General features: G+C 60.7%; 43 protein-coding genes and 1 pseudogene (2 of these 44 only partly in view). 13 read left to right on the top strand and 31 right to left on the bottom strand.

Annotation, left to right across the window (positions count from 1 at the left end; genetic code table 11):
- From BJY26_RS06605 to BJY26_RS06585, 5 genes are all read right to left on the bottom strand, one after another.
- Positions 1-220, bottom strand: the start of a protein-coding gene (locus BJY26_RS06605; RefSeq protein ID WP_179426737.1) for a MurR/RpiR family transcriptional regulator. The gene continues 596 nt to the left of window position 1, outside the view; only the first 220 of its 816 coding nucleotides appear in the window; the start codon lies at positions 218-220; its stop codon lies off the left edge, out of view.
- Positions 221-410: 190 nt separating this feature from the next.
- A complete protein-coding gene (locus tag BJY26_RS06600) occupies positions 411-2048 on the bottom strand; it encodes a hydantoinase B/oxoprolinase family protein (protein WP_179426735.1) in 1638 nt (545 codons plus the stop codon).
- Positions 2045-4093, bottom strand: a complete 2049-nt coding sequence (locus tag BJY26_RS06595; RefSeq protein WP_237248940.1) for a hydantoinase/oxoprolinase family protein — start codon at positions 4091-4093, stop codon at positions 2045-2047. Before BJY26_RS06595 ends, BJY26_RS06600 begins: the two co-directional genes overlap by 4 nt.
- Before the next feature lie 55 nt (positions 4094-4148).
- Positions 4149-5480 carry an MFS transporter gene (locus BJY26_RS06590; RefSeq protein ID WP_218852298.1) on the bottom strand — a complete coding sequence of 444 codons (1332 nt, stop codon included), beginning with the start codon at positions 5478-5480 and terminating at the stop codon, positions 4149-4151.
- A 240-nt stretch (positions 5481-5720) separates the two neighbouring features.
- Positions 5721-6740 (bottom strand): LacI family DNA-binding transcriptional regulator, encoded by a 1020-nt coding sequence (locus BJY26_RS06585; protein WP_179426732.1) that lies wholly within the window; start codon positions 6738-6740, stop codon positions 5721-5723.
- A gap of 72 nt (positions 6741-6812) precedes the next feature.
- On the opposite strand from BJY26_RS06585, the gene BJY26_RS06580 reads away from it, so the two are divergent.
- Positions 6813-7247: a (deoxy)nucleoside triphosphate pyrophosphohydrolase gene (locus tag BJY26_RS06580; RefSeq protein ID WP_179426730.1), complete on the top strand. Its 435-nt coding sequence runs from the start codon at positions 6813-6815 to the stop codon at positions 7245-7247.
- Here the strand turns inward: BJY26_RS06580 and BJY26_RS06575 are convergent.
- Positions 7233-8156 (bottom strand): HNH endonuclease, encoded by a 924-nt coding sequence (locus BJY26_RS06575; protein WP_237248939.1) that lies wholly within the window; start codon positions 8154-8156, stop codon positions 7233-7235. The two genes, BJY26_RS06580 and BJY26_RS06575, sit on opposite strands and share 15 nt — an antisense overlap.
- Positions 8157-8224: 68 nt before the next feature.
- Positions 8225-8626, bottom strand: coding sequence for a hypothetical protein (locus tag BJY26_RS06570; RefSeq protein ID WP_179426728.1), 402 nt, complete (start codon positions 8624-8626; stop codon positions 8225-8227).
- 524 nt (positions 8627-9150) lie between these two features.
- Here BJY26_RS06570 and BJY26_RS06565 point away from each other — a divergent pair.
- Positions 9151-9705 carry a hypothetical protein gene (locus BJY26_RS06565; protein ID WP_179426726.1) on the top strand — a complete coding sequence of 185 codons (555 nt, stop codon included), beginning with the start codon at positions 9151-9153 and terminating at the stop codon, positions 9703-9705.
- A gap of 222 nt (positions 9706-9927) precedes the next feature.
- On the opposite strand, the gene BJY26_RS06560 is transcribed toward BJY26_RS06565, so the two are convergent.
- The 6 genes and pseudogenes from BJY26_RS06560 to BJY26_RS06535 all read right to left on the bottom strand — a co-directional run bounded on the left by BJY26_RS06560 (position 9928) and on the right by BJY26_RS06535 (position 17797).
- Positions 9928-12027, bottom strand: a complete 2100-nt coding sequence (locus BJY26_RS06560) for a DUF262 and DUF1524 domain-containing protein (protein ID WP_179426724.1) — start codon at positions 12025-12027, stop codon at positions 9928-9930.
- Between the two features lie 108 nt (positions 12028-12135).
- Positions 12136-12423 (bottom strand): annotated as a pseudogene (locus BJY26_RS06555) (transposase); the annotation flags it as partial.
- Between the two features lie 1477 nt (positions 12424-13900).
- On the bottom strand, positions 13901-15220 hold the full coding sequence (locus tag BJY26_RS06550; RefSeq protein ID WP_218852294.1) for a nucleotide-binding domain-containing protein: 1320 nt from the start codon (positions 15218-15220) through the stop codon (positions 13901-13903).
- Positions 15217-15813 (bottom strand): SLATT domain-containing protein, encoded by a 597-nt coding sequence (locus BJY26_RS06545; RefSeq protein WP_179426720.1) that lies wholly within the window; start codon positions 15811-15813, stop codon positions 15217-15219. Before BJY26_RS06545 ends, BJY26_RS06550 begins: the two co-directional genes overlap by 4 nt.
- A 178-nt stretch (positions 15814-15991) precedes the next feature.
- A complete protein-coding gene (locus BJY26_RS06540; protein WP_179426718.1) occupies positions 15992-16966 on the bottom strand; it encodes a hypothetical protein in 975 nt (324 codons plus the stop codon).
- A 60-nt stretch (positions 16967-17026) separates the two neighbouring features.
- Complete coding sequence (locus BJY26_RS06535; protein WP_179426716.1) at positions 17027-17797, bottom strand: hypothetical protein; 771 nt, start codon at positions 17795-17797, stop codon at positions 17027-17029.
- A 214-nt stretch (positions 17798-18011) separates the two neighbouring features.
- Between BJY26_RS06535 and BJY26_RS06530 the strand changes: the two genes are divergently transcribed.
- A complete protein-coding gene (locus BJY26_RS06530) occupies positions 18012-18230 on the top strand; it encodes a helix-turn-helix domain-containing protein (RefSeq protein WP_179426714.1) in 219 nt (72 codons plus the stop codon).
- A 244-nt stretch (positions 18231-18474) separates the two neighbouring features.
- Here BJY26_RS06530 and BJY26_RS06525 read toward each other — a convergent pair whose 3' ends face one another.
- Complete coding sequence (locus BJY26_RS06525) at positions 18475-18639, bottom strand: hypothetical protein (protein WP_179426712.1); 165 nt, start codon at positions 18637-18639, stop codon at positions 18475-18477.
- A gap of 107 nt (positions 18640-18746) precedes the next feature.
- On the opposite strand from BJY26_RS06525, the gene BJY26_RS06520 reads away from it, so the two are divergent.
- Positions 18747-18941: a hypothetical protein gene (locus tag BJY26_RS06520; RefSeq protein ID WP_179426710.1), complete on the top strand. Its 195-nt coding sequence runs from the start codon at positions 18747-18749 to the stop codon at positions 18939-18941.
- 11 nt (positions 18942-18952) lie between these two features.
- Complete coding sequence (locus tag BJY26_RS06515; protein ID WP_179426708.1) at positions 18953-19774, top strand: PIN domain-containing protein; 822 nt, start codon at positions 18953-18955, stop codon at positions 19772-19774.
- 34 nt (positions 19775-19808) lie between these two features.
- On the opposite strand, the gene BJY26_RS19030 is transcribed toward BJY26_RS06515, so the two are convergent.
- From BJY26_RS19030 to BJY26_RS06480, 8 genes are all read right to left on the bottom strand, one after another.
- Positions 19809-20207, bottom strand: a complete 399-nt coding sequence (locus tag BJY26_RS19030; protein WP_237248938.1) for a GIY-YIG nuclease family protein — start codon at positions 20205-20207, stop codon at positions 19809-19811.
- Positions 20208-20261: 54 nt separating this feature from the next.
- On the bottom strand, positions 20262-20621 hold the full coding sequence (locus tag BJY26_RS19025) for a hypothetical protein (RefSeq protein WP_237248937.1): 360 nt from the start codon (positions 20619-20621) through the stop codon (positions 20262-20264).
- Entirely contained in the window at positions 20618-23140 is a 2523-nt protein-coding gene (locus tag BJY26_RS06505; RefSeq protein ID WP_179426706.1) for an N-6 DNA methylase, read from the bottom strand. The genes BJY26_RS19025 and BJY26_RS06505 overlap by 4 nt, the downstream gene beginning before the upstream one ends.
- A gap of 4 nt (positions 23141-23144) precedes the next feature.
- The gene (locus BJY26_RS06500; protein ID WP_179426704.1) at positions 23145-26360 is read right to left on the bottom strand and encodes a type I restriction endonuclease subunit R; all 3216 of its coding nucleotides are present in this window, start codon (positions 26358-26360) and stop codon (positions 23145-23147) included.
- A gap of 5 nt (positions 26361-26365) precedes the next feature.
- Complete coding sequence (locus tag BJY26_RS06495; RefSeq protein ID WP_179426702.1) at positions 26366-27682, bottom strand: restriction endonuclease subunit S; 1317 nt, start codon at positions 27680-27682, stop codon at positions 26366-26368.
- Positions 27679-29682 carry a type I restriction-modification system subunit M gene (locus BJY26_RS06490; RefSeq protein WP_179426700.1) on the bottom strand — a complete coding sequence of 668 codons (2004 nt, stop codon included), beginning with the start codon at positions 29680-29682 and terminating at the stop codon, positions 27679-27681. Before BJY26_RS06490 ends, BJY26_RS06495 begins: the two co-directional genes overlap by 4 nt.
- A gap of 1198 nt (positions 29683-30880) precedes the next feature.
- Positions 30881-32203, bottom strand: a complete 1323-nt coding sequence (locus tag BJY26_RS06485) for a family 4 glycosyl hydrolase (protein WP_179426698.1) — start codon at positions 32201-32203, stop codon at positions 30881-30883.
- A complete protein-coding gene (locus BJY26_RS06480; RefSeq protein WP_237248936.1) occupies positions 32200-32952 on the bottom strand; it encodes a DeoR/GlpR family DNA-binding transcription regulator in 753 nt (250 codons plus the stop codon). Before BJY26_RS06480 ends, BJY26_RS06485 begins: the two co-directional genes overlap by 4 nt.
- Positions 32953-33062: 110 nt before the next feature.
- Here BJY26_RS06480 and BJY26_RS06475 point away from each other — a divergent pair, with 110 nt between their 5' ends.
- The 5 genes from BJY26_RS06475 (at position 33063) to BJY26_RS06455 (ending at position 38298) form a co-directional block, all read left to right on the top strand.
- Complete coding sequence (locus BJY26_RS06475) at positions 33063-34172, top strand: carbohydrate kinase family protein (protein WP_179426696.1); 1110 nt, start codon at positions 33063-33065, stop codon at positions 34170-34172.
- 23 nt (positions 34173-34195) lie between these two features.
- Positions 34196-35563 (top strand): extracellular solute-binding protein, encoded by a 1368-nt coding sequence (locus BJY26_RS06470; RefSeq protein ID WP_179426694.1) that lies wholly within the window; start codon positions 34196-34198, stop codon positions 35561-35563.
- Between the two features lie 12 nt (positions 35564-35575).
- The gene (locus BJY26_RS06465) at positions 35576-36538 is read left to right on the top strand and encodes a carbohydrate ABC transporter permease (RefSeq protein WP_179426692.1); all 963 of its coding nucleotides are present in this window, start codon (positions 35576-35578) and stop codon (positions 36536-36538) included.
- Complete coding sequence (locus BJY26_RS06460; RefSeq protein ID WP_237248935.1) at positions 36535-37359, top strand: carbohydrate ABC transporter permease; 825 nt, start codon at positions 36535-36537, stop codon at positions 37357-37359. Before BJY26_RS06465 ends, BJY26_RS06460 begins: the two co-directional genes overlap by 4 nt.
- A 330-nt stretch (positions 37360-37689) precedes the next feature.
- Positions 37690-38298 (top strand): hypothetical protein, encoded by a 609-nt coding sequence (locus BJY26_RS06455; protein ID WP_179426690.1) that lies wholly within the window; start codon positions 37690-37692, stop codon positions 38296-38298.
- 250 nt (positions 38299-38548) lie between these two features.
- Here BJY26_RS06455 and BJY26_RS06450 read toward each other — a convergent pair whose 3' ends face one another.
- The 7 genes from BJY26_RS06450 to BJY26_RS06420 form a co-directional block, all read right to left on the bottom strand.
- Positions 38549-39622: a restriction endonuclease gene (locus tag BJY26_RS06450; RefSeq protein ID WP_179426688.1), complete on the bottom strand. Its 1074-nt coding sequence runs from the start codon at positions 39620-39622 to the stop codon at positions 38549-38551.
- Between the two features lie 132 nt (positions 39623-39754).
- A complete protein-coding gene (locus BJY26_RS06445) occupies positions 39755-45880 on the bottom strand; it encodes a DUF4011 domain-containing protein (RefSeq protein WP_179426686.1) in 6126 nt (2041 codons plus the stop codon).
- A 259-nt stretch (positions 45881-46139) separates the two neighbouring features.
- Positions 46140-46901: a FadR/GntR family transcriptional regulator gene (locus BJY26_RS06440; protein ID WP_237248934.1), complete on the bottom strand. Its 762-nt coding sequence runs from the start codon at positions 46899-46901 to the stop codon at positions 46140-46142.
- Positions 46902-46933: 32 nt separating this feature from the next.
- Entirely contained in the window at positions 46934-47725 is a 792-nt protein-coding gene (locus tag BJY26_RS06435) for a 3-oxoacyl-ACP reductase (RefSeq protein ID WP_179426684.1), read from the bottom strand.
- A 13-nt stretch (positions 47726-47738) separates the two neighbouring features.
- Positions 47739-49097: an aldehyde dehydrogenase family protein gene (locus tag BJY26_RS06430; RefSeq protein ID WP_179426682.1), complete on the bottom strand. Its 1359-nt coding sequence runs from the start codon at positions 49095-49097 to the stop codon at positions 47739-47741.
- On the bottom strand, positions 49094-49900 hold the full coding sequence (locus tag BJY26_RS06425) for a gamma-glutamyl-gamma-aminobutyrate hydrolase family protein (RefSeq protein WP_237248933.1): 807 nt from the start codon (positions 49898-49900) through the stop codon (positions 49094-49096). Before BJY26_RS06425 ends, BJY26_RS06430 begins: the two co-directional genes overlap by 4 nt.
- Positions 49881-51245 carry a glutamine synthetase family protein gene (locus BJY26_RS06420; RefSeq protein WP_179426679.1) on the bottom strand — a complete coding sequence of 455 codons (1365 nt, stop codon included), beginning with the start codon at positions 51243-51245 and terminating at the stop codon, positions 49881-49883. Before BJY26_RS06420 ends, BJY26_RS06425 begins: the two co-directional genes overlap by 20 nt.
- 179 nt (positions 51246-51424) lie before the next feature.
- On the opposite strand from BJY26_RS06420, the gene BJY26_RS06415 reads away from it, so the two are divergent.
- Positions 51425-52969 (top strand): amino acid permease, encoded by a 1545-nt coding sequence (locus BJY26_RS06415; RefSeq protein WP_179426677.1) that lies wholly within the window; start codon positions 51425-51427, stop codon positions 52967-52969.
- 66 nt (positions 52970-53035) lie between these two features.
- Here BJY26_RS06415 and BJY26_RS06410 read toward each other — a convergent pair whose 3' ends face one another.
- The gene (locus tag BJY26_RS06410) at positions 53036-53632 is read right to left on the bottom strand and encodes a TetR/AcrR family transcriptional regulator (protein WP_179426676.1); all 597 of its coding nucleotides are present in this window, start codon (positions 53630-53632) and stop codon (positions 53036-53038) included.
- Positions 53633-53811: 179 nt separating this feature from the next.
- Between BJY26_RS06410 and BJY26_RS06405 the strand changes: the two genes are divergently transcribed.
- Positions 53812-54720, top strand: a complete 909-nt coding sequence (locus BJY26_RS06405) for a carbon-nitrogen hydrolase family protein (protein WP_179426674.1) — start codon at positions 53812-53814, stop codon at positions 54718-54720.
- 95 nt (positions 54721-54815) lie between these two features.
- Positions 54816-56180 carry an APC family permease gene (locus BJY26_RS06400; RefSeq protein WP_179426673.1) on the top strand — a complete coding sequence of 455 codons (1365 nt, stop codon included), beginning with the start codon at positions 54816-54818 and terminating at the stop codon, positions 56178-56180.
- A gap of 555 nt (positions 56181-56735) precedes the next feature.
- On the opposite strand, the gene BJY26_RS06395 is transcribed toward BJY26_RS06400, so the two are convergent.
- Positions 56736-57671: the end of an alpha-mannosidase gene (locus tag BJY26_RS06395; protein ID WP_179426671.1), read on the bottom strand. The gene runs 2214 nt beyond the window's last position; only the last 936 of its 3150 coding nucleotides appear in the window; the start codon falls outside the window, past its right edge — the gene reads right to left on this strand; its stop codon occupies positions 56736-56738.

The raw sequence follows: 57671 nt of genomic DNA, 5'->3' as shown, positions 1-57671 counted from the left end.
CATTGGTACCGAGGTGAGCGAGGAAGCGCTTGCGGACCTCGAGCCGGAACTCCGGCCAGCCGCCGAACCCTAGGCTCTGGGCCGTCCGCGTGATGGTGCTGACGTTGACGTCGGCGAGCTCGGCAACAACTGCGATGCCTTCGTAGCTCGCCTTTTCGGGCTCATTCAGGATGGTGTTGATGACCGCGTTGCCTTGGCGTCCGAGACCGTTCTCGGGCATCAGACTGTGTAACCATTCGGCAAGCGTGCCGTCTCCGGGGTCATGCTTTGAGGCCTGACGAGCTCGTTCACTTCTCACGTGGCAAGCATCCAGGGAACGACAAGGTATCGCAAGTGAAGGGCCGCGGCCGGCGCACAATCCTAACAGCCTCAAGTGCCAAATCAGCGACGGCCGGCCCGAGCCGGCGGGGCTAGCCGGCAGTCACCATCCCAACTGCTACATCACGTTCAATCGCGGCACTGTCGCGTTTTGCGGGGTCGCCGAATCCGCCGCCACCGCCGGACTCGCAGCGGATAATCGTTCCACGCGTGACCCGCCTACTGTTGGCCTTCAACATCGACACCTCGTCTGGCTCACCCGGGTTGATTGTGACGCGCGGCGGGGTGCCGGATTCGCCTCCGGCGGCTCCCCATGCGGGCGTGACGGAGCGTTCCCACCACAGGGAGAGATCGAGGTCGGCGAGCATCTCGTATTTGCGCACGACACCGTTGCCGCCGCGGTATTGGCCGCGGCCGCCGGAGTCCTTGCGGATCCGATACTCGTGCACGCGCAGCGGGTAGAGAGTCTCGACCACTTCAACCGGTAGGTCACGCAGCGAACCGTTCACGTTGTTGATCAGCGCGGTTTCCCCGTCTTCGCCGTCCCAGGCGCCCCACCCGCCGACGGTCGCCTCGAGGGTGACGAAGGGCTTGCCGGACCGTGGATCGTCGCCGGTGAATTGAATGATCATCGAGTCGCCGTAGCTGCCGGCCGCGATACGCTCCGGGACGACGTCCGAAAGCGCCTTGACGACGAGGTCGATCAGCATGCCGAGCGACGAATAGTAGTACTGGCAGGCGGCGGGCTCCCGCGCGCCGAGCAGACTTCCATCGCGTACGTCGACGTCCAACGGGCCGAACGATCCGCCGTTGAGCGACACCTCGGGCGAGATGAGCAGCTTGTAGCCGACCCGCGCGGCGGATACCGCTTGGGCGGCCCCGCAGTTGACGGGACCTTCCGCCTGGTCGGCGGAGTCGGTCAGGTCGATGCGCATTGTCTCGCCGTCGACGATGACGCGGACGCTGACCTTGAGCCGCGTATCCAGGTTCACGCCGTCATTGTCGAGGTACCCTTCGGCGTAGTACTCGCCGTCCGGGATCTCGCGGATGCGTTCTCGCTCGAGCGCGTCGGTCTGCTTGAAGATCTCTTCCCTCGCAGCGGCAAGAGTATCGCTGCCGTAACGGGCGTAGATCTCGCCAAGGCGTTTCGCCCCCATCCGCGCGCACGCCACCTGTGCATGCATGTCGCCGAGCGTTTCGTATGGGAAGCGGACGTTGAGCGAGACAAGTCGCATAATGTCGGGTACTTCCACGCCGCCGGCGATCAGGCGAACTGGCGGGAATCGCAGCCCGTCCTGGTAGATGTTTGTCGAGTCCATCGACCCGCCGGGGTCTTTGGACCCCATGTCGATCCAATGCGCGCGCGAGGCTGCGAATCCGACGAGTTCGTCGTCGACGAAGATGGGCGCGAACACGGTGCAGTCGTTGAGGTGTGTGCCGCCGATGTACGAGTCGTTGAGCACCCACACGTCGCCGGGCTGCCAGCAGTCCGCGCCGAGCAGGTTCTCGGTGTAGCGGGTGCACTCTTCGAGGTTGCCGAGGAAGATCGGCAACCCCGATGATTGGCCGAGCACGTTATGGTTGCGGTCGAGCAACGCGACGGCGCAGTCTTTCCCTTCGTAGATCGTCGGCGTGTAGGCCGAGCGGATCAGGGCGCGGTTCATGTCTTCGGCTGCTTGGATGAGTGCGGACCGGATGATCTCGACGGTCACAGGGCTGATCGTGGTCATGCGCCCACCTTCTTCGTGGATTTTGCGGGAACGGTGATGAGGATGAAGTCGTGTTCGTCGACGACGCAGTCGCAACCGGGCGGCACCACGGTGGTGGCGGTGCCTTCGTACACGATCGCGGGTCCGGCGAAGGTGTCGCCGGGATTGAGATTGTCACGGTTGATGAAGTGCGTGTCGAGCTGTTCGCCGCCGAAGTACACCGGCATGGTGACGTCGCCGACGTCCCCGGCCGCGCGTTCAACGTCGGCTTCGGCGCGGGTGACCTTGCCGAGCCCGGTTGTCCGGATCGCGACGTATTGCACGGGCGCTCCCGGCGTCGAGTGGCCGTATCGCTGTTCGTGCGCCGTCGAGAATCGGTCTTCGACGTTTTGTTGGAAGTCGTCGGACAGGATGTCGAGTCCGTCGAGGGAGATCGTCAGGGTCGAGTCCTGGCTCTCGTAGCGCATGTCGACGAAGTGTTCGATCGTGATGCGGTCGGCGTCCATGCCCTGGATGAGGATGGCCTCCTTCGCCTGGCCCGTGAGTTCGGTGACGACGTCCGACAGGCTTTGTTGGTCGAGCGTTTCACGGGTGGCGAAGAACTGCCGGGTGAAGTCGCGCCGGATGTCCGCCTCGAGCATGCCCCAGGCGGAAAACGCTCCAGGGGATTTCGGGACGACGACGCGTCCGATTCCGATCTCGGCGGCGATGAAGGCCGCGTGCATCGGGCCGGCTCCGCCGAACGCCAGGAGGGCGAAGTCGTTCGGTTCGAGTCCATGGTCGACGGTCAGTGTGCGGATCGCCTGCGCCATGTGGGCGTTGGAGATGTCGCAGATGCCGCCGGCCAGTTCGGCCTCATCCAGTTCGAGGTCGGCCGCGAGCGCGGAGACGACCTTGTGCGAGGCGTCGACGTCGAGCGACATACCGCCGCCGGCGAACGCGGCGGGGTTCACCCGGCCGAGCACGCAGTTGGCGTCGGTGACTGTCGCGTCCGCTCCCCCGTTGCCATAGCAGGCCGGGCCGGGGACGGCGCCCGCGGATTGCGGGCCGACGCGCAGCGCGGAGCTTTCCCGATAGGCGATCGAGCCGCCGCCGGCGCCGACGGTGTGCAGGTTCACCATTGGCATCAGCAGCGGGAAGCCTTCGACATGTCCGTCGGGGCTGACGTCGGGTGCGTGGTCGATGACGAGCGAGACGTCGAACGAGGTGCCGCCCATGTCCGCGCAAATGATGTTCGGCTCGTCGAGGAGTCGGCTGACGGCGACACCGCCCATCGTGCCGCCGACCGGGCCTGACAGCAGGGTCTGCAGCGGGTGCCGACGAGCGAAGTCGGCTTGGACGAGTCCGCCGGAGGACTGCATGACGTGCACCGGCACTTCGAGACCGTTTGCAGTGAATTCGGTTTCAATGCGGTCGAGGTACCGGTGAACGGACGGCCCGGTGTACCCCTCGAGCGCGGCGGACGACGTGCGTTCGTATTCGCGCCATTCCGGGGCGACGTCGTGGGAGAGGACGACTAGCACGTCGTCGCCGAGTGCCGCGCGCAGGCGCTCGCCGATGGCAACCTCGTGCGCCGAGTCGAGATAGGAGAACAGCAGGCTGACGACGACGGAGTCGTAGCCGCCGGCCCGCACGCGATCGATGACGGCGTCGACGTCGTCCGTGCTCAGTGGAACGAGTTCGTCCCCGGCGGCGCTGAACCGGCCGCGCACCTCGGCCGTGTCCTGCCTGGAGACGAGCGGCACGGGCTTCTTGTAGTGCAGGTCGAAGAGCCGGTCGCGGTTGCCGCGCGCGATCTGATAGACGTCGCCCATGCCGGCGGTGGTGACGAGCAGGATCTTCGCGCCGCGCCGCTCGAGGAGCGCGTTGAGGCCTTGGGTCGTGCCGTGCACGAAGTAGTCGATGTCGGCGGCCTTCACGTCGACGGCGTCCAGCGCGGCGAAGACTCCCTCGGAGAGGTCGCCGGGGGTGCTCAGCACCTTGTCCGCGGCGAGCGTCCTGGTCTGAGCGTCGTAGGTCATCACATCGGTGAAGGTTCCGCCGATGTCCATAGCGACTCTGTACATCAAATGTCCTTTCAAAAACAGCGGTTGAAGTTTGGGAACAGGAGTTCATCGGCCATTAGCGGAGTTCGCGGCCTTCCGTTTCGCGCAGACCGAACGTGGCGACGATCGCGATGAGCATGAAGACGACGAGCGAGCCCATCGTGACCATCGAGCTGAAGCCGTGGTCCATCATCATGCCGACGACGGGTACGCAGACCGCTTGGGCGAGGAGAATCGCCGACGTGGAGGCCGAGTAGCCCGCTCCCCGAATGCGGGTCGGCATCACTTCGCCCGACCACGTGTTCCACACGCCCCACGCGCCGAGTGAGAAGAAGGCGAGAACGAAATTGCCGATGTAGAGTTGCACGACTCCGTCGGCCGCTCCAAAGATCAGCGCGCCGACGCCGGAGAAGACGGCGAATATCCAGAAGACCCACCGACGTCCGTAGCGGCGGGTAGCCCAGGCGGCGATCAGGTAGCCGGGAATGGCGACGAGCTGGCTAAGTGCAACGAATCCGAGCGATCCGGAGACGCTCAGCCCCTTGTGCTGCAGCATGATCGGCAGCCACGACTGCAGACCCCAGTAAGCCCAGCTGAACGTGAACGAGGTGATGACGACCAAGACAAGTAGCTTGATGGTCTTCTTTTTCGTCGCTGCGGGCTCGTCGCGTTCGGCGGCAGTAGGGTCGAGGATGAGTTTCGTGCCGTCGGGCACAGTGACGCCGAAGTGGCCGAGGATGGTCCGCGCTTCGCGGTCACGGCCGCGCTTGACGAGCCAATACGGCGACTCGGGCACCCATTTCCAAACTGCGATCGCCCACAATCCTGCGATCGCGGCAACGGCGGCGACGACGCGCCAACTGAAACCGCCGAAGCCCTGGCTGACGACGATGCACAAGAGCGTGCCGACAGGGAACCCGATCGATAGGGCGACGGCGCCTTGGCCGCGGTATTTGGTGGGCAGGAGTTCCATGAAGTACGGGAACGTGACGGCGTAGACGCCACCGAAGGCGACTCCGGAGAGGAACCTCAGGGCAACGACGAGTTGGAACGACGTCGAGAAGGCGGCGGCGAGCGCGAGGACGCAATAGAGCAGGAGGCTCGCAATCGAGACGAATTTTCGTCCGCGTTTTTCCACGACGACCGCCCAGAGCAAGGCGCCGGGCACCATCCCGAGCGCGACAGCGCCGAGAGCAGTGCCGACCTGGGCGAGGCCGACGCCGAAGTCTTTGGAGATGAGGCCGCTGACGTAGACCAGCCCGACCTGTTCCCAGGACTCAACGACAAAGGTCATGAACAATACGAGACCTGCAATGACGTGTGCCTTCTGGAGCTTCATCGCGGAGAACGCCTCGCCGACGGAGATCACGTCGGTGTGCATACCTTCGACGGAAGATTGCTGACTCATTCCGGCTCCTCACTGAGCATGTGGTCGCGGATTGGCTATTCATCAAATCGTTTTGATCAATAATTGGGCATGATGTGGATCACGTCAAGAGGATTCTGAAAAATGAGACGGCGAACTTCGTTCCTTGAGCGAGCCCCACTACACCGCCCCTTGAGCGAGCCCCACTACACCGCCCCTTGAGCGAGCCCCACTACACCGCCCCTTGAGCGAGGAGCTTGCGACGAGTCGAAAGGAGCCCCATCAGAACACAGCCGTGGATTCCCGAACGCTGACGCGCGGCTCGATGACAACTGGCGCAATAGGAGGCCCAACGCCGGCGATCCGATCGATGAGCATGGCAATGGCGGCTTCGGATGCATCTTCGTGGGCGAGGTCCATCGCCGTCATAGACGGTTTGGACATCCGAGAGTGGGCAGTGTCGGTGAGCGCGGCAACGGACACGTCGTCCGGGACCGTCCAGCCGCGTCGGGCGATCATGCTCAGGACCGATTCGGTCGTATCGCTTGCCAGATACACAATTCCCAGGTCGCCGGTCTCGGTGGCGAAAATGGCTTCGAGCTCTGCTTCGAGCGCGGCGCCGCGGATCCGCTCGTCGATCTCGTGTACGACGGGCGGATGCTGCATCTCGTTGCACCATTGTCCGTATGCGGTGGTCGAGGTGATGTTCCAGGCGTTCTTTGCCCGCTGCCGGATGAGCACGACGTGGCGCCGGCCGTGGTATGAGACGGCATCGAGGATGCGCCGGACTCCCCCGGCGTAGTCAATGCTCACGATCCACGGGATGTCGTCGCGCGCCAAGTCGGGGTCGATGAGGACGTAGGGAATGCCGGCGGAGTCGAGGAAGTCGATGGCGGGGTCGTTTTGGTTCGGGTGCGCAATGATGCAGCCGTCCATCGGGACGATGTCGTGTCCATTGCCCACGATGTCGGGTACGTGCACGAGACCGAGGCCGCGGTGCAGGCAGGCGATCGCCATACTGCCCGCCAGGCGATTGAACGTTTCCGCGTCGTCCGGCGTGCGGATGAAGTCGAACGTCGGGCGCAGAGCGAGACCGAGCATGCCAGACTTGCCGAGGCGGAGCTTGCGAGCGTGAGCGTTAGGCACATAGCCAAGCGCCTTACTCGCGTCGAATATTCTCTTACGAGTCGCTTGCGAGATCGGCCGTGCGCCGGAGAACGCGTGCGAGACCGTCGACATGGACACCTCCGCTGCCCAGGCGACATCCTTGATCGTGACGTTCCGCTTCGGCAGTGAGGGCATGTAGCTACTGTAACGACGGCGAGCACTCGTACGATGTCACCCATAGCGAGTCAGTTCAATTGAGGGAGACTCATGCCGTCGTCATCGCCGATCACAGTCGTGGGCGCAATCATGACACGCGACGGCAAAATCTTCGCGGCGCGCCGCAACCCTGATCGCAGCGCAGGCGGACTGTGGGAGTTTCCGGGCGGAAAAATCGAACGTGCCGAACAACCCGAGGCAGCGCTCCGGCGTGAGGTCGATGAAGAACTTGGCATCCGAGTGCGAGTGGGCGCACTCGCCTCCCGCCATACGACAACGGTCGGTACGGCGTTGATTGATCTTGCCTGCTACTGGGCGCAGCTAGGCAGTGACGATCCCAAGTCAAGTACAGACCACGACGAGATGGGGTGGTTCACTCCTGAGCAGCTTTATAGCCTCAAATGGTCACCAGCGGACGTGCCAATCATTCGCGACGCTTTTCCGCGACCAGCCAGCGTACACGGCCAAGATTTACGCCACTGCTGACCTGAACTCCTCGTAACGCGCTTCAAGGCGTTCCGGGTCGGGGCGGGCGGCACGCGTGCCCGGCAAAGTCAGCCGAGCACCATGCATCTGCTGGATTCCGTACTTGAGCATCGGGCCGTCTATCTCGTGCAAAATGTCCGTCCTCACCTCGACAACCGCATCCGGTCGAACCCCAATAATGTTGCGGTCGTAAGCGGCATGGTGAATTTTGCACATCGACAGTCCGTTAGGAACGACTGGCAACCCATTTGGTTTTCCGTCTTCGATAATGTGCGCAGCATCGAGAAGACCGGCATGGTTGAGATGGCAGATCGCACATTCCGAATGGTATACAGACAAAACACGTGCCCGAAATAGCGGCTGGTGAAGCCGTTGCTGCGTCAAACGCTCTGCGTAGCTACGCTCGTCGCTGAGCGTGCCCGCCCTCGCGAGCGCGTATTGGGCGCTGTCGACAGCGATGGAGAATTCAAGCTCACGCGGATTATCGTCCACTATCCACACCGGACGTACCGCCAGATATCGTCCTGGCTCGACCGCCGTGAACCAGATAAGCGGAACGTGCTCGGCCATGGCGTTTCTCAGCGCCCTGTTTTCGGGGTGTGCGGCGTCCTTGCCGCGGTATTTGTAGCGGAGCAACCCGTCGTCGCCGGCTGCATCTTCATACGGCGGCGTCTGACCCGGGGGCGTGAAAGTCGTCATGATCGACAAGGCGGCGCGAAATTCCGCCGGCTTACGAATTCCTCGTTGGCGATCGATCAGCGCTATGCGTTTGCCCTCAAAAGTCCAGGAAGCAAGATCTGCACGCTCGAAAAGCGGATGCTCATCGTCGCTGTGCTCGTCGAGCCATTGGAATGCAGCTTCACGCGCACGATCTTCCCAGTCGCCGTCGCGTCCGCCCACGAACGTCATGTGCATTCCTCAATCGCAGCCCAACCGTGCTCGTTGATTGCCCGGCGTAAACCCCAGCATATCGATTGTCAGGCAACAGTATCCTTTTCGCGGCCGAGCAACTGATAAACGCGACCTCGCGTCACGCCAAGTACGCGCGCAGTGTCGACGACGCTAAGGCCGTACTGGTCGCGCAGAGTTCGTGCTGCTTCACGGCGGCCACGAGCAGCACGTGAGACTACGATTTGAGCCTCCCGATCTAGCTCAGCGACTTCCGCGAGCCGAGCCTCGACGTCTGCCGGCTTAGCAATATTGACGGAGACGTCGAACGTTGATGGATCGACATCAAGAGCTCCAGCAATCAGATCCCGGCCCATTTCCTCAACGTCGGCAAGAGTTCGAGCTTGCGTCCGATAGTCGACTTCTGGCGCATCGATGATCCACCATCTGCCCTCTCGGCTCACATTGAGTTGGTACGTTGGCGAGTTCATAGCGTTCCTCACTTCCACTCGGACGGGACGAACCCGATCACCTTCTCGAGGTCCCTCAGCACTCCTAGCGAGATTCGGGTCTTCACGGATCGCCTATATACCGCCCTATACAGACGTTGTACACCCCCGGCCACAACACCGAAACGTGTCGTTGAAGGGCCGTTCGAACGACAATAGCGGGTCCGATTGGAATATTGATCGCTCGTCGTTCCGCTGGTCGGCTACTCTGCTCCGGAGTGCGCCACTAAATCGGCGAAGACGAATCGAGCGCGGTTCAAACCATTCTGCTCGTCGTGGTCGTGGTAGCCGCGCAGTACCGACGTGAGATCGAGGTCGATCTCTACGGCCAAGCATCTTCGGCGTTATCCTCTGCATCTCGGTGACGGCCACCGCATTACTGGCCATCGACACGCCGCCGCTGAACTCAAACGCCCAGTCGTGCAGAATTGCACCCTCAAATACAAAGGGCCGCTCTTCACGCAGCTGAGACCGAATCGTCGGCGATAAATCGTACTGTTGATTTTATGGATTATTTGGCAAGCGATAACTGGTGGCTGACAACCGGCCTACAGGGTGTCATCGGGTCGATAGTCGGCGTTCTCGGGACGGTTGGAGTCTTACTAGCGACGCTATGGGTCCAGAGCAAACGGATTGAAGAGACCGACGTCCAGAATGAAACTCAGCGGGTACTCGGCGAGAGCAATGAATTCGGCCGAATGCTACTTCCCGCCGCGGCCGGCAGAGGAGCCTCGGAAGTCGAAATCGTGACCAAATGCATGGAGCTGTCCCAAGACGTTGGCTTTCTCAGCATTCGGGCTCGTCGAACCGACCCACACTTCGCTGATTTTCTGGCGCTCATGCAGGACTGGGTGTCGCGCGGCGTTTTCGGCGATCAGAAAATCTCGTCCAGCAAAATCAATAAACAAGAATGCATCAACGCCACGGCCAACTTGAAGCAACATCTCAAGACGAAGCTCTCTGAGCCGAACGTGTATCGGCGATGCAACAAGCGCGAACGCGACAGGGCACTCAGCGGCGTCCACCAATTGATGGACATTACCGCGGAAAAATCTCAATAGCCGAACTAACTAAACCAGCACCACAAGAACAGCGTGAAAAATCGCCTCATCAAGACGCTTCTACCACGAGCCGCGAAGAGCCACGCACGCCCGGGTCCACTACCGCCGTCACGGATTCGGAGGTCGCGTCCGGAATAATTGTTTTACCCCAGTACCTACCGCCGTTCCAGACGTGGCCGTAGATTAGTCAACATTTCGGAAAAACCACCCTCAGAAACGACGTCAGTATTCGCCCATTTGGAACTCGAACGCCTGCCGAACTAACCCCATTACGTACTTAAAGTCCGTCTCCTCGTTCAGACTCACCTCGGTAGGTCCGTTACCCCAGTGTCCTTTGTCGCTCACATCTACTGCCAGACCACGTTCGTCGTTCAGAACCTCAAGAGGAATGTTGACACTCAATAGCATCCTTGCCTTTTGGGGAACAACGTCTACGACGCTATTCTCTGTTTTGAATGCGACGTAGCGTCTAAGGAACCGGCGAGTGATGCCGGGATCGAGGGCTTGTGTTTCAGCACTAAACCTCTCGAATAGGTCCCTACGCTTAGGCGGCAATAGGTTTGGGTGATCTTCGATCGAAAAGACAGAATCGGAGTGTCTCTGCTCAAATTGAGAAATCACACCGTCAGGCAATTCCGGCCGCTGCCAGATAGCGACCGCGTCATCAGCAAGGCGCGCGGCACGCTTCTCGATCGCCGCCACGTTCCACGTCTCTAATTGACCTAGCCCCTTATTAAGTCGCAGTGGGCTATCCTTGAATCCTCCTTCCATATCACGTTTGATCACAAAAGAATTATCCGAATATTCCGAATTGTACCCAGTCAGCGTCAGGTTCCCCAATGTATGAAGATACTTCCGTTGAACCTCTTGCCACTCGTGCCCGAGGGCTTCCTGCCATTCTTGTGACAAGTGCTCATTTTGGGGCAGGATATGTTCGATTGTGTAGTCCTCAATCGTGACTCGCTCCTTGCGACCGTGATTCTCCAAACGTCGTAGAAAATAGGAACGGCGTCGGAAGTTGTAGAGATCGGTCGTGATCAGCGCGCTACGAAATTCTGCGTCTGTGGGGAATGACCTGTAGCTCGTCAGCCCAAGGAAGTGCGCTTTGACGCTTTCGATGTACATGTCCTTCTGGACAGCTGCTCCAAAGCCAGCGAACGTCTTATTCAGCGAGTTGGTTGGTATGCGGCAGACTGCACGACGGAAAACGTACGACGTCACCATCTCAACGATCTCAAGTAACTCGTCCCGTTCCAGGATGGCGAGTTCGTAGTCCGTGTAAGCCTCTAGTAGGAACGGGTAGACGACGTCGGCCTTGATCTGGTCAAGGGCTTTGAACGCCCTTTGGAGCCGAGGGTCCGTCTCCTTATCGAGGGCCATGGCACAATAGCGCTTCGCGAACTGTCGTAGGTCCACCACAAGTGACTCAATCGATTCGCCGCGGCTCATCAATGCGGCGGCGTGATCTTTGAACCCGTCGTAGATGTCATCGAGGCGCGGGATCTCACCGGTCTTGATCGTGAGGTAGTGACGAACGAATCTGTCGAACTCGTGCTCGTCTGCACCAGCAAATTCAAGCTCCATCGGACGCCAGTAAGCCGAATAGAGATCAGCTTGTTCCTTCGGCGGCAAGTCCATAAGCACGTAGTTTCGGATGAGATCAGCTTGCGACAGCCTCTTCCCGGTTGAATTCATCGCCTCAAAGACGAGCTGCGGGTTGTCGATTCCTCTCTCTAGCTTCACATCGACAACGACAAGCTTACTGAGTCCCATACACACTTTGGATAAATCTAGGTTTGGGTTTTCAAATTTGCGTTGAAAATATGCGTAGTTGCTTGCCACACGGGTGTTCACGTCGCTGCTCGGCACTACACCATTGATGAGAGATATCAAAGCATCCTTATCGTTCTGCGACAGGATTAGTTTGAACTGACGCTCTGCCTCCTCATCGTCATTGAGCAGATAGCGATTCCGGATCTTCTTCGGCGAAAAGCCGTCTTGCGGCTCACGTGACTCTTCCGGCATGGTCTTAAGACGCGCAACCAATGCAGCCAAAATCAACACCACAGTTGTTACACGCTGCTGGCCATCGATAATCAAGTCCGGCTCGGCCGAAGTATTGGTACCCTTCCGTTTGGCTACGTAGACGATCGACCCTGTGAAGTGGGCCCCGATCTCGTGGTTTGTTCCCGCACGTAAGATGTCCGCCCACAACTGTTCACACTCGGATTCCTGCCATGAATAGACTCGCTGGTAAATAGGAACGATGAACTGGTTGCTTGCTTTCAGCAGCGTCAGCAGATTCGAGTCGACAGCTTTCACTTCATCTCCTTCGATGAGCATTCGCTAGAGCTAGATAATACGTAACCGCCGTCTGCGGCCCGAAAGCGGTATCGTTGCCATCAGAGTCACTCGCTCGAGCTCCGCCGCGAAGAAAGCCGACGCGGACCTCAAAATCTGGTTCGCCCGCCGCAATTCACGCACTTCGCGTTCGAGCCCGGCGATCCTCATCTCGTCCTCCGACGTGCTGCCCGGGCGCAAACCTTCGTCGGTCTCGGCGCGTTTGACCCACGTGCGCAGCGCCTCAGGATGCACACCAAGCTGCTCGGCAACGCGACGGATCGCCCCGGCCTTCGACTCGGAATCCTTCCTCGCGTCAACAGCCATCCTCGTGGCACGCCGACGAAGCTCTTCGGGATATTTACGGGTAGCAGCCATAACTCTCATCCTTCCGGGTGGAACTATCCTCCATCAAACCCGGAACGCTTCACCTCCGGCGAACTAGCCAAGCTCAATGAGATCTGGGAGCTCGACCGGACGTTCACGAACTATCTGCTACCGCAGCAAAAACTCATCGAGAAACACCGCCACTGAGCCAAAGTGATCAAAAAACACGACAAGCCCACCACACCCCATCAGCGGGCCATCGCCGACCCCACAGTCCGTAAACGACCCATCATCCGAATGAACGCGGCATTCAAACGCATCCGCCCCGCGGCACCATCCAGGCAAGTCGCAGACTTAACAGGGCAACTCGAAACCCTCACAAATGCCAAAACACCGACCCGACTCCGACCAATGAACTCCACCTGGAACTCACCAACCCACACACCCAAACAGGCGGAGATCCATCACTGAGGCAACGACTCCCTCCCGGAGATTACTAATGAGGCAACGAACCGCGTTGACTCATAGAAAACCTCCACCGGGCGTTGGGCTGTGGGCTCAGAAATGAGTTTCCGGCTCGGCATGGTTTTCTGGTGAGGGCTTCGACTGCTGGATACGCCAGTTGTATGGAGCTATCCATGAGTCAATGCCAGAAGGTACCAACGAGAAAACACTAGCTAGTTGCCCTGTTCAGACTCCCAGCCAAGCGGACATCGCGCCCGGCTGCGTAGTCCTGATCGTGATCGAGTTTCCGTACCGGTCATTGTTCGAGACAATGCAATGCGGACCTCATAGTGATCGCATACACTTTGGATGCGCAAGAACACGATAGTCAGTATCTGTGGGCAGCCGAATAGAACGTCGTTACCGGCGATAAGGCCGTTTGGGCCAAAGCGACTGAGTTCGGACTAGATGCACTCAGCAATGCTCATTCCGCGGACCTGATCGATGAGAACGATGACCCTCGATAAGTAGCACACTCGTTTCTTGAGGAAGGCGTGTACCGGCCACACAACTATCCGTTATTCATGGTTATTAACCTTCAGCTGACACCGTTATCGGGGTCACAACTGGCGACAGCTGCGATGCTTGACTGAAGTACCCGGCTGCACGACGGCAGGACCCGCCGTCGTGCGGGGAGGGCGAGAGCAAGTCCGTGGTGCGCCAGCGTGCGCGGGACAAGACGATTCCGGAGCGCTCCCAACTGAAGTCGCTGGCCAACGAGATCGCCGGCCTCTCGGCGGCTCCAGGGGCGGAGCTCGACGAATTGGTGGATCAGCTCGTCACCCGAGCCAGCGGACTCTCAAAAACCCCGAACCGGGGCCAGGAGCAGCGAGACCGGGATTCCGAGACGCGGAGCACTGCGCAAACCAGCTTCGCGTCTCGGTGCCGTCAAGGTGATGTCTACGAGACCGTGCAGCAGTCGTCACGGTGTGGCATCATGGTCGGCGGACACCCCGGATGACCCCTCCTCCTCGAGTGACGTCACCGGGGTTTTACTCTGTCCGGTGTGCGGCCACCCCGACTTCTACGACCCCGGCTCCCGTCTGACGCTCGTGTTGCTGATCGGCACGTCGATGCGGTCCCGCGCTACGACGATCCCGTTCTTGACCACGTAGCACTCCACGACGTGCTCGCCCTTGAAGTCGGAGCGCTCCACCCTTGTTCCACGACCGCTCGAGTCAACGATCTGGCCTCGGACCATGTCCCGGCGCTCAGCCTCCGGGCCGCGGTTGAGCACCTTCCACTTCAACGAGTAGGGCTCAGCGACTGAGCAGCTCGTGACCTTGAACTTCAGGCTCTTGTCCGCCTTGAGCAGCATTCTGTCTCTGCGCATCGCACGTAGCCAGGTCGGACGGAACCCGTTCTGCGTGACCTCGCAGTCGATCGACACGGTCTCGGAGACGTCGACCGGGAAGTCGTTCTCGATGAACTCTTCGGTGTCTCTGAACGACCGCGACGCCTCGCTAGCGCTCTTGGCCAGCGGTATGGACGTGCCGAAGACCTCGCGCCACTTCTTGTTGGCCGACGACTTGCCCCCGAGATCGATCGCCTCGACACAGCGGTTGTACGCCTTCTTGGCCTTCGACTGGAACTTGGCCTTGACATGGACTCGCTGCCGACTGCCCAGCGCCAGGTAGTAGTCCTGCTCCGGTTCGTCCTTGAAAAATTTGAAGAAGTCGCGGGCCATGCGGTCGAACGAACCCGTGCCGGCCGAGTTGTAGTCGTCCGTCTGCGCGAAGAAGTTGTAGACGAGCGTGTCGATGAGCAATCCGCCCATGCTCACGCCGTTCTCGTTCTTCCACGCCCTGGCCATCCGCGCCAAGTGCCGCATGTTCGTGGAGGTGCGGTCGTTGCACTCCTTGGTCGCGGTGATCTCTTCGCGCGGCTTGGTGGCCTTCCAGCCCTCGGCCTTCGTGTCCGGGTACTCGAAGCTGCCGTCGGCGTTTTCGAACGCAGGCTGGACCTCGAACTTGAAGGCGTTGAACGTGAACTGTACCCGGACGACGCACTGGTCGACGCGGATGTCGGTGTTCGGGTACCGGTCTGTGAGGGCATCCTTGACCCGCTCGAGCATGCGCCGCGGGCCCCTCTCACCGTCGTAGTTCGAGCGGACCCGCGGTGGGAGGATGAAGATCATGTCGAGGTCGGACACACCCTTGATGGCAGTGTGCCGGCCGAACGAGCCGACCATCAGCTTGTAGTCGGTGCACCCGTCCTTGGAACGGAAGTTCTTGTTGAGCACCTTGGCGATCTCGTCCCTGCGGGCGGCGACGGTGGTCGCCGTCTCCCCGACCTTGAGGTTGTTCAGCAGCGCGTCGAAGGTCTCGGAGGTCTTCATGGTCATGCCTCGCCTTCGTGGAGCCGGAACGCCTCCGGGAGGAAGAGATCAATCTCGTGCGAGTTGAAGGTCATCTCCTCGTTGTGCTGCAGGCCCTCGCTGGCCCGCTCGAACGCCCTCGTGCTCGTTCGGAGCGCGTCGGCATACGCTGCACGAGCCGCCTGCTGGAGCGCGTCCCGGCGTTCTCGGCCATCGGCGTCGGAGACGGTGCCGGACATAAGGTCGGCGATCAGGGAGATGTAGGACTCTCTCACGTCCCACAGCCGAGCGGCGATCCCGCGATGGGCCTCCGACTCCTCCTCGAACTTGAAGGTCTTCGACCCGAGGCTCATCCAGCTGACCAGGAGCGCGATGGACGAGGTCACGAGGCTGGTCAGCACTTGGTTGCCGAGCAGCCCGACGACTGCGACCAGGAATGTTCCGGAACTGATCGCGGTGAGGGCGATGAGGACCCCCTGCTGCCACCGGTGCTTGATGAAGCAGATGTCCGCCTGCTTCTCATGAGTCTTATGGCTATAAACCACTCTCCCGAATGACTCGCGCACCTGCGCCAACAAATATGGATCGCGGTCGGGATCAGCGACGCTCTCGTGTGTCAATTTGCTCCTGCTCGGTCGAGGACTCCTGGACGTGCGCCCGACGTCGGGTGCACGTCCTCTTAGTATGCCGTTGACCACTGACACACGACTGGCGTCGAGGCACGGCCACCCCGATCATCGAGGTCAGCGGCACCGTAGGACGCGCCCACAGAGCGGGCGAAATGTGGCCTGATCGTGCTCACACCTGACGCCGCGCGGTTTTGTCGAGCGCTGTCAGCGCGGGACTAGGATCGTCGATGAGCTCGAAGAGGCCGTTTGCCCGGCGCGCCCACAGCTCTGGGTCCTCTCCCTCGGCGAATGCTGCGGCCGACTGGAACTGATCCCGAAGGTTGACCGGCAACCTGTCTGCCAGCGCTGCAGCGAGTTCTCGGCCCAAGTCGACCCGCGGCGAGGGCCCTGGTCTGTAGCGGCCGAGGATGTCCTTTCCCGGAACTGGAGCATCGGAGGCGCTCTCGAGCCCTGCGATCGCACCGCGAACCCAGGTGTCCCGCACGACGCCGGGCAGCGGGACCGCCACCTGCTGGACGCTAGCGATCGCGTCCCTGCCCAGCGCGAGCGAGAGCCCTCCCGGGTCCTCGTGGTAGTTCAGATAACGGGCGACATCCACTCCCGGAGGACACACTTCCTCCAACGGGACGTCTCCGACGAGACCGCCAGGGTCGGGGATCCAGCCATCCCGCACGAGGACGGATGGCATGAGGTACACGCGATACAGATAGAACCGGCGGCCACGGTCAGCCTGGTCTCGCGTCCGCCTGAGCATGTTGTGCACCGCGGCCTCGTACGTCCCCACATGCAACGCCTTCGCCTGCTGACCTGCTGCCCACTCAGAGACCCTGCGGTCACCGCCCATCATCATGCGAATATGGCTTGTCAGGTCCGCGGCGGGATCGAAATTCTTTGAAGGCCAGTCCGGCTGGGTACTCGTGTGGTACCAGTGGAACTGAGCGACAAGCTCATCGTCCAGCGCCGGATCGTCGGGGTCGACCGTCACTCGAGCCGCATCCTCGTACTCGCAGGTCAGTCCGCAGCCGGGACACTCTTCGCCGCTCTGCCCCCAGCGGTCGATCCAGTCAAGGTCAACGACGAACCGATGATCGCAGCTGCCGCACAACATGTGTCGGTCTCGTGTGAACTCGATTCGTCGTTCCATGACTCCATTTTCGCTGCAGGCACTGACACGCGTCGGGTCAGATCTCGAACGATCAGCGGCCTATCTCCCGTGCAGACCGCGCTCGATCCGCCCTGCCTTGCTATCCTCCCCTGCCTCGTACAGGTAGCGGACGGCCGTGGATACGAGCGCGCGAAGCCGCTCGATCTCCATCTCTGCCGCGACCCCGCGCGGTACCTGACTCCACGCCCTCACGAGAGCGTGGCTCGGTGCCCACTTGCGCAGGAGGTCGTGGCTATGGCGTCCTCCCGGCTCGAAGCCCTCCGCCTTCAACTCCTCCTCCCAGCCGCGCAGGTAGAGGTCAACCATCTCGGGATCCGCTGCGGCGAAGGCCCGCGCAGCCTTGAGCGCCGACCGGAACGAGAGATGCCAGACCCCACCGCGGTCCTGGTAGTTCGCCGGGTCGTCTTCTAGGGGCGTCCCCTCCACCCCTCCCCGGGCCCAGTAGCGCTCCGCCGAGACTGGGTCGGTGTCCCAGCGCCGGAGGAACCCGGTGTACTCACCGCTCGCTGTCATCACGGCAGAGATCGCCTCCTCGGTGACCGGATCCCACAGCTCTGCGTCGGCCTTGGCTAGTCGAGCAGCGCGCTCCTCATCGCGGAGGAAAAACTTCCTCTCGCCCCATACGCATGCGATCAGACGAGTGTGCACCCACTCCTCGAGGTCCTCTAGTTCGCCGTCCTCGTAGCGAATCCGGCATTGGCGACCACGCGCCGGCCCGATGAAGGTGGCCTTGATGAACGGTTCGCCGGGTCCGGAGCCCTTCGGCCTCAGTGCGTACTTTCTGCCCTTGATCAGATCGTCCTTCCGCATAGTTCCATCGTGCTGGAATAAGGCCCCCTTGCCTAGTACAGCGCCGCGCGGAGGCCGAGGTGCGATGCGCAGGTCCATTTCACGCCTGATCCCATGGATCAAGGGCGGACCCATAGCCCGGACGGGATCGAGATCCGCGTTTCTCACAACCAGATTCGTCGGATGCTGAAACGGCCCTGTGTCGTCAAACGGTGCAGCGACTACGATCGGATCCATGCACAATGTCCGAGCCCACTATGAGCTCGCCGATCGCATCCGCACCGCACGGACGAGCGCTGCCATGTCACAGAGAGCACTGGCAGACGCGGTTGGATGTGATAGGACGACGATGAGCCGGATCGAACGCGCGACATCATCACCGAGGTTCGACCTGATCGTGCGGATCGCCAAGGCTCTTGACGTCACTGTTGCTGCGCTCGTCCGCGACCGGTAGCGGAAATGTGACAGATTCACCGGCCCGCTATCAGGAGCCTGTCGCACGATTCGCGCCCCGAGTGATGCTCCCCGGCCTTGCGGGTTGACGCTGATCCTGGCCGGCGTAGCCGGCCCTGGAGATTGACGGGTAGGCAATCATGGGCGCGTCGCTGAGAAGCCGCGCAACCAGTGATGAGTAGAGCGCCGAGCATTCTCGGCGCTCTACTACATGGGTCATCGACTATCGCGCGTGCAGGCTCTGCTCACTTCTTCTTCCCATGCGCTTCGTCGAGGTAAGCACGGATCGCTATCCGCGCCAGTTCGCGATCGTTTGGCGCACCGAAGGTCTGCTCGAGCTCAGAAAGTGACTCTTCCACCACCTTCTCGATGCTGAAGGGATCAGCCCCGCCTGTCAGAGCGTGCCTCATCCCAACATCGAGAAGCGTAGTGCTGACGGTCTCTTCAAAGTAGTTCTCCAGTCCTTCGCGAAGCGGCGGGCAACTCCGCCGCCGAGAAGGGGGCCAACGCGTTCGCGATGGAGATCCTCTTCGGCGAGGCGGGCGTCTCGCAATTCCGGGGCCTGTCCTACGACCGGGAGATCGCCGACAAGACGCGCGAGATCGGCATCGCGCCGGGCGTCGCCGTCCATCAGATGCACCGGCCCAGGCTGCTGGACTGCAAGTTCGGCAACCGTCTCAGCGTAGACCTCGCAGGCAGCTTCACGGAGTGACAGGGCAGCTCGTGCCAACCGAATCATCCAAACTTCTCCTTCTCGACACCAACGTCCTGTCGCCGGAGAAGCTGGCGGAGCACGAGTCTTGGAACGGTGCGACGCTGGTGACCTCATCGACCTCCGTCCAGGAGGTCCTCGGTATGCAGAGGCCGGACAGGGAGGTGAGATATCGCTACGCCCTCCCGGTGATGGAGGACCGCATTGTCCACCACGCGGGCGTCTCTTCGGCCCAGTTCCTACGCTGGATGTCCGAGCACGCGAAGCACAGGCCGGTGTCCAGGCAGACGGACTCCCTCATTGTGCCTGCCTCTCGGCTGTGCCCGGAGACACGCGAACTCGGCCACTGGGCGATCTCGCTCGCACACGAAACGGGGCAGGACCGGCTCTTCCGCGTTTTCGCCTCTCGCGCGCTGAGGCGCAAGCAGCTGAGCCGAATCATGGACAAGTGGGAGTTCCTCCGTGAAGAGCTGGATATGGTGATCCCGCTGGACGAAAGCATCGCCGCCTGCGCCGGGGCGCTGGCGAACGAGTTAGTCGACTCCGGCCTGCATGTGAGGGGAACGGTGCGAAACGCGATGAACGACATGTACGTCGCGGCCACTTCCCTCACGACGGGCATCCCGCTGGCCACCGACGACGTGCAGCTCCGAACCTTCTACCGGGCGCATGGCTGGACGGTGACCAGCAACGATGACCTGTACATCGCGTCGCCCGAGCCGTTGGCCGAGGTCAATCCCTCCGACATCGCTCCAGTGCACAAAGGCGACCGCTACGTGAACCTGCCTCCGGGCCTGCGCTCGCGCATCGACCGCACGCCGCCCGGGCGCTGAGCGGGTAGGCGGCCGCTGTCAGGGCCTGCGCCGATCAGTTCCGGTTCAGCCCGTGCCTGCGGGTGTCCAGCGCGTATTTGAAATGGCTTTCGGCCTCGTCGACCTCCCGCCTCGGCGTTGCCGGGTCGAACACTCGCGGGATGGGGTAGCGGAAGGTCGCAGGGTCGCGGCCACGCAGTTCGACGTTGCCGCCATGACCGTTCGCCACATAGGCACTCCAGCACTGTCGGATGCTCTCGGCACCATCCGCCTTGCCGACGTAATGGCGTCCGTAGCGGGTATCGGTGATCAGGTAGATGCCCACCACAGACGAGAGCGCCGCCCTCCAGGCCGCGTACTGGTGCTCGCGCATGACCGCCTGCAGCTGCGCGCGGTCGAGGACGAGCCGGTCGAAGCCGGGGAACGGCACCGGCTGCGCGTCGGCGATCTCCACGACCGGGTAGCCGGCCGCCGTCGGACCGTTGAGACGCCAGGTGCGAGGTGACCGTCAGCCGATCACGAGGCGGTTTCTGAGATCCGCGAGGTGTTCGGAGACGACGAAGTCGAAGATGCGCCGAGCGCCGTCGTTGGAGACCTCGCCGCGGTTCTCCAGCACCGACCATAGCCGGGCCCGGTCTCCGCCCTCGCGGATGAACACGACCCAGAGCCTGGGCGGGTGCGCTGGGAAAATCTTCGGCCTCGCCGACTGCTGGCTCGTGTACGCGAGGATCTCCTCGGCGGTCGAGTCCGCGTTGATGCCGGGCAGTCCGGAGTCCTCGTGCTCGCGCACGAATGCGTGGCGGATGGCATGGGCGTCGTCAGGGTCGATCCCGGCGCTGCGGAGGATCGGTTCGAGCGTCAGGGTCATCCGAGCGCCAACCCCCCAAATGCCGAGCGGAATCCCTCAGCGTCGTCTTGGATCTCGCTCTCCGGACCGTATTGATAGCTGACCATGCGGACACTGGCACCCTCCGTCCGGTTGTAGAAGTAGGTCGTGTACTGCGCGTCCCGCTGAGACGCGCGCAGCTGCACGAACTGTCCCAACCGCAACGGCGTCTGCGACCCATCCCGCACCAGGTACAAGTTGCCGTGGATCATCTCGTCGCCGATGCTGAAGTCCTTGGTCTTGAACGGGGATCGGGTCCCGACCGCGACTTCAGCCGTCTGGACGCGCCCGTCGCGTCGGAGCTTCGAGCTTCCGGCGCGCACAAGGAGCAGCTGTGTCCAGACATTCCCGAGGATCTGCCGCAGTTCGCTGAGGTCCGACACGAGGGACACCACCTGCGCCCTCCACTCCTCGTCCGAGGTATAGCCGGTATGGCCGAGCCACCGATTCCGCTTGGTGTTCACCTCGTTGACCTTCTTGACGAGGTTCTTCGAGACCAGCCGTTCTATCCCGCCCTGGCCCAGGTCGGCGAACGATCTGCGTACACGAGCGATTTCATCGGCGTCGCCTCCTTCGAGCGCCCGGCGAAACTCCTTCGAAACTCGTTCGATGATGATCACCCAAGTCCCGAACGAGGCCCGCTCGATGCCCAGATGCTGCTGCTGCAACGCGTCTCCGATCGCGGCCTCGACCTCACCACTGTTTCCCGGATCGGTGCGACTCGCAGAGAGCAGGACGGTGGCATGGAACGTCACGATCGCTTCCCACGCGTGGATGTAGGCGCGTTGCTGCTCACCAGGCGTCGATGCCGTCTCAGCAGTCCACAACGCCGAAGCGACCGGGTACGGCAGCTGGTCCAGCCACGCGCTGACCGAGTCGTCGAATGCGCCAGCGATTCTGCTCACGACAGACTCGGCAGTTTCGGGAGACGCCCAGACGCTCTCTCGCTGGGCGTTCAGTTCTGCTTCGAAGGAAGCGAGTCGCTCATCGGCCGACACGAGCGCGAGCTGCGTGCCGCGATCCGGCACGGGGACAATGAGCTCATCCGCCCAGCGCATCAAGGATCTGGAGTCCGATCTCAGCGCGTGGAGGAAAGTCCCAGTGCTGCTGGCCTCGATGGCCCGCCGGCGACTGGAGAAACCCTGCTCCGAGTTGAGCCACGCCGTCAAGAAGTTCGGGTCGACCACCTCGTCATCCAACCGGATTGAGAGGACCCGACCACTGGAGCCCGTGGCAGAGGTCTCCGCGGCCACTTTGCCCTCTCGCGTCGTCGGGACGTACAGCTGCCCGTCTGGAGCGGAATTTCCTGAAGCTTTCACAGACACAGGCTCGAATGCGATCAAGCTACTCAGCCGTCGCGCCCGCCAGCCCTTCGACTCGATGTCCTTGAAAAGCTCGCGCGAATCGTCCCCGAAGAAGCGGCTCGGGTCGAGATCGATGGTCTCCCGGTTGTCGCCGACGACCGATACCCCAGAGGCCGGACCGTAGCGGGACTCCAGGAACCGGTCGTCGATCGGTGTGTCGGCGTACGTCGTCACACGCCATGAAAGCCGCTTTCCCTCGTTCGACACCCGTTCGAGGCGTGTGTCTCGTCGAGTGAACTGCCGGACGGCGATGTTGCGGTTGCGGGGCCCGGGCTTACCGGTCCTGAGCCCCGACTCGAGATCCCGGAAGGCATTGCCCCGCATCGAGCGGTGCCGGCGCTGGATCGTGAACTCGGTCTGCAGATCGGCGATCATCGCCTTGCCACGGGCGACGTCCTCAGGTTTGTTCGAGAAGGTCAAGAGATACAGCGGAATCGCCGTGTTCGGTGCGAGGCCGTCGGGAAGGCGGGTGACCGACTCCAGCAAGCCGGCCTGGACGATCCGCTCCCGCACAACGGCAGTTGCACCGCCAGAACTCAGCGCACCGGGGTTCACCAAGGTGGCGACACGTCCTCCACCTTCCTCTGCTGGGCGGAGCTTCTCGAGCGCCAAGGAGATGAACAGCCAGGTGCTGTCGGAACGCTGAGGGCGGCCGAATCCGAACTCGCCGTGCTTCTGTCGTGCTTCCACAGCAGCTGCCGAGCCCTGCCAGTCCATCCCCCAGGGCGCATCGACGATCACCAGATCGGCGCAGAAGTCCTCAAAGGCATCGTGCGCCAGCGTGTCCGCACGGGCAATCTCCGCGTCGGGAACTGTCTCGAATCGCCGGCGACTCTTGGCCACGGCGGCTTCGTTGATGTCCTGACCGCGGTAGCGGACCTGCGCTCCCGATCTCTGCAGCGCGTCGACCAGGAGGTACCCGGCAAACCCCAGTCCGGCCGCAGGGTCCCAGACGTTCACAGTCGTGAGACTCGGGTCGAGCCGGCTGAGGCCGCCGACGGCAAGTGCCCGCGCCAAGGACACGCTCGTCGCGTGCTCCAAGCCGGCCAGTCCGCGATCGTTGCCCGAATACGGGACGGACTCAGAGTCCTCGTTCACGGCGCGAATCGCCGGGTGCGGTGCGCTCTTCGTCGCCATCGCCCTACTCACCCTTGCCCGATTCCGCGTGGTCTTCCGAATCTGTGTCATCCGCCATTCGCAGCCTGCGAGACTGGTAAAGGTACTGCCCGATCAGCCGGATGAACTCATCGGCGCGGTCGCTCTCACCGGTAAGCGCACCGGTGAGCTTGCCGAACGCGCCCTCGTTGAGCACAGCCGCATCCGTGAGCGTCTCGCGTAGCTCAGGCGACGCCATGAACTGGTCGAGCGCGTTGTGATCAATCTGATCAGCGATGCGAGAGTCTTCCTCGGCCATGCCAGCCGCTGCGTGGACGAAGCCTTCGATCTGCGGGTCGGCGAACTCGGAGCCGAACAACTCGTTGATCTTCGACACCACCTCCGACAGCAACGCCTGTTGCGGATCCTGACGCGACACGTGCGATCCGAGACCCGTTATCCCTTGCAGGCCCGGAGCCTCCTGGTCTCCAGACAACGCGATGTCGGCCCTGCCCTGGTCGATCTGTCGGACCCTGCGCATCTCCAAGCCCGACACATCCACGTCCGGGTCAGCACCGTCGGTCGGCAGCAGACGCACCAGCTGACGCAGGAACTCGGCGAGCTTCTCCAAGTCGCTCGTGCCGTAGTCGACCACCTGCGACATGAAGTCGTACAGCCTGACGTACGAGCCGCAGTCCTTCCGGAACGTGCGCAGTTCGTCGAGCGCTTCGCTGTCTTCGTCGGCCTGCGCTTCGTTCCAGCGGGCGACGAACTCATCGCGCGCCGGAGTCACGGCCGCGGCCAGCGCGGCATGCGACTGCTTCCGCGCCCACCATGCCTCCGCATAGCGCTCGACATCGTTCGGAGTGTAAATCCGAGCCTGAGCGAGCTTGGTGGCCAACTGGTGCACGAGGTTCGGGTCGGTCTCCTTCTCCACATACGCCTCGAGGTAGTACGTCAAGAACGCTTCGTGGATGTCATCGGGATCGTTGACGAAGTCGAGCACGAACGTGCGGTCCTTCATCTCCCCCGACGGCGCACGATACGTACGGTTCAGGCGCGACAGCGTCTGCACCGCATGCACGTCCGGCAGCTTCTTGTCCACATACATCGCGCACAGCAGCGGCTGGTCGAAGCCGGTCTGAAACTTGTCGGCGACGATCATGAGCCGGTACTCGGAGCGGCGGAACTCCCGCACGAGGTCGGACCCGACGCCGGAGTTCATCGATGCCTCGGTCGCGTCCTCGATGCCATAGTCCTCGTCGCTCAAGCTGCCGCTGAACGCGACGATCGACTGGTACGCGTATCCGCGCTGCTTGAGGTACTTGTCGGTCTCGATCTTGTACCGAAGTGCAGCCTGGCGAGAGTCGGTGACGACCATCGCCTTCGCGTGCCCGTCCAGCAGGTGCGCGACGTTGGCCCGAAAATGCTCGACGATGATCTCGACTTTCTGGCCGATGTTCGTCGGATGCAGGTTCGCGAACCGCATGATCTTCCGCGTCGCCGTCTTCGGGTCCACGAGAAGATCGTCGTCCGGGCCGATGCCCGTCGCGATCCCGGCCTTGCCCTGCTGCTCGATCTCGAACGCCGTCCGGTACGTCTGGTAGCCGCGGAGCACGTCGAGGATGAAGCCCTCCTCAATTGCCTGCCGCATCGGGTACACGTCGAACGAGACCGGCATGCCATCATCACCCGGACGACCGAACAGCTGCTTCGTCTTCGCCTTCGGCGTCGCCGTGAACGCCAGCAGCGACACGTTCCGCGCGCCGGCGCGCGCCGCCGTCTCCGCCGCGATCTGGCGTTCACGGGCCGCGTCCGCTTCGACGAGCTGATTAATCACATCCTGACCATCGAACTCGTCATCATCGGCGAGCTCGCCGCCTTCGGTGAGCACGTTCTTCAGCTCCGCCGCCGTCTTGCCCGACTGAGAGGTATGAGCCTCGTCGACGATCACCGCGAAGTTCTTCGTGCCGAGCTTCGTCTCCAGCAGATCCTTCACGAACGGGAACGTCTGCAGCGTGACGACGATGATCAGCGACGACCCGGTCAGCGCGTCCAGCAGCGCCCGAGACTTCGAGCCCCCGGAGCGGCGCACGGCCGGCGAGTCGATCACTGCGACAATGCCGCGAGCGTCGTCGACCTGCTCCACCGCCTGCTGTAGCTGCGCATCCAGCACCCGGCGGTCCGAGACGATGATGACCTTGTCGAACACCTTCTCGTTCGACCGGTCGTGCAAGCGGGCGAGGCGATGCGCCGTCCACGCGATCGTGTTCGTCTTCCCCGACCCGGCAGAGTGCTCGATCAGGTACCTGCGGCCTGGGCCCTCGTCGCCGATCGTGTCGACGACTTTCTTCACCGCACGCCATTGGTGATAGCGCGGGAACATCAGCGCCGTCGACCGCGTGATCTTCCCCGTCGCCGGGTCCTCGTCCAAGTCGGTCTTCAGGAACATCTGCGAGCCGAGGACCGACAGGAAGTTGTCGCGCTGCAGCACCTCCTCCCAGAGGTACGAGGTCGCAGGCCGCGAAGGATTCGCTGGGTTCCCCGCGGCACCGGTGTCGTCATGGCCCCGGTTGAAGGGCAGGAAGTATGTCGTCTCCCCCGCCAGCTTCGTCGTCATGTGCACCTCGTCGTCGTCGACCGCGAAGTGCACCAGCGCGCGCGTGCCGAACCCGAGCAGCGGCTGGCCGGCCGGGTCTCGGTCCTTCCGGTACTGGGTGACGGCCGTGCGCCACTGCTGCTTGAAGAACGACTTCAGTTCGCAGGTCGCCACGGGCAGGCCGTTGACAAAGAAGACGAGGTCGATCGACCGCGTATCCCCTCTCTTCGGCGAGAAGTAGACCTGCCGGGCAACGCGCAGCCGCACCTTCTGGTACTGCTCGGTCACGGTCTTATTCAGGGTCGTCGCCGGCTTGAACTGGCACATCCGGAAATGCGCCGTCGCCCCGCGCGTGTGCGAGAACTTCCGACGCAGGACGTTGAGCGTCCCGCCGCCCGAACTCATCGAAGTGTCCAGTCGAGTGACGAGCGTCGACAGCAACGCCTCGCGATCGGCCTGCTCGGCACCGTTGCCGACGCGCACTACCTTCGCGTATTCGTCTGGCTGGGTCTCGCTGAGCCACCAGAGCACGTCCTCGGACCAGATCGCACGCTCCGTGTCATAGCCGTCGTCGTTCGGGCTGTATAGCCACTCATGCTTACCGAGGAATTCAGCGATCTCAACCTCGAGCGCTTCCTCGCGGGTACCGTCTAATAACGCCATCGTCTTCAACCAGCCTTTCGTGCTGTGCGCACGTCGAACTGCCCCGTCACCGCCGCCGTGACCAACGCGGCACGGCGCTCCTTCGCCAGCGCGATGTGCTCTTCAGCCTTGGCGATGAGGGTATCGATGCGGGAGGTCGCGTGATGCGCTCTGTACACGATGCGCTCTTGCTCTTCTGGTGACGGCAAGGGGATCTTAAACGCTCTTAGGTCGCCCATCCCGATCGTCCTGATAGTCGACCCGTCCGTCAGGCTGTCGAAGTACTGCTGCATCGCTGACGTGAACAACAGCCAGAGGTATCTCGGGTTTAAAGCTGGGCCGCATACCCAGTTCGCAAAGTGTTGTGATGTGGCCATCGGCGCTTGCATGATCGCCGATCGTCCGATGGTAGCGTCACGCGAGAGGACGACGGTTCCCACAGGGAGCAGGCGCGCCGAACTGTTGGCAATCCCCGCATCGCTGATCAGGTTGACCGTCTCCGCGATGTACTCCCAGTCAGAAAGAGCGGATACATCATTCAGGCTTATCCATGGGATGTAAGCGTCCACCCACCACTCCGGACGGCTTCGGCTGGGCGTGTGCCCGCTCTCCAGTTTCGCGATACTCGTCAATGGCACGACTCGCCAAGCGGCAGGAACTTTTGGAGCCCAGACGAGGTCAGTCGGGGAAAGGTCGACGTCGGCGGACACGCCTCGGGTCGCGAGAGCTGAGCGCACTGCTATCCGTCGTTCCTTTAGCAGTCGAATCAGCTCATCCTGCTTCGTCACAAGCGCGTCGATCTGGGCCGTCTCGTGGTCCAGGTAGTCTGCAATGGCACGCTGCTCGTCGAGTGGCGGGAGCGGGATCGGTAACGTCTTCAGCTTTCCAGCACTGATGTGCACGACGGTGAAGCCGGTCGAACGAATAGCTTTGTGCGCTCTCAACGGCTTCGAGTCCAACACATATGTAAGGTAAACAGAGTCGACCACCGCACGATGCGGCGTGAAGACTACTGAGTCGCCGCCTACGAACGCCGGTGATGCGAGGAGTGACAACGCTGCTTTACCGATCTCCTCAGGATCTTCTCCAGATCCCGCGAACACCAGACTCCCTCTCGGGAGCGGTGTATAACGATAAGAGTCATCCGGGCTGATGAAAGAGTGTGCATCCCTGATGACCCTGTCGAACTTCGTGTAGAGCTCGCCGTATCGCACTACAGGGACGCCCGAATCACGGTTGTCCTCCTTGGATCCACCACTTCCTTTGCCGAGGCTCCCGAGAGCGCCCAGACGTACAATGGTCCACGCAGGCGGCAAGTCGCCGATCCAATCCTCGCGGGTCATGCTTCCACGTCCCGCAACTGCTCCATGATCTCGCCGACGACGTGCTCCAGGTCGGCGTCGATCTCTTCGAGTGGCCGGGGCGGCTCATACGTGTAGAAGTGGCGCGTGAACGGAATTTCGTACCCGGTCTTCGTCTTGTCCCAGTCAATCCACGCATCGGCAACGTACGGCTTCACTTCCGCGGCGAAGTACGCCTGCACAGTCTCCTCGCACGCCTCGTGCGTCTTGGGGTAATCACTCCAGCCGAACGGGACGTTCTCGGTGTCGCGAAGCGCGGGATCCGGCTCGAGATCGCCCTTATTCTTGCCAGACTGCACGCGGCAGTAGTCGGCCGTCTCGTCGTGGACGCCGACCGTCTGCCACAGCTTCTTGCGCTGTGCCGGCGTGAGCTTCACGCCGTGATCTCCGAGGTGGCGACCGAGCTCCTTGTCGAACTTTTCTCGGTTCAGGTAGACGTCGTCGCCGAACGCCTCGAGCGCCGCGGTGAGGCCGTCGATCTTCGCCAGGGTCTTCTGCTCCGCCACGGTGCTGATCGCTTCTGGCGTGCACTGGAACCGCAGCTGCAGTGGGCGCTCGACTGTGACCGTCCAGTACGCGAAGTCGCGCTTGTGAAACGTCTTCACCGGGACCTCGACATCGTCCTCGCTCAAGGTGCCGGTGAAGGCTCGCACGACGGCGTCGCGGTGCGCGTCAGGGATCTCCATTCTCTTCGACCCGATCGACTTGCGCAGCCTCGCGCCGAGACCCGTCGCATCGATCAGCTGGACCGTGTCCTTGCGGTCCTCCGGCTTCGCGTTCGACAGGATCCACAGGTAGGTCGCGATGCCGGTGTTGTAGAACATGTCGTTCGGCAGTGCCACGATCGCCTCGACGAGATCATTCTCGAGCATGTGGCCGCGGATCTCCGACGGCCCCGAGCCCGCCCCGCCGTTGAACAGCGGCGAACCGTTCAAGACGATGCCGGCCTTGCCTCCGCGACCTGTCTCGTCGACGTCGCGCATCTTCGAGGCGACGTGCAGGAGGAAGAGCATCGCCGCATCACCGACCGCAGGAAGCCCGGGCGCGAAGCGCCCCTGTCCGCCGCGAGCGTGCTCTGCCTTTACGTCCGATTCGACGGCCTTCCAGTCGGTCCCAAAGGGCGGGTTCGACAGGACGTAGTCGAACTGGCGGTCCTCGAATCGGTCGACGGTGAGCGTGTCGCCCTGACGGACGTTGGTCGGGTCCTGGCCGGTGATGAGCAGATCGGCCTTGCAGATCGCATAGGTGCGCTTGTTGATCTCCTGTCCGAACAGCGCCGTCGACGCGTCCGGGCTGAAGCTGCGCAGGTGATCGTCGGCGACGCTGAGCATACCTCCGGTGCCGACGGTCGGGTCGTAGATCGATCGGACCGTACCGCGGCCTCGAAGAGCATCGGCGTCATCGGCATAGACGAGGTCGACCAGGAGCCTAACGACGTCGCGCGGGGTGTAGAACTGGCCTGCGCCCTCGTTGGCCGACTCAGCGAAGCGGTAGATGAGGTTCTCGAACAGGTCGCCCATGTCGGCGTTCGACACTGAACCCGGCGACAGATCGATGCTCTCGAAGTGTCGGGTCGCCTGCTGCAGTCGGTCGCGGCTGTCTAGCGTGCGGATGATGTTCTCGAAGTCGAAGGACTTGAACACGTCGAGGTTCGTCGAGAACCCGCCGACGTAGTCGATGAGGTTCTCCGCGAGGTTGTCGGGGTCTTGCAGCGCCTTCTTCAACGTGTAGTCGCTCGTCGTCCATAACGACAGGCCAGGGTTATCGGCCGTCCGTGTCTTCAGCTTCAGGTGCGTGCGCCGCTGCTGTTCCCCCTCGTAGCCGGCGACGACCTCCGCCATCACTTCCCGGTGTGGATCCATGACACATTCCAGGCGCCGCAGCACCGTGAACGGGAGGATGACAGAGCCGTACTCGGACTCGGAATACGGGCCACGCAGAGTGTCGGCGACACTCCATACGAAGCCTGACAGAGCTGACACGATTGAGAGTTCTCCTGGTAGACGAGACAAACTGGCGAGCTTTCTCAATACTACGGGCGAGGTATGTCACAGCGACGGATCGACTCAGCGATGACCCTGCGGCAACCTTCTCCTACGATCGATCGCCCACAGACGCTTAATGGGACTAGAGCCACCTCAGCTAAAGCGATGCCGACCGCACGCTGCACCCGATGTGATCGCGGGCCTCGCTGAGACTGCCCCAAGATCTCGCATCTACTCCGCAGATTCAGCGACAAAGCGAAGTAGAGCCTGACATCGGATTCGACCTCTGACCAGGCATGATCGAAGCTCACGGCATCCCGCAGAAACCCGCGAATGAGGCGATCTCTTAATCGGAAGGCCACCGGATCGACGACGTAGGGGGACTCCACCGGGACATGTAAGCGGCTTAGCGGAACCAGCTGGACTTTGGCCATTTCGCAAGCTCCCCGCTACCTCGAAGGAGCTGGCGGCCGCCGGGCTCAGCAGCCGACTCAGCAGCGCAAGGAACCTTCGGCTCACCTTGGACTCCGTTTTGACATCGTTCCAATGCAAGCTCTCGTCGAACGTCGGAATGTCGAAGGGCAGCTCGCGAATCGCGAAAGGCCACGACTTTGTGAACCGCTCGGCAACCCGTAACGGTACGATCGCCGCTATGTGCTGTTATCCATGCTGTGGGGCAACACCGCGAAGTGCCGCAGCTTCAATACCGTCCGTTCATCGAGCCGGGCCGCTTCGAGGGCATCGTCCACTTGATAATACCCCGCTTCTAATCGATCACTACATCACGCAGCGATTCGAACTCGTCCACACTCAACAACTCATGCGGGCCGACGCCAGCCAAATTATCCGGAACCATCCACACACTGGTCATAACTTCCGCTACCTGAGCCACGACGACAGGACGCTCGCGATAGCAGCGTCAATACTGCCGTGCTACAGACACGTACCTGGTCGAACTCCATCGCCACCACGTCAATTGCAACGTCCAGCGCGTCCTGTGTTTACGAATCTGGTTGAGTTCCAACGCACGTCTCGTTCGCGTCAATCAGCCAAGAAGTAGGAAAGTGGGCACGGTACACATCGTCGGTTTCCAGGACGATAGTTCCTCTACAGTGCGGTCCAAAGTCGTATCTGTCTTTTAAATCTCTGATGGTCTAAAGATCTTGAAATATCAGTCAGCAAATTCGTACGGCGACTACCTGTTAAGAATCCGGTACGACTTCGCCAGCCTCCGCGCCGCCGACACCGAGCCGACGAGCGGGTGCAGCGCGAAGGCCTTCACCATATTCTCCGGATCACCATCGCGTGCGGCCGAGATCGTCAACTGGTCGACAGCCTTTACCTGCTGCACGAGTCCGAGCTGGTGGCCTTCCAACGGAGCCACGGCCAGCGGCTCCGCCCCCTGCCCGGCGATGTGGCACGGCACCTCCACCACGGCGTCTTCCGGTAGCCCCGGCAGTGCGTGACCGTTGCGCACGTTGAGGATCATCCGCGTAGCCTCGCCGCGCATCACTGCGGCCATATATTCCAACGCCACGTCTTCGTACCCGCCGCCGGCGATGTCCTCGTACTCGCGCTCGTCGTCCGGATTGCGCAGCTCGGCCAAATAGGTCGTCTCCCGTTCGCGCCGGCTCTGCCGCCACGCCTCCAGCGCATGCTCAGGATCTCGCGCCACCGCGTCATAGAACTGCGTCTGCTGCTGTAGCAAGAAGTCCCCGCGCGTTTGCTCCGCCGACCGCACGGACCCGACGGCTTCCCGTGCGAAGTAATAGTAGTACAGGTATTCGTTCGGCAGCGCACCAAGAAGTCGGACCCAGTCGTATCCGAACAGCCGCGCTTCCTCGATGTGCGCCAACCGGCCGTTGTCCGCAAGCAGCCCCGGAAGCAGATCCGTGCCGTCGTGTTCGAGCGAGCGCAACCAGCCGAGATGGTTCAGCCCCGCATACCCGGCAATTGTCTCGTGCGGGTCGACACCGACAGCCCGCGCCGCCCGGCGAATCAAAGCGACCGGCGAATCGCAGATCCCCACGACCCGATCGCCCAACACGCTTTGCATCGCCTCGGTGATCATGCCGGCCGGATTCGTGAAGTTGATGACCTGCGCCCCCGGCACGTCCGCCGCGATCGCTTCCGCAAGTCTCAGCGCCACCGGCACGGTACGCCACCCGTACGCCAACCCTCCGGGGCCGGTAGTCTCCTGACCGAGCACCCCGCATTCCAGCGCAATGTGCTCGTCGGACGCACGTCCCCGCAATCCGTCGACCCGCATTGCCGAAAAGATGAAGTCGGCTCCGCCGATCGCCTCGTGCAAGTCGGTGGACAGCGTCACGCGTGGCCCGTCCCGCTCGGGAGCTTCGGCCTGCTGCTGATCCACCACGGCCTTGATGGCGGCCAAACGATCCCGGTCAACGTCGTACAAGGTCACGTCGTCGATGCGCGGCTCACGCTCGTCCATCAAGAGAGCGTGATAAATGAGCGGCACGCGGAACCCGCCGCCACCGATGATTGTCAGTTTCACAGGACCTCTACTCCGTGTTCGTCGCAGTACTGGCGAGTCTGCCGCGGAATGTCGGCGTTCGACACAAGCGTGCCGACGTCGCTCAGACTGCAGACCTTGAATGCGCCCGACCCGGGAAATTTGTGCTCGTCGGCAACCAGGACGGACCGCTCGGCCGCCCGCATCAGCGAACATTTCACCGGCACTTCACTCGGCGTACTGTCGAGTACGTCCCCGTTTGCTCGCACGCCGCTCGTGCCGAGAAAGGTGATGTCGGCGCGCACTTGGCCCAGCGCCGACGTCGTCAACTGGCCGACCATCGACTGGTACGACCGGCGCACCACGCCGCCCAGCAAAATCAGTTCGATGCCCGCTTCATTCCGCAAAATCTCATAGACGGCCAGGCTTGCCGTGATCACCGTCAGGCGTCGCCCGCGCAGTTGTTCGGCGAGACTCGCCGTCGTTGTGCCGATGTCCAGCAGGACGATCGCGCCGTCCTCGACCAAGGACGCCGCACGGCGCGCGACGTCGAGCTTCTCTACTTTGTCGGTGACGGCGACTGACGAGAACGGGTGCAAATTGTCGGCGTCGTCGGAAATTCGCGCGCCCCCGCGGATGCGTTCGAGCGTTCCCTCGCCGTTCAAACGGTTCAAATCGCGTCGCACAGTCGACGCGCTCACGCCCAGGAGCTGGGACAAATCGTCGACCGACACCGGGCCGGAACGGCGCACGGCCCGGACGATCTCGGCCTCCCTGTCTGCCTGCAACACGACATTAGTCTAAGCCAGAATGAGCATTTCCAGTCAACTCTGTTCATTCACAGTCATCATTGATACTCTGATTGCGCACTTATGAACGTATGCGACAACGGAGACTTGCAATGGCAGCGAGCGACAACGACGCCGAGCACGGCGCACGTCCCGACTTCGACGTGTTCGTTCACGGCACCGTCTTCTTCGATCTCATCTTCACCGGACTCGAATCAGTGCCGCCGCCCGGCGTCGAGCTACAGGCCAGCGGCATGGGCTCCTCCCCCGGCGGCATCGCCAACCTGGCCACCGCATCGAGCCGGCTCGGGCTCTTGACATCCATGTCCGCGGCGTTCGGCGACGACGTCTACGGCGATTTCTGCTGGTCCACCCTTTCCGAGCAGGAAGGCGTCGACCTTTCGAGCTCGCGCCGGTTTGAAGGGTGGCACTCGCCCGTCACGGTGTCGATGGCCACGCGCGGTGACCGGAGCATGGTCACGCACAGCCACCCGCCGCCCCTGACGGCGTCCGAGATGATCGGCACCCCGCCGCGAGCGCGGGCTGTCGTCGCCGATCTGGACGACGGGTCGTGGACGGACGGCGAATCACCGCAGTGGCTGCGGCACGCACGCTCGCAAGGCGCGACAGTGTTCGCCGATATCGGCTGGGACGAAAGCGGCGAATGGGCGCCATCGAAACTCGACCTACTCGCCGAATGCGACGCCTTTCTGCCGAATGCAGGCGAGGCGATGGCCTACACCCGCACCGACTCGCCACGCGACGCGCTGTACGCCCTAGCCGACCGAGTGCCGATCGCGGTCGTCACCAACGGCGCGGACGGCGCAATGGCCATCGATTCGCGCACCGGCGAGGAGGCGCAGGTTCCCGCCCTGAACGTGCCCGCAATCGACGCAACCGGCGCGGGCGACGTCTTCGTCGCCGGGATCATGCTTGGAACGCTCGGCCAATGGCCCTTGACCGACCGCCTCGCGTTTGCGGCACTGTGCTCAGCACTCGCCGTCCAGCAATTCGGCGGATCGCTGTCGAGCCCCGGTCTGGCCGAGGTCCTCGAATGGTGGCGAACGTTAAATAACGACGAACGCTCGAACGCCTACGTGACGTCGCTGCGCCGGCGCTATGCTTTTCTCGACGGCATCCGTTTGCCGAGCAAGGCCCACGCAAGGCGGTTGGCCGAGGCGACTTTTTCTACGCATCCGGGTTCACACATGACGCCGCGGTAGGCGCCTTCAGTCAAGGAGTATCGATGAAACGCTCTAGCAGAAGGATAATCGCGGCGTGGGTCGCACTTCCGGTCGCTGTGGTGCTCGCCGCCTGCAGTGCCCCGGGCGCAGATTCGGGCGGAAGCAAAAAGTCGACCGAGCCCACGAGCGTGTCGAAGGACGTCGCCAAAGCGGGCAAGGTCACGCTACGCGAATGGGACCAGGAGGTCCGCGGCGGGCAGAACGCCGAGATGACTCGGCTGAACAAAGAGTTCATGAAGAAGTACCCGAACGTGACGATCAAACGCACGTCGAAGAGCTTCTCCGATCTCAAGACCACGCTCAAACTCTCCTTGTCGGGCAATCACCCGCCGGACGTCGTCGAAGTGAACCAGGGTTACCCCGACATGGTGTCCTTCGTGCACGCCGGCATGCTGATGAACCTGGACAAGTACGCGAAGGCGTACGACTGGAAGTCCCGGTACTCGCCCGCGCTGCTCGACTTGAACCGGGTGAACAACTCGGCGACGAAATTCGGTGAAGGCCACCTCTACGGCGTTTCGCAGATGGGCGAGTTCATCGGCATCTACTACAACCAGAAGAAGCTGAAGTCGCTCGGCATCAAACCGCCAAAGAACTGGTCGCAGTTCGAGCAGAGCTTGGCGAAGATCAAGAAGGCCGGTCAGTTGCCGATCCAGTTCGGCAATCTGGACAAGTACCCCGCCATTCACACGATCGGGCTGATTCAGGCGCAAAACCAGCCGACGAAGCAGATTCGCTCGCTCGTGTACGGGGGCGGGGATACGAAGTGGACGAGCCCCGGATTTGAAAAGTCGGCAAAGACGCTTCAGCAGTGGACGAAGAAGGGGTACTTCCCGTCCGGGCCGAACGGCATCGGATACGACGACGCCGCGAAGCAGTTCTCCCACGGGCAGGGCGCCTACCTGATCACCGGGACCTGGGAGGCCGCGGACATTAAGAAGCCGATGGGCAACTCGCTACGGATGATGCTTCCGCCGGCGCCCGCCGGGCAGCAACAAGCCACGACCGGCGGCGAGAGCCTGGCGCTGAGTATCACGCAGAAGTCCAAGCATCCGAATGTTGCCGCGGCGTACATCAACTTCCTCACCAGCAAGCACGCGGCAAAGGTCATGGCCGACACCGGCAACCTGCCCGCCGTGCCCGGTGCGACCTCGCCGAAGTCGAAGTACGCGGTCGACAAGGACATGTTCCGGGACTGGAAGAAGATCAACAGCGTCGATGGTCTGGTGCCGTACCTCGACTACTCGTCGCCGACCTTCTACGACACGATCACGGCCGCGCTGCAAGAACTCATTGGCGGCAGTCTCAGCCCGAAACAGTTCGCGGACAAGCTGCAATCCGACGTCAACAAGTTCCACAGCCAGCAGTAATCGTCACCATCGATGTCACTGACGGAGAAGGGCGAGGCGGGGCCGGGCCGGTCGGCGCGGCCGGGCGGATCAGCCAGACGGCGGCGGCCGTGGCACGTGTACCGCCGCGCTCCCGGGGAGCCGCGGACCGTCGGATACTTGTACATCCTGCCGGCGCTCGCGGTGTTCGTGGTGTTCATCGTGCTGCCGTTGCTGCAGTCCGTGCGGTACTCGCTCTACGACTGGGACGGGCTGTCGCCGGCGAGGTGGGCGGGCGCCGACAATTACGTTGCGCTGCTGACCGATCCGGATCTGCGCGGCGCGTTCGTGCACGCGCTGATTCTGCTGCTGTTTTATGCGGCGCTGCCGGTGCTCATCGGGCTGTTGTTGGCGGCGACGATGTCAAGGATCCGCGTTCGCGGCCTGACGTTCTTTCGGACGGTCCTGTTTCTTCCGCAAGTGCTGGCCATGGTCGTGGTGGCGGTCGCGTGGCGGTGGGTGTACGCGCCGTCCGGCGTCGTGAACCAGGTGCTCGGGCTCATCGGCCTCGGCTCGAAGGGCCAGCCGTGGCTCGGCAACCCGGACTTGGCGCTGCCGGCAATCGGCATCGCGGGCACGTGGGTGGGGTTCGGCCTGTGCATGGTGCTGTTCATGGCCGGCGTCCAGTCGATTCCGCGCGAGCTGTACGAGGCGGCTCGGCTCGACGGCGCCGGCGCGGTGCGGGAGTTCTTCGCGGTCACGCTTCCGGCGCTCCGGCCGCAGATCGCGGTGGCGACGACGTTGACGATCGTGGCGGGCCTGCGGAACTTCGACTTGATCTACCTGACGACGTCGGGAGGCCCGGGCAACAGCACGTCGGTGCCGGCGTACGAGGTGTACCACCGCGCGTTCGAACTGAGCCAGGTCGGCTCGGCAGCGACGGTCGGCGTCGGCCTGACGGTCGTGGTGTTCGTGCTGACCGCCGTGGTGTCGCGACTGGTGGAGGGTAAGCAGTGATCAGTTCGCGCCGGGACCGGAGCGTCACATACGTCATCTTGATCGTGTTCACGATCATCGCGCTCGTGCCGCTTGTGCAGATCCTGTCGGCGGCGTTGTCGACGGATCAGTACGCTCAGCCGGGCCTGCGGTTCCCGGACGGGTTGCATCTGGAGAACTTCGTGCATGCGTGGACGCGCGGGCACTTCGGTTCGTTCCTCGGATCGTCGGTTCTCGTGGCGGTCACGGTGGTCGTGGCGGCCGGGATCTTTTCCATCATGGCGGCCTATGCGTTCGGCACGATGCGCTTTCCCGGCTCGAAAGTGCTGTTCTACCTGTTCGTCCTCGGGCTGACGATCCCGGAGGAAGTGATAGTGATCCCGCTGTACTACGGGTTTCGGGATCTCAATCTGACGAACACGTATTGGGCGTTGATCCTGCCGCAGACGGCGCAGTCCGTCGCGTTCGGCACGTATTGGATGCGCACGTACTTCGTGTCGGCGTCGCGCTCGCTGATCGAGGCCGCCCGCCTCGACGGCGCGTCGAGTTGGGGCATTTTGTGGAGGATCCTGGTGCCGTCCGGGCGCCCGGCGATCACGACGATGATCGTTATCACCTTCATGTGGACGTGGAACGAATTCCTGCTGCCGCTGGTGATGATCTCGTCGGGGAACCACCGCACCGTGCCGCTTGGACTGGCATTCTTCCAAGGACAGCATTCGTCGGATATTTCCCTGCTGGCAGCCGGCGCAGTGCTCGTCGCCCTGCCCGTGGTCATCGTCTACCTCATCTTCCAGCGGCGCTTCATCGAAGGAATGGTCAGCGGCGCCGTGAAGGAGTAGGGGTGGGAATCTGGCACGAGTTGCAGGTGTTCACCGGTGTTTCACGGTTTGGAGGGCGCTGATACGCCCTCCAGGTTCAGGGCCAACCATGAGAGTAGATGTTCTCGTTTTACTCCGCGTAGAACGATCGTGGCAGCCCATTCATAGATATCCGCACTGTCAGAGGAAACGGCTTCGATATGGGTCCACGATTTCGTCAACGGAAGGGCTTTCCAAGTATCCGACAGAACGCAAAACGCTCCCGCCGACATTGACTCGGTAGCCATCGCGGTTAAATCACTGAATCCGCAACTGAGAAAATCCGGGTGGGGTCACCTGGGCCTGTGCATCTTGGACGCTGTTTACTCGATCAACGCCAAATACGATTCGGTCGTCGTCCCAGTGGTCCATCGGTACGCAAAATGGGCAGGCCTTTCTTCAGTGCTCTTAACGGGAGACGTAATAGCTGGCAGCATCAGCCCGCGCTCTGACGAACAAACGCTTACTAACTTCCTCGACTCAATCGATTCTCTGACAGACGGGGCTTTCGCCGGCGACATCCTGCACAATAATCAGCGAACCTCGACTCGAAGTGGTGTTTTAAAAGCCGCCGCGGTTCGGCAAACTGCCGGTATCCTGCTCGACCACAAGATCGAGGTGCTATCAGATGTCAGTAAATTGCTGTCGGACGTAGATCGCGTGGTTGAAGTTGAACACGCACTTGCCGAGGTGCCAGGCCACGGAATCGATGCCGTCCGCACCGGCAATCTTTGGATGAATGCTGGCGACGATTCGCAAGTGAAACCCGACAGACACATCCTGTCGTGGCTGCGAGAGATTCTCGACCGCGAGGTCACCGTGACAGAAGCCCGCGCACTACTTGCAGAGGCGGCAGACGCCCTTGCGATAACACCATGGATGGTTGATCACGCGATTTGGGAGGCGAAGGCCCGGAAATAACGCGCACACCTGCCGGTACCGCAAGACCTCAAGGTCAGCGGAAGAATGGCAGCGAGCGGACCAACCTAAAGTCGCGTCTAAACCCCGAAATTGTCGAGATTCCTGGCCCTTCGCGATTGAGTGCGTAATTGGCGTTCGCATCGAGGTCTTCCGATGATGGCAGTATTCTCAGGACAAGATATTGGCCTTGGGTCTAAGACGTTTAGCGGCAGCGGGCTGATTTCAATTAGCGCTGTCGAACTCCGACCGTCTACCCGGCGTCCTCGGCCAGAGTCCAGATCTGCCGAAGCGGCAGATCCTTCCGAATCGACGCCGACAAGTCCAGGTAGTGCCGCTCAATAAGGTTCACCACGTCGTCCGCTTCCCACACCCTCACGGCGAAGCGATGGGAGTCGACGAGCTTGCGAGCGGCCTTAGTGAGTCCTCCCCATGCCACTAAGAGACCTTGATCAGCATCGTGCATCTTCAAGGCTCCGTGCAATTGCTGAACGGTTGGGCTGTCGACCGATGATGCCTGTGATTTCACTTGCACAATGATGCGCGGCGCCTCGAGTCCCAGCAGCCCTTTTCCGGCGACAAGATCGATGCCATCGTCCGTGCCCGCGCCGTGCTCCATGCAGACGTAATCATTCGCTCGCAATATCTCCGCGACGAGCGACTCCATCTTGTGCCCGGCAAATACTTCGATGACACGACTGGCAATGCTGTCTGCCGCTACTCGAGCAAGGTCGACCGGAATGTTGGCCTCAGAATCATCGGCTTCTTCCTGCCCAATCGTCACCTCAGCTGGGGGCGCGGCGGCAGCCTGCGCTGCTACGGAGGAGTTGCGCGCGCCAGGGTCGACTCCTCGCTCAATGCACGTTCGGAGCCTGAACTCGGCATCGTTTCTTTTGATCTGACAAATTGTGGAGAAGGCACCCAACGAATACAGCAAGTCCTGTTTGACGCGCGCTCGGCCTAAGTCAGTGACTTTCCAATCGATACGGCGGACATGTCTACGCTGTATATCAGGTTCGTCTGCCAGATATTCATAGTCGCTCGTGATGATTCCCAAAGCGATGGATGGCGTCCGTTTAAGGGGCATGACTACGAGGTCTCCAACGGCCATTCGCCCACGCAGCGCCCAAAGCTGTGCAGCGAAGTTCCGGACCGCTCCATCTCCGGAATCTGAATACACCGCGTTCACGGCATCGACGACATCATCGCGCCTGTCTGCGTCATAGAGCGGAGCGACCTCGCCGAACCCTGCACCCGAGCATCCAGTTTCGAGAGCCCAGTCTTCGCGTTCGCCAGCACTTCCGGCGCGAATCATCCATGAAGTCATAAGGTCACTTTGTCACAAACATGACTTGTCACTTCGGCGAGGCTGATCGCACTTCGAGACAGGTCGAATTTGCACGTCAGAATTAAAGCGCAGAACGGGGATGGTCGTTGGATAGTTGAATCGGGTCGTGAGTTAGAGCCGATATTTGCCCTCGACAACCACGAATCGGTCGGTGCTCACCCCCAATCGAAGCGCTGTGAGAAGCGTCTCCCTGGCGTGTCCGCCCATACGCTTGTAACCGAGCGAAGTATAAGCTTCACGCATCAGCTCTTCGCTGCTCATCGCGGAGCCATTCATAAGTGCGGAGCGCATTGCGTTGGCGATCTCTTCCGGCGCGACCTCATGAATGGTCCTGTCGGTGCTGCTCGTCACGAATCTATAACCAAACCACTCGTTTGGATCAAGACGGGAGGGCCAAGCAAACTTGTGACCGTCTTCCGAGTAAAACGCAGACGGGTCAATTAGCCCGCGCGCAACTTCTCGTCGCGTCCCAACAACTTTCATCATGCCGAAACGCCGATGCGCCAGTAGCAGCAATCGTTCAACTTCAATCGGTCCTTCGAATTCCACCAACTCCCGCAGAACATCCTGCATCTTCGACCGGACCAGCCTGTTTCGGCGCAGTTGGTCAAGTTCCTCTTTTTCACCAACAAGGGTTTGGTAGCGTTCTGCGGCACTGATGAATGGAGTGCGCAAATTGTCGTGATGTTTGGGAGTTTCCGCAACCTCTCTCACGCCGCCCGCGTCGCGATCGGTTTGCAGTGAGTGCTCGGTCACGCGTTGCTCAGCACCGGTCGCTCCCTCGACCTCTTCTGGCTCGTCGGCCGATGTGACTTCCTCAGCAACGCCTTTGTCCTGGTCGTTATCGACCGTTGAGTTATTAATCTGGTCCAGTACATCCAGTACCTCGGCCTCACGTCGACGACCCTCGAGTAAATCCGCTTTCTGTCGCTCGCGTTCGGTACGGTCTCGTGCCTCCTGGGCGGCGCTCTCCACGGCTGCATCGACACGAGAGGCAATATCTTCAACTACAGCGTCCTTATTGGCTATCCATTCGGGTAACCAAACTCTCTTGACGGCGCCCCAATTCATCGGGCTGAGTAATAACTCGGGCGACCCCTCGCGATCCGCGACAGTGGGCTGTCGTGCCCAGCCGTGGCCGTCAAGAATTACGGCGGTCCTCCATGGGATTGGTTCCTCACTTGAATTGGCCTCGCGGACGACCACGTCAACTTTGAAGCGTGACAGCCCATACGCCAGCTCAGTGTCGAAGCCGCGTTCTCTGAGGTGACAAGCAATCTCATTGGCTACGCCTTGGGCATTCCGAGTTTGGGTTACGTTTGAGCTAACGGGCCGATACGCATGGTCTCGAGCGGCCACCAGGTACCGTTTGAGATCGTTCAGTCCTTGAGAACGTGACGACCCCAGCTCCAAATTTTCCGGGTCGAACGAACAAAATATGACGACCTGCTTCTTTGCTCGCGTAATCGCGACATTAAGGCGCCGTTCCCCTCCGTCTGTGTTAAGTGGCCCAAATTGGAGCGGTACCTTTCCGGTTGCCGGGTCCTTTGAGAATGCGACGGAGAACAAAATAACGTCACGCTCGTCGCCTTGAACATTCTCGAGGTTTTTGACGAATATTGCGGTCGATTCCTCGGCCATCATTTGGCGGATGACGGGGTCAGCGTGGTTTTCCAACAGGTCAAGTATGCGGTCGCGTTGCTGCGTATTGAATGTAACGACACCAATACTGTCGCTAGAAGATTCCGGAGAGTGGATCCGTCGCTCGACTTCATCGACGATAGCTTCAGCTTCTGCTGGGTTCGTGCGATCCTTTCCGCGACCAAACGTCCCGTTAATTCGTCGAAATTCAACACTCTCATCGACGGTTGCAGGCGACGGAATAGTCGCAAGATGGTTTTCATAGTATGCGTTGTTCGAAAAGGCAATTAAGCCTTCATGTTGGCTTCGGTAATGCCAAGACAGCCACTGCTGCGGTAGCTGAGACTCGACCGCTTCGCTGAGAATGCTCTCCATATCTTCCGGGACCATGGCGCTCTCGGAAGTGGGATCGACGTTCAGGTCGGACTCTTCAACCGACCGCCCGCTTGCCTGCATGATCGATGAAGGAGGCATCTGCTTGGAATCGCCAACGATAATGCATGATCGCGCTCGTCCAATCGAGCCGACGGCTTGAGAAACTCTGACTTGCGACGCTTCATCGAAGATAGTGACGTCGAATATCGGCTCGTCTCGAGGAGCAACGAAGTTTGCCACTGACGCCGGTGACATCAGAACACACGGTGTCAGCCCCAAAATCACTTCAGAATACCGGTCAAACAATTGCCGAATGCTCAGACCACCACGTTTCCGGTCGAGTTCCTTCTTTAATGTGGCTTGCGGCGAGCGCGGCGGTACTGATGTGAACCCACGATGCCGTGACACCAAAGTGGGTAACGCGGTTGGCAGCTCGTCTTGAATGTCCGTTGATGCATTCAAATACCGATCGGTCTTTTGGTCCCGGACCCGCCCGTCAAACCAATCCAGGCCGGCTGCGGTTCGCCGCTCGTTGATGGCCGCCTGATAAAAGCCGCGGTCGTAGGCTGATGTGACATCGCGGAATTCGATACCTCCGTCAACGAGTTGATGCGCTAATTCACCTAACTCGTAAGATTCGATAGTTCCGAGCGCTGCTGCCACTCGTGTCCATGCTGCGAGCCCGCGGAAAAACTCGTTATCCGAGCGCCACGTGGTGCTGGAGCCTTGCCATGCCTCTGCCCAAGTTCGCCCAGTCGATCCGCGGATCCAGCGTTCCAATGACTCGTTCGTTACCCCAAGAGTTTGTCTGAACGAACTCCAGGCGGCTGCCGTATCCCGGAATGTCTCGGTAAAGTCGTGGATTTCGGGCGCGATGTGCGCGAGCGGATTATCACTGCCAGCCGGCGTCTCCAGCAACGTCCAGTGCTCTGCGTATTCCCGACGAAGCTCGAGGGCAGAGACGAGACTTTCCAATTGCTGCGACAGACCTTCATAGGCCTGTTCGGACTCCGGAAGCCACCCCGGAAGGATAGAGTCGATTCCGACCTTCTTAGATCGTTGAAACAATAGCAACGCATCGTTCTGCGCGACGTTGAGCTTGCTCAAAAATTCTAGGATCGTGTCGGGGGCGATTGTCCGTCCGGGATGTGCATATCCTGCAACTTCCTGAGCCAAGATGTTTCGCCGCTTTTTGCGTCCGAAAGTCTTGGCCTCGCCGGCCTTAGCGTCTTCAAGCCAACCGCGAAGCGTTTTCGCTCGTAAAATTTCCGGCCGAACGAGAGTAAATAGTTCGCGGTGCTGCATCAAAAAGCGACCCTGTTGCTGGAGGAGCGAACGAATATCGGAGACAACGCGCGGATTCGCGGCCAGCGATAACGCCTCACGGCGAAGCGATTTCGTGCGCGCCAGCTTACTTAGTATTTCTGCATCCTCGACCAACCCGTCGGGCTTACGCTGCGAAGCGAAGACACGGAGCGGCTCGGGGAGGCTTGAGAAAGCCGCCATACTTCGCTCGATAGCGTCTAATCGGTCTCTCAGGACGTTCGCGTCCAACTTTTCAAAGTCGGCGACTGTGCTCAGGCTCCATGCACAACTTGTAAGGCCTCTGGCTGTATCGCCACCGGTATGGATGGCCCGTGAAGCATTCGTTGCAAATTCCGTAAGCGCTCGTTCAACGTCACGCTGCGCATCTACGGACAAGTTCAGCACAGTTGTTGGCAGCTTAAAGGCCGGCCCGTCCCTAAGAATTAGACTCTGCTCATACGCAGACCAGAGCGACTGCCCACTTGCGTTCGCAGAGTGAATGGCCTCCGGGTAAGTTTTAAGCTCTCCGATGCTCGACGAAAGATCTCGCCCGAGTCGCTGAATTGTCGATGCATCACGCGTTGCCGGAATTTCCATTGCGTCTTTGATTTGACTGCGTACCGCGTTTATCGACTGATCGCGGCCGTGAATGTCGAGAGCAAATGGTCCGAGACCGATTTTATCGAGTCTCTTCTTGACAACCTCGAGTGCGGCCTGCTTCTCGGCCACGAAGAGTACGCGCTTACCGCTAGCCAACAAGGCGGAGATCATATTGGTAATCGTCTGGGACTTGCCAGTACCTGGAGGACCTTCTAGTACGAACGACTGTCCCAGCATGGCCATCCCTACGGCCTCAATCTGCGAACCGTCGGCAGGAATAGGTAGTTGCAAGTCCTCTTCCCTCGGCACAGAAGCCGCCATATCAGAGTCAACCACCGGATCTAAATATTCTGCCCCCGGCGATTCGACCAGATGTCGGACAACGGAATTTTTCGACAGCAACTGCCAATTTTCTTCGAGATCTCGCCACATTTGAAATGTGCTAAACGAAAGCATTGCGAGACTCGCACTGTCGTTGACGTGGTAGCTCAAGTTGGCATCAGCGATCCCACGTCGAATTTGTTTCAACGCTTCGTCAATATCAATGCCAGATTCATCACGCGGAGGGTTCTCCAATGCGGGAACGGCGAGGTGATGCTTGACTTTTAACCACTCGACCAGGCAAAGGTTAGGCACCGCAAGTTGGTCACCGTCGACATCGAATTTGTACGGCCCATTGCCAACACCACCGGTTACACGAATCGGCAGGATGAATAGCGGTGCCTCCGCAGCGCGACTTGAACCGGGGTGCACAAGACTGCCGAGGCACAGATAGAGGTAATTGCTGCCAGTCTCCTGGAGCATCGATCTTGCTGCACGTTGAAAGTCTTTGAGACGCTTTCGATACGCGGCCGACGAGACACTCGCATAGAGAACCTTCTCATCGGTCAGATCGCGCGCAAGTTCGTCCGGGCCAAGCTCGGTCACGGATTGGACGCCTCGAGCATGCTGGAATTGCGTAAGGTCGTCGTCCGGAAGGATTGAAAACGCTTTTCCTTGAAAGACTAGGTCTTCGAGCTCGGCAAGTGATCCGGATGGCATGTGCAGCCGCAGCACGCGTGACGTGCGCGGCAAATTCAGTAGTGGGTTTCGAAGGCTCAGGTCGAGTAGCGACTTTTTCCATCGCTGAATCCGAAGCGGTGAATTGTCCTGCCGCCTTGCAAGCTCATTGGCATCCTCATTTGCAGGGGGTGTGACGTCCGGAAGGCTCAGCGTCTCACTCATTGTAAAGGTCTTGTTTGATGATTTACCGGTGTCGACGGTGGGCTGAACTGCGACGTCGTCCGGGCTTGGCAGCGGACGGATCCCTATACGGCGTAGAGCTCTAATATCAAGAAGAGCTTGGAACGCGTGGCTTGTCGTCTTCTCCTTGCCAGCACTGATGGCTCCCACAAACCTGCAGTCAGACGTCGCCAATGCGGTACTTTCTACCGCAACGGCGCGTTCGCTATCGACGAGATTCCGCGCAATACTGTGGTCATCTAACACCGGTTGCCGGGTGGCAACTGCCATTGGCTCGATGTAAAAACCTGACATTGCATGCGAGTTAGTGAGCCAAATGAACGGTTCAAGTCCTGCGTGTTCGAGTGCCGAACAATATAGGAGCGATAGATCAACACAGTTTCCAAAGCCAGTCTGCATGACCTCAGCCGGAGTTCTGACTCGCTGCCCTGTCTCCTCGAATGACGCCGGAAGCTCTAAGTAGTTAATGCCCTTCTTGTTTATCGCGGCATAGATGGCTGAACCAATTTCCATAGCTCGCCGGGGACCGCTCTGATACCCCTCGAGTGCCCCAGAGCCGGTCGTCGCATTCAGTATTGACGATGCGTCTTGTAGCAGGGATATGACGGTGTTGGTGTTTGGCTGAACGAAGCTGATCAGGGTTTCGCGCAATTCCGGGGCGGCGTACCACTCGTTTGCTGCAAGCAAAGTAAACGACTCTGTTGATCGCACTTCTTCGTGCCAACGACAGTTGAGTGCGACACCAAATCGGCCCCTTATGCTCTCTGTCAGATTTGATAAAAACTCTGTGTCGATATCGAGATCGACGATCTCACGCGTGTCCAGAATGAACGAATCATTCGGTGCGATTTCTACGCCGACGTCGTAGTGCCATTTGTCGACAAGATTGGTTCCCGCAGCCCGAATAGTGACATCAATCGACACGTCGGATAGCGCGGAACCGCTGTTGTTGGTGATTTTGATTGCCCTGAGCGCAGGTAGCCGATTCGCGACCAAGGCGTAGCTGACCGAATCCAGCGCGTCAACAGACACGTCGATTGCGGGAACCGTCGCTGCAGAGACTTCTTCGTCCATGACAACTCCTAACAGGATTGGCACCCTCAATCGCTTTTGCGAGACCGCCGGAGATCAAATTCTATTCCTAGTGCAACTCTCATCAGACGCCGAGGATGCATCGGAAGTAATCGACTACGAATGAGGCCAACTGTGGTATCTCCAAGCCATTGGTGTACGAGCGTCCTTCGTTTGAATGTCACAGAGTTAGAAGCGCTGTCGGCACTTACGCGGTCATCGCCGACAATGAGTCAAACCGCAGCCAGGGCAAAGCTGTCTCCTACATCAAAAACCCACGTAACAAGGCAGCGGTCCCATCGAGGTGTTCGGCCATGGCGGAACGCGCGGCCTGCGCATTTCCACCGAAGATCGCGTCGACTACACGCTGATGCTGCTCATGGGAGTGCGTCAGGTTCGTTTCGATCATCGGTATCCTTCCCAGCAACTTGTTGATTCGCGTCCGGCTTTCTGCCATCGACCGCACTAAACTCGGCGACCCGGTCGCTTTCGCCCACGTCAGGTGGAGCCGCGAATCCAACCGTCGATAGTTTCCCAGCGTCGATTCGAGGCTTTCGCTCATCGCCTGGTTCAGCTCTTGTCGCTGCGCGGCCGACAGGCTTTGCTCCGCCGCAACTTCGACAACGCCCAACTCGATCACGCGTCGCCATGCGAGCGTGTCTTCCACTTCTGCAGCCGACAAGCTCTCCTGCTCCACCGGTTTGCCGATCCCTCGTGGCGCTTCGCCGCTCTGCTCCGCGACGAAAGTTCCGCCGCCGCGTCCGCGCCGCACGTCTACCCATCCAGCGCTGTTCAACTCTGAGATCGCTTCTCTTAGCGTTGCCCGCGATACTCCGAACTGCGCGGCCAGCTCCCGCTCTGGTGGAAATCGCGCGCCTGGCGGAACGATCCCCAGTCGGATGATCTGCAGCAGGCATTCGATCGTCTCTTCAAAGACGTTGCCGGTGCGCGCTGGCGCAACCGCCCGCAGTGACGAGAACTCCCCTGACGGCTCGGCGGGCTCTGGGCGTTTCGACAAGCTCAACGAACGACCTCCTTAGTCAACGAGCGCCTTCCCTACCCCAGCGGCGTCGTGTAGGCGTTGGTCAGTCCGCCGTCCACCATGAAGCTCGAGGCCGTCACGAATGACGCGTCGTCACTGGCCAAGAACGCTACAGCTGCTGCCATCTCCTCGGCCTCACCGAACCGCCCCATCGGCACATGCACGAGCCGCCGGGCTGCCATCTCCGGATCTTTGGCGAACAGCTCCTGCAACAACTCCGTGTTCACCGGCCCGGGACACAGCGCGTTGACCCGGACGCCCTCCTTCGCGAACTCCACTCCGAGTTCGCGCGACATAGCCAGCACACCGCCCTTCGACGCGGTGTACGAAATCTGCGACGTCGCCGCTCCCATGTGTGCCACGAACGATGCCGTGTTGATGATCGAGCCTTTGCCTTGCCTGCGCATATAAACCAGTGCCTGCTTCGAGCAGAGGTACACGGACGTCAGGTTTACATCCTGCACTTTGCGCCACGCTTCGAGACCGGTCTCGGTGATCGACGCGTCGTCCGGAGGCGAAATGCCCGCGTTGTTGAATGCGATGTCCACCCGCCCGTACGTCTCGTTCGTGACGTGGAACAGGTTCTCGACGTCGCCCGGGTCCGTCACGTCGGCGTGCACGTATAGCCCACCGACTTCTTTGGCCGCCTTTTGTCCAGCCTCGTCGTTCATGTCTGCCACGACGACGTCCGCCCCCTCCGAGGCGAGGCGCTTGGCCGTGGCCAGGCCGATGCCGCTCGCTCCGCCGGTGACCACCGCGGCTCGTCCGGGCAGCCGTCGGCATACGATTTCTTCCAGTGTGTCCATGATGGCTGCCCTTCTACGTTGTGGCGATGAACAGATTCTTGGTCTCGGTGAATGAATCCAGCGCGTGCGGACCTAGCTCGCGGCCAATGCCCGACTGCTTGAAGCCGCCGAACGGAGTGTTGTACCGAACTGCGGCATGCGAGTTTAGCGACAACGCCCCCGAATCGATCGCCCGCGCCACACGCAGCCCGCGCCGCACATTCTCGGTCCAAATCGATCCGGACAAGCCGTAGATTGAGTCGTTCGCTATCCGGATCGCATCCGCTTCATCGTCAAACGGCAGCACCGTAACTACCGGACCGAAGATCTCGTCCGTCACAATCCGGTCGTTCGGCGACCCAGCGATCACCACGGTCGGAGCAAACCAGTACCCCGGCCCGTTCGGCGCCGAGCCCGTAAATGCGACGTCCGCGCCGTCGTCCAAGAATGAGCTGACCACGCGGTGCTGCTCGGCCGAGATCAGCGGGCCCATCTCGGACTTCTCATCCGCGGGGTCGCACACGCGCACGCCCGCAATCGCCGGTTCAAGTAGCTCCATGAACTCGTCGAACACGCTTCGCTGCACCAGTAAACGAGACCGTGCACAGCAATCTTGACCGGCGTTGTCGAAAACTCCGTAGGGCGCCGTCGCCGCTGCCTGCTCGATATCTGCGTCGTGGAAGATCACGTTGGCGCTTTTGCCGCCGAGCTCGAGCGTCGTCCGCTTCATCGTGTCCGCCGAACCGGCCAGAATCTTCTTGCCTACGGCCGACGATCCAGTGAAGACGATCTTCGCCACCCGCGGGTGATCAGTGAACGCCTGCCCAACGATCGATCCTTTGCCGGGCAGCACCTGAAGCACGTCAGGCGGCAGCCCAGCCTCGCGGGCCAGTTCCCCGATACGCACCGCGGTCAGCGGCGTCAACTCGGCCGGCTTCAACACCACGGTGTTGCCTGCCGCCAGCGCCGGCGCGAATCCCCATCCGGCGATTGGCATCGGGAAGTTCCACGGGACAATGATGCCCACCACGCCAAGCGGTTCGTGGAAAGTCACGTCGATACCGCCTTCGACCGGGATCTGGTCACCGAGATGCCGCTCGACCGCCCCGGCAAAGTAATGCAGCACGTCGCGCACGTTCTCTGCTTCGCCTCGCGCGTTCGTAATGGTGTGGCCGGCTTCCTTGACCTCGAGATCGGCGAGGTTTTCGATGTCGGAATCGACCGCATCGGCAAAACGGCGCAACAGCCTGGCTCGGTCAGCCGGTGACACGGTGCGCCAGCTTTCGAAAGCGGCGGCTGCACGTTGCACGGCGGCGTTCGCGGACTCTGCGTCGTTCATCTCGATCGTCTGGACGACTTGTTCGGTGGCAGGGTTGATGACGTCGTAGGTCATGCGCGCTCCTTGATGTTCGTCGGCTCGTGGGTCGAGCGCTGCTGCCGGTGGGCTGCAGCGTCCACTAGGGCTTGGAAAAGCCGCAGATCGTCCAGTGATTCTTCGGGATGCCATTGCACGGCCAGCAGCATTGGGCCGGTCGGCGCGGTGGTTTCAATAGCTTCAATGCCGCCGTCGGTCGCGCGAGCACTGACACGCAAATCCGATCCAAGCCTGTCGATCCCCTGGTGATGATGGCACCTCACCTGCACACCGCCGCCGAGCACGCCCGACGCCGTCGTCCCCGGAATTGTGGCCACCTCGACGTGTTGGAACTCGTCTCGTCGGGTGCCTTCGTGTTTATCGAGGCCTTGGACATCGGGCAGGTGTTGGTAGAGGGTGCCGCCGTGGACGGCGTTGATCACCTGAGCACCGCGACAGATGCCCAGGAGGGGGACGCCGGCGGCGCGGGCCGACCGGTAGAGGTCGCTTTCGAAATCGTCCCGTTCAGTATTCGTCCACCCCGTCGACGGGCCGCGGCCTTCGCCGTATCTGGCCGGGTCGATGTCCTCCCCGCCGGTGAGAATCAGGCCATCAAGCTCGGCTGTTTCGGACACCGTCCAAGCCTGTTGCGGCGGCAGCAACGCGACCCGACCACCTGCCCTGCTAACCGCATCGATATAGGTCGCATGCAGGAACGCCGCCTTGACGTCCCAGACGCCGTGCTGACTGCGTCCGTAATACGTGGGAAGGCCGATGAGCGGACGCCGACAACCGTGCGAGAGCCCAGGGTCTTGCGAAAGATCAGAGCCTTTCGAATCCACGGTGGACCTCCCAATCGGTGACGGCGGCGTCGAACGCGGCCATTTCCACTTCGCCAGCGTGGACGTAATGGTCGACGACCTCGTCCCCAAACGCATCGCGCGCCATGTCCGACTCTTTGAAAAGCCGTACCGCGTCGTGCAGCCTGCTGGGGATATGCGGAATGTCCTGCGTGTACGCGTTGCCGACCGTCGGTTCTTCAAGTTCCAGCTTGTGGTCGATTCCGTAGATGCCGGCGGCTACCAATGCGGCAGCGGCCAGATACGGATTGGCATCGGCGCCCGGGACGCGCTGCTCGAATCGCAGGCCCGGCCCATGCCCGACTACTCGCAGGGCGCACGTGCGGTTGTCCCAGCCCCACCCGACTGCCGTCGGGGCGAACGACCCCTCAGCATAGCGCTTATACGAGTTAATGTTCGGCGCGTAAAAGTACGTGAATTCACGTTGAGCGGCGATCTGGCCGGCAACGAAGTGCCGCATCGTGTCCGTCATCTCGGCTCCGTCACCAGCGGGGAAGACAGCGTTGCCCGCGTCGTCCAAAAGGCTCATGTGGATATGGCACGAGGAGCCCTCACGCTCATTCGGTTTAGCCATAAAGGTGACGGAATAGCCTTCTTGATCCGCGATTTCCTTAGAGCCGAGTTTGTACACCACGTGGTTGTCGCACGTGGCCAAAATGTCGGTGAAGCGGAATCCAACTTCGAGCTGGCCCAGATTGCACTCACCCTTGGCACTTTCGGTGTAAAGCCCGGCCTGGTCCATCTCGTTTCGCACACGGCGCAGATATCCTTCGACCTGGCCCGTGCCGAATAGAGAGTAGTCGATGTTGTACGTGCTCGCGGGTTCAAGATTCCGATATCCGCCTGCCGCCGCATCCCGGTAGCTGGTGCGATAGAGGGCGAACTCCAGTTCGGTGGCGCCCACGGCGGCATACCCACGCTCTTTTAGACGTTCAAGCTGACGAAGGAGGACCTGACGTGGAGACTGCTTGACCGGAGAACCGTCGAGATACGCCAAGTCGCACTGCACCATGGCGGTCGCATTGTGCCACGGGACTCGCCGGATCGTGTCGAAGTCCGGGTGAAAAACCAGGTCGCCGTACCCGCGTTCCCACGACGTGAGGTCGTAGCCGTTAACCGTATTCATCTCGACGTCGTCGGCGAGCAGATAATTGCAGCCTTCGGTGCCGTGATCCATTACCTCGTCAAGGAAGAAGCGCCCGGTGACGCGCTTGCCCTGTAGTCGGCCTTGCATATCGGTCGCCGCTATCAGCACGGTATCGATATCGCCGGATGTGATCTCTCCCTTGAGCTGATCCAACGTCAAAGGGGCACTACCTGTGCTCATGTGAATCTCTTTCCCGGAACCAAATCTATTGGTATGTTTTTAAACTTTTCTGGCACACTAACACTCGATCTTTCGCGTGCATAGTCTGCGTTAATACCGCCTTAAAGGTATGTCACCAAGCCTATTGACACTGCCCTCGGGCACTGCAAGGATTTGCAAGCATGAGTAAAGATGAGGCAATGACGCCAGAGGCTCAGAGCTCGGGAACGTCCGACGAGGCGGGCCTCGCCGAACTGGGGTACAAACAGGAACTCAAGCGCGGCATGTCCGGATTCGGCAATTTCGCCGTATCTTTCTCCATCATCTCGATTCTCGCCGGCTGCATCACGTCGTATTCGATCGCACTCGGCTCGGGCGGGCCGGCTGCCATCGACCTCGGCTGGCCGATAGTTGGCATCTTCGTCCTGTGCGTAGCGCTGTCGATGGCGGAAGTGTGTTCGCGCTATCCGACTGCCGGAGGGCTTTACTTCTGGGCTGGCCGTCTCGCTAAACGCAATAAGCGGCACTGGGCATGGTTCGTCGGCTGGTTCAACTTTCTTGGCGAGGTCGCCGTCACGGCCGCAATCGACTTCGGCGCCGCAACGACAATGATGGCATTTGCCTCGCTGACGTTCGGCGTCGAACCGAACGCGTACAACACGTTCGGCCTCTTCATCGTCATCATCGTCGCGCACGGCCTGCTCAATACCTTCGGTGTGAAGCTCGTCAACCTTCTCTCGAGCTTGTCAGCATGGTGGCACATCGTCGGCGTCGCCATCATCGTGGCAGTGCTGTGGATCATGCCGACCAGCCACCAAACATTCAGCTGGACGATGACAGCCTGGCACAACGAGACCGGATTCTCGTTCATGCCATTCGTCTTTCTCATGGGCCTACTAATGGCGCAATACACCTACACCGGGTACGACGCCTCGGCGCACGTGTCGGAGGAGACACGCAACGCTGCAACGGCCGCGCCGAAGGGAATCGTGATGAGCGTCGTCATCTCGATCATCGGCGGCTGGATACTGCTGTTCTCGATCACCGCATCCATCCAAGACGGGTCGTCATCGGGCTTGACGAAGCTGTTGAATACGACAACCGGGCTGCCGCCCGCCCAGGTGTTCTTGGACGCATTGAACAATCCGACAATGGCGAAGTTCCTACTGTTCATCGTGTGCGGCGCGCAGTTCTTCTGCGGGATGGCGTCGGTCACGGCGAACTCCAGAATGAGCTACGCATTCTCCCGCGACGACGCCATTCCCGGTTCCAAGCACTGGAAAAAAGTCAACCCTCGATCGGGCACACCAACGAATTCGATATGGCTGTGCATCGTGCTCTCCACGTTGCTGACGGTGCCGGCTCTGTTCAACACGACCGCGTACCTGGCCGTGACCAGCGTGGCAGTGATCGGCCTGTACATCGCGTATGTCACGCCTGTGTTGCTTCGACGACTGAAAGGCAAAGCGTTCGTGCCCGGCCCGTGGCAGCTGGGCAAATGGAGCCCGGTCATCGGGTGGATAGCGGTGTGCTGGGTGATCTTGATCTGCATCTTGTTTGTCCTGCCACCCACGCTCCCCATAACCATACAAACATTCAACTACTCGCCGATCGCAGTCATTGTCGTGGCGATCTTGACCGTTGTCCTGTGGTTTGCCCGGGGCCGGAAACACTTCATGAAACACCTCGACAAGTCCCAGCTGACGGTCGATGACAGCAAGCTGCTTGATGAGATCGACGACTAGCTAATGAGAAGGACGGCGATTCTGGACGACGAGTTCGATCGGCTCGCAATAAACCAGTCGCCGCGATCAACCGATCCGCCTCGCCATTATCCGCGCATATTCAAGGAGCAGATTTTCCTCTTCGTCGGGGGTAATCGCTCCCGTCAGGACATCGATGCCGTATCCATCCTCAAGCGCCACGAAAGATCGAGCGAGGGACTTTACGGGCATGGCCAACGCAAAGCCACCACTCGCCTCGCATTGTTCGAGGACGGACTCGTATAGCGCGGCTTGTCGCGCGATTAACTTCTCATATTCGTCCGCTGCATCATCGTTGCGAAGCACGATTGGCGCAAGCTCATATAACAGACGGCTCGCCTCTTCCGCGGCACCGGGACGCGGCACACCCGACTGTATGCACTCCCGTAGGCGCTCTTCCGGTGTAGAAGCCTCCGCGACGCTCATTTCGCGGCTCTCACAATATTGAGCACCACCCTTATTGAGTACCGCTTTATAGAGCTCACGCACGTCAGGGTAGTAGTAAAGAACTGCCGACGGCGCCAGCCCAGCCTCGGCCGCAATGTCGGTCAATTTAGTCGACGCCGCGCCATGAAGCAGCACAATACTGGCGGTGGCTTCGACGAGCTGCTGCCGTCGCAGCGTCTGATTTTTCGGCCTCGCCATACATTGATGTTCGCACACAGACGGTTTCGCAGCTCCGCCAGTCAATCCGGCGTCGGGTAGCTAGAGAAGCCGCGAAGCACCGAAGCACCGCCTCTTGACATTCTTAGAATTTATTTCTTAAAATTTATTCAAAGAATTACCGGCCGCGGCCGGTATTACCGACTTGGAAACCGGTTACGATGACTAGACTCCTTCCAATTGCGCTCGTCCAATCCCCTGCTACACCGCAGTCGATCCGAGCAGACACAACTCTCGCATCGTTCACTACGCAGTTAGAGGGCCTGACTCAGCGCTACACGGACACCCAGTTGTTCGTATTCCCCGAACTTCATCTGAATCCAACCGGTGACGCGTCCCACCACGAGACGGAGGCGCTCATCGAAGCCATGGCCGAACCAATCGACGGCAAGCGGAATCGACTCCTCGCTGAAATCGCGGGAGACCTACGAATCTGGTTGATACCAGGAAGCTTTTACGAACGCGGAGACGACGGGCTCATATACAACACGACCGCAGTGTATTCGCCCGAGGGCCAGCGAGTCGCATCCTACCGGAAAGTGTTCCCGTGGCGGCCACACGAAAAGGTCAGTGCCGGAGACCGGTTTGTCGTCTTCGACATGGCCGGTTTCGGACGCATCGGGCTTTCCATCTGCTACGACTCGTGGTTTCCAGAGGCGAGCAGACACTTGGCCTGGATGGGTGCCGAACTAATCGTCAACGTGGTCTTGACGCCAACCTCGGACCGCGCGCAAGAGGTAACGCTTAATCGCGCTAACGCCATTGCTAACCAAGTTTTTGTCGCCAGCGTCAACGCGGCGGCGCCAGATGGCCTCGGCCGAAGCCTACTCATCGATCCGCAAGGACGAGTATGTGTTGAATCGACGAGCTCAGAATCGACGGTGTTGACCGACGTTATCGACCTCGATGAAGTTCACGCAGTTCGTCAGCACGGAACCGGTGGGGTCACTCGTCCGTGGCAGCAATTCGAGGGTATCGACGACAGCATCCCGTTGCCGCTGTACGACGGCGCTCTGACCCCGGAAAAGTGGCACCCACAATGTAGCGCCGACCAGCCGACAACTGCCTAAAAGAAGCGCCACGCTTCGGTGCTCCGATTGCTGCAAATGAATCTCGACCACTGCGACTCAAAGCAACCTGCTCAATGAAGAGAAAGGGAAGAAGAATGAGCTCTCCGCAGAGAATGGCAGCGAAGTTGTCGCTGACTTCGCTCGTCGTGTTTGGAGTCGCCTACATGGCTCCGTCGATTGTCATATTAACGTTCGGGGTTATCGCGTCAAGAAGCCACGGATCCACTCCTACCTCATATCTAATTGCCGGTGCGGCGATGGCGCTTACCGCTCTCAGCTACGGAAAATTGGCGCGAATTTACCCCTCATCGGGTTCTGCCTACACTTATGCCCGAAAGATGATCAATCCGCACACCGGGTTCCTTGTAGGCTGGGCAATCCTCCTGGACTACTTCTTCCTTCCGATGGTGGCTTGGCTAGTGACCGCCGTCTACATCAGCGCACAATTTCCGAGCGTGCCACTGTGGATATGGCTTGTTCTCGTCATAGCCGTCACGACTGCGGTCAATATATTGGGCATCGTGCTCGCCGACAGGGTGAACAAGACGCTGCTAACGCTCACTTTGGCCGGTATGGCTGCGTTCGTCGTGCTTTGTGTAAAGCACCTCATCTTTACGGTCCCGTCGGCCTCGCTCACGACGCCCCTATGGAACTCCTCGACTAGCATCGCGCTTGTTTCGTCAGGTGCCGCAGTTGCCGCGTATTCATTCCTTGGCTTCGATGCAATCAGCACACTTAGCGAAGAAACCATTAATCCAAAGCGAAATATCCCACGCGGAATTCTGCTGGTGGTCGTTGTCGGCACCGGTATCTTTGTCGTTGTCTCCTACATCATGCAACTCGTGCACCCGGGCGGCAGCTTCAAGGATCCGTCTTCGGTCGCCTTCCCCATGTTTAACCTGGTGGGCGGACCAATATTTGCCAACATTGTCAATATCGTTATCCTTGCCGGCAGCTTTGCATCATGCATTGCCGTCCAGGCAAGCACAAGCCGGCTTATGTTCGTCATGGGGCGAGATGGTGTGCTGCCGCGCGGCTTCTTTGGACGTCTTCACCCCAAGCTGAAGACTCCCACTTTGAACCTGTTGCTGGTCGCCGTGGTCGGGCTGATCGCCTTGGTCCTATCCGTGGACACGGCCACGTCGTTTATCAACTTCGGCGCGTTTCTGACTTTCACGATGGTCAATATTTGCGTAATCGTCCACTTCTGGAAGCAACGCGCTCGCCAAAATCGCCTCTCCGTCATGAAGTTCGTCGTCCTACCGCTCCTCGGTGCAACCGTGGATTTCTACCTTCTTACGCAGCTCGGTACCATAGCGCTTTATTTGGGCCTTTGCTGGCTGGCGCTGGGCATCTTATACCTCGCTGTCCTGACCAGAGGCTTTCGGAAGACTCCGCCGGAGATGTCATTGGAAAGCCAAACGACGCAATCCGATGACAGCACGCTCACTTCGTCCTAAGCTCGACATTACGAGCGTCGGGCTAGTCGCACTGCCAGCTCCTACGGTCACGCCCGTGTCCGCATTGCCGACATTCGCATCATCGAAGACAATATTCGGCGCTTTCCACCGAGCTCGGGCGTACGGCCGAGGACACGGAGCGCCACACAACGGATCGTCGTCATCGATATGTAGCGGGCGTTCCGTGACAACACCGTCTGGTACGCGCCGCGCTACTGCGATACCATCCCGGTCATCAGCGAATTCGCGGCGAGCTTGCTAGTCTCGATAGCGACGCGCTTCGTGCTGGACGCTGCCGAGCCGGAGGGGTGGGACAGCTGCTACGACAGATGGCGCGACAAGCGAATAATGTGGTCCCGCGACTGCCCGGATCGGCAAGCCACGATCGTATCCAACGCCTGCACGGTAGTCGATGACACCGCACAGACACGGACGCTGACGTAACTCCAACTGCTTTCATCCCTTCGTACCGTCACTACGAGCCGCGAGCTGCAGCTTCGGGCATCAACGCGCTGACGGAGCAGCCAACCTTGCGACAATTGAATCAACACCCGGTCATGCGCGTCCTTGGGTTTGGCGCTGGACTCGCAGCGTCGTGATTCCGAACGGGCGCATGGACAGCGTCACAGAGCGACTTTTCTCGACAGTGGGTTCATCCACCGTCGGGTCCCCGCCGGTATCCCCTGTTGTCGGGCGCTCGAGGAGGTCAGTCGTCCAGACTGCTGCGGCGTCGAATCCGAAGGTAACAACCACGTCGGTCGTGCGGCTGCCGCGAGCTTCGTAGAGGCGGACGATGACGTCGCCGGAGCGATCTTCGGCGAGTTTTACGGCTTCGACGAAGACACAGTGCGATGAAACGGACACAACCGGAGGGAATTCTTCTGCCGTATTCGCGTTCGCCTCAGCATGACGGGTACCGAAAGGCATTTCACGGATGGGCAGGTTGATTCGATAACCCGTGTCGGCAGCTTCGACGATCGTAGGAGCCACCCGGACGACGGTGCGTAGCGTGTGATTGCCTTGATCCGCGAGTGGATCCGGAAAGGTGGGCGCGCGAAGCAGCGATTCGCGAATCGTTGTCGTTACCGTGCCGTCTTCCCTCGTCCATCGGGTCACGTCGTGTCCGTATGTCGAATCGTTCGCCACTGCTACTCCGAAGTCGGGCTCACCGACGTGAATCCAGCGGTGCGCGGCGGTTTCGAACCGCGCTTTGTCCCACGATGTGTTCGTGTGCGTCGGTCGTTGAACGTTGCCGAATTGAATTTCAGATGTCGCATCATCGGCTTTGAGGTCAAACGGCAGAGCGAGTTTGAGAAGTTTTCTCCGCTCGTGCCAGTCAACTTCCGTCTCGATGACGAGCTCGCGCGCACCTGCCACGGCGGAATAGCGCGTAATGAACTGTGAGGCCCCGTATGTGCGGCGGACTTCCACCTGGTCCCCAGCAGGAGTGAGACTTACGGTTTCGGCGGCCGTCAGCCGTGTCGCCTTGCG

The sequence above is a fragment of the Spelaeicoccus albus genome (assembly GCF_013409065.1).
In the GTDB taxonomy this organism is placed as follows: Bacteria; Actinomycetota; Actinomycetes; order Actinomycetales; family Brevibacteriaceae; genus Spelaeicoccus; species Spelaeicoccus albus.
The sequence above is the reverse complement of the archived record's forward strand: the minus strand, read 5'-3'. Positions and strand labels throughout refer to the sequence as shown.

Excerpts from the sequence above, each read along its gene's own strand:
- BJY26_RS06575 (WP_237248939.1), bottom strand. The coding sequence starts at position 8,156 with ATGACGTTCGTGGGCGGACGCGACGGCGACTGGGAAGATCGTGCGCGT.
- BJY26_RS06535 (WP_179426716.1), bottom strand. The coding sequence starts at position 17,797 with ATGCGGAAGGACGATCTGATCAAGGGCAGAAAGTACGCACTGAGGCCG.
- BJY26_RS06415 (WP_179426677.1), top strand. The coding sequence starts at position 51,425 with ATGACGCCAGAGGCTCAGAGCTCGGGAACGTCCGACGAGGCGGGCCTC.
- BJY26_RS06520 (WP_179426710.1), top strand. The coding sequence starts at position 18,747 with ATGGAGATCCTCTTCGGCGAGGCGGGCGTCTCGCAATTCCGGGGCCTG.
- BJY26_RS06420 (WP_179426679.1), bottom strand. The coding sequence starts at position 51,245 with ATGAGCACAGGTAGTGCCCCTTTGACGTTGGATCAGCTCAAGGGAGAG.
- BJY26_RS06550 (WP_218852294.1), bottom strand. The coding sequence starts at position 15,220 with ATGACCATGAAGACCTCCGAGACCTTCGACGCGCTGCTGAACAACCTC.
- BJY26_RS06570 (WP_179426728.1), bottom strand. The coding sequence starts at position 8,626 with ATGAACTCGCCAACGTACCAACTCAATGTGAGCCGAGAGGGCAGATGG.
- BJY26_RS06585 (WP_179426732.1), bottom strand. The coding sequence starts at position 6,740 with ATGCCCTCACTGCCGAAGCGGAACGTCACGATCAAGGATGTCGCCTGG.
- BJY26_RS19025 (WP_237248937.1), bottom strand. The coding sequence starts at position 20,621 with ATGACCCTGACGCTCGAACCGATCCTCCGCAGCGCCGGGATCGACCCT.
- BJY26_RS06500 (WP_179426704.1), bottom strand. The coding sequence starts at position 26,360 with ATGGCGTTATTAGACGGTACCCGCGAGGAAGCGCTCGAGGTTGAGATC.
- BJY26_RS06400 (WP_179426673.1), top strand. The coding sequence starts at position 54,816 with ATGAGCTCTCCGCAGAGAATGGCAGCGAAGTTGTCGCTGACTTCGCTC.
- BJY26_RS06495 (WP_179426702.1), bottom strand. The coding sequence starts at position 27,682 with ATGACCCGCGAGGATTGGATCGGCGACTTGCCGCCTGCGTGGACCATT.
- BJY26_RS06435 (WP_179426684.1), bottom strand. The coding sequence starts at position 47,725 with ATGGACACACTGGAAGAAATCGTATGCCGACGGCTGCCCGGACGAGCC.
- BJY26_RS06465 (WP_179426692.1), top strand. The coding sequence starts at position 35,576 with ATGTCACTGACGGAGAAGGGCGAGGCGGGGCCGGGCCGGTCGGCGCGG.
- BJY26_RS06600 (WP_179426735.1), bottom strand. The coding sequence starts at position 2,048 with ATGACCACGATCAGCCCTGTGACCGTCGAGATCATCCGGTCCGCACTC.
- BJY26_RS06590 (WP_218852298.1), bottom strand. The coding sequence starts at position 5,480 with ATGAGTCAGCAATCTTCCGTCGAAGGTATGCACACCGACGTGATCTCC.
- BJY26_RS06475 (WP_179426696.1), top strand. The coding sequence starts at position 33,063 with ATGGCAGCGAGCGACAACGACGCCGAGCACGGCGCACGTCCCGACTTC.
- BJY26_RS06430 (WP_179426682.1), bottom strand. The coding sequence starts at position 49,097 with ATGACCTACGACGTCATCAACCCTGCCACCGAACAAGTCGTCCAGACG.
- BJY26_RS06595 (WP_237248940.1), bottom strand. The coding sequence starts at position 4,093 with ATGTACAGAGTCGCTATGGACATCGGCGGAACCTTCACCGATGTGATG.
- BJY26_RS06445 (WP_179426686.1), bottom strand. The coding sequence starts at position 45,880 with ATGGACGAAGAAGTCTCTGCAGCGACGGTTCCCGCAATCGACGTGTCT.
- BJY26_RS06410 (WP_179426676.1), bottom strand. The coding sequence starts at position 53,632 with ATGGCGAGGCCGAAAAATCAGACGCTGCGACGGCAGCAGCTCGTCGAA.
- BJY26_RS06565 (WP_179426726.1), top strand. The coding sequence starts at position 9,151 with ATGGATTATTTGGCAAGCGATAACTGGTGGCTGACAACCGGCCTACAG.
- BJY26_RS06525 (WP_179426712.1), bottom strand. The coding sequence starts at position 18,639 with ATGAGGCACGCTCTGACAGGCGGGGCTGATCCCTTCAGCATCGAGAAG.
- BJY26_RS06580 (WP_179426730.1), top strand. The coding sequence starts at position 6,813 with ATGCCGTCGTCATCGCCGATCACAGTCGTGGGCGCAATCATGACACGC.
- BJY26_RS06470 (WP_179426694.1), top strand. The coding sequence starts at position 34,196 with ATGAAACGCTCTAGCAGAAGGATAATCGCGGCGTGGGTCGCACTTCCG.
- BJY26_RS06505 (WP_179426706.1), bottom strand. The coding sequence starts at position 23,140 with ATGGCGACGAAGAGCGCACCGCACCCGGCGATTCGCGCCGTGAACGAG.
- BJY26_RS06530 (WP_179426714.1), top strand. The coding sequence starts at position 18,012 with ATGCACAATGTCCGAGCCCACTATGAGCTCGCCGATCGCATCCGCACC.
- BJY26_RS06540 (WP_179426718.1), bottom strand. The coding sequence starts at position 16,966 with ATGGAACGACGAATCGAGTTCACACGAGACCGACACATGTTGTGCGGC.
- BJY26_RS06405 (WP_179426674.1), top strand. The coding sequence starts at position 53,812 with ATGACTAGACTCCTTCCAATTGCGCTCGTCCAATCCCCTGCTACACCG.
- BJY26_RS06450 (WP_179426688.1), bottom strand. The coding sequence starts at position 39,622 with ATGACTTCATGGATGATTCGCGCCGGAAGTGCTGGCGAACGCGAAGAC.